This is a genomic window from Methylomonas montana, assembly GCF_030490285.1.
GTDB lineage: Bacteria > Pseudomonadota > Gammaproteobacteria > Methylococcales > Methylomonadaceae > Methylomonas > Methylomonas montana.
In genome coordinates this window covers 516,183-573,853 of sequence record NZ_CP129884.1, presented here as the reverse complement: position 1 = coordinate 573,853, position 57,671 = coordinate 516,183, and the positions used below count along the sequence as shown (strand labels likewise).

Annotated in this window: 51 protein-coding genes and 2 pseudogenes (1 of these 53 only partly in view); 29 read left to right on the top strand and 24 right to left on the bottom strand. The window is 53.0% G+C overall.

Features of this window, described 5'->3' with window-relative positions; translation table 11 throughout:
• From fliO to hxlA, 10 genes are all read right to left on the bottom strand, one after another.
• On the bottom strand, positions 1-135 hold the beginning of the coding sequence (fliO, locus tag QZJ86_RS02735; protein WP_301936224.1) for a flagellar biosynthetic protein FliO. 309 nt of this gene lie to the left of the window's left edge; 135 of the gene's 444 nt are visible here — the first part of the coding sequence; its start codon is at positions 133-135; the stop codon falls past the left edge of the window.
• Positions 135-587 carry a flagellar motor switch protein FliN gene (fliN, locus tag QZJ86_RS02730; RefSeq protein WP_301936222.1) on the bottom strand — a complete coding sequence of 151 codons (453 nt, stop codon included), beginning with the start codon at positions 585-587 and terminating at the stop codon, positions 135-137. Before fliN ends, fliO begins: the two co-directional genes overlap by 1 nt.
• Before the next feature lie 18 nt (positions 588-605).
• Entirely contained in the window at positions 606-1,586 is a 981-nt protein-coding gene (fliM, locus tag QZJ86_RS02725) for a flagellar motor switch protein FliM (RefSeq protein WP_301936220.1), read from the bottom strand.
• The gene (locus tag QZJ86_RS02720) at positions 1,587-2,135 is read right to left on the bottom strand and encodes a flagellar basal body-associated FliL family protein (RefSeq protein ID WP_301936218.1); all 549 of its coding nucleotides are present in this window, start codon (positions 2,133-2,135) and stop codon (positions 1,587-1,589) included. It abuts the gene before it with no gap.
• Between the two features lie 293 nt (positions 2,136-2,428).
• Complete coding sequence (gene fbaA / locus QZJ86_RS02715; protein ID WP_301936217.1) at positions 2,429-3,508, bottom strand: class II fructose-bisphosphate aldolase; 1,080 nt, start codon at positions 3,506-3,508, stop codon at positions 2,429-2,431.
• A gap of 103 nt (positions 3,509-3,611) precedes the next feature.
• Entirely contained in the window at positions 3,612-4,598 is a 987-nt protein-coding gene (locus QZJ86_RS02710; RefSeq protein ID WP_301936214.1) for a transaldolase, read from the bottom strand.
• Between the two features lie 294 nt (positions 4,599-4,892).
• Complete coding sequence (locus tag QZJ86_RS02705; protein WP_301936212.1) at positions 4,893-5,582, bottom strand: hypothetical protein; 690 nt, start codon at positions 5,580-5,582, stop codon at positions 4,893-4,895.
• A gap of 84 nt (positions 5,583-5,666) precedes the next feature.
• Positions 5,667-7,679, bottom strand: a complete 2,013-nt coding sequence (tkt, locus tag QZJ86_RS02700; protein ID WP_301936211.1) for a transketolase — start codon at positions 7,677-7,679, stop codon at positions 5,667-5,669.
• Between the two features lie 198 nt (positions 7,680-7,877).
• Complete coding sequence (gene hxlB / locus QZJ86_RS02695; RefSeq protein WP_301936210.1) at positions 7,878-8,411, bottom strand: 6-phospho-3-hexuloisomerase; 534 nt, start codon at positions 8,409-8,411, stop codon at positions 7,878-7,880.
• 3 nt (positions 8,412-8,414) lie between these two features.
• Positions 8,415-9,062 carry a 3-hexulose-6-phosphate synthase gene (gene hxlA, locus QZJ86_RS02690; RefSeq protein ID WP_301936208.1) on the bottom strand — a complete coding sequence of 216 codons (648 nt, stop codon included), beginning with the start codon at positions 9,060-9,062 and terminating at the stop codon, positions 8,415-8,417.
• 433 nt (positions 9,063-9,495) lie between these two features.
• On the opposite strand from hxlA, the gene thpR reads away from it, so the two are divergent.
• Together thpR and QZJ86_RS02680 are read left to right on the top strand one after the other, a co-directional pair.
• The gene (gene thpR, locus QZJ86_RS02685; RefSeq protein WP_301936207.1) at positions 9,496-10,056 is read left to right on the top strand and encodes an RNA 2',3'-cyclic phosphodiesterase; all 561 of its coding nucleotides are present in this window, start codon (positions 9,496-9,498) and stop codon (positions 10,054-10,056) included.
• Entirely contained in the window at positions 10,031-10,378 is a 348-nt protein-coding gene (locus QZJ86_RS02680; RefSeq protein ID WP_301936206.1) for a phenylpyruvate tautomerase MIF-related protein, read from the top strand. The genes thpR and QZJ86_RS02680 overlap by 26 nt, the downstream gene beginning before the upstream one ends.
• 113 nt (positions 10,379-10,491) lie before the next feature.
• On the opposite strand, the gene QZJ86_RS02675 is transcribed toward QZJ86_RS02680, so the two are convergent.
• From QZJ86_RS02675 to QZJ86_RS02660, 4 genes are all read right to left on the bottom strand, one after another.
• Positions 10,492-10,818 carry a ComEA family DNA-binding protein gene (locus QZJ86_RS02675; protein ID WP_301936203.1) on the bottom strand — a complete coding sequence of 109 codons (327 nt, stop codon included), beginning with the start codon at positions 10,816-10,818 and terminating at the stop codon, positions 10,492-10,494.
• Positions 10,819-10,947: 129 nt separating this feature from the next.
• Positions 10,948-11,919, bottom strand: a complete 972-nt coding sequence (cmoB, locus tag QZJ86_RS02670; protein ID WP_301936201.1) for a tRNA 5-methoxyuridine(34)/uridine 5-oxyacetic acid(34) synthase CmoB — start codon at positions 11,917-11,919, stop codon at positions 10,948-10,950.
• Positions 11,916-12,647, bottom strand: coding sequence for a carboxy-S-adenosyl-L-methionine synthase CmoA (cmoA, locus tag QZJ86_RS02665; protein WP_301936200.1), 732 nt, complete (start codon positions 12,645-12,647; stop codon positions 11,916-11,918). The genes cmoB and cmoA overlap by 4 nt, the downstream gene beginning before the upstream one ends.
• A gap of 64 nt (positions 12,648-12,711) precedes the next feature.
• Positions 12,712-13,359, bottom strand: coding sequence for an MlaC/ttg2D family ABC transporter substrate-binding protein (locus QZJ86_RS02660; protein ID WP_301936199.1), 648 nt, complete (start codon positions 13,357-13,359; stop codon positions 12,712-12,714).
• Between the two features lie 141 nt (positions 13,360-13,500).
• Here QZJ86_RS02660 and hemB point away from each other — a divergent pair, with 141 nt between their 5' ends.
• From hemB to QZJ86_RS02595, 13 genes are all read left to right on the top strand, one after another.
• Positions 13,501-14,517 carry a porphobilinogen synthase gene (gene hemB / locus QZJ86_RS02655; RefSeq protein ID WP_301936198.1) on the top strand — a complete coding sequence of 339 codons (1,017 nt, stop codon included), beginning with the start codon at positions 13,501-13,503 and terminating at the stop codon, positions 14,515-14,517.
• Between the two features lie 21 nt (positions 14,518-14,538).
• On the top strand, positions 14,539-15,126 hold the full coding sequence (locus QZJ86_RS02650; protein ID WP_301936196.1) for a hypothetical protein: 588 nt from the start codon (positions 14,539-14,541) through the stop codon (positions 15,124-15,126).
• A complete protein-coding gene (gene aroE / locus QZJ86_RS02645; RefSeq protein WP_301936193.1) occupies positions 15,113-15,961 on the top strand; it encodes a shikimate dehydrogenase in 849 nt (282 codons plus the stop codon). The genes QZJ86_RS02650 and aroE overlap by 14 nt, the downstream gene beginning before the upstream one ends.
• Before the next feature lie 73 nt (positions 15,962-16,034).
• Positions 16,035-17,315 carry an HDOD domain-containing protein gene (locus QZJ86_RS02640; RefSeq protein WP_301936192.1) on the top strand — a complete coding sequence of 427 codons (1,281 nt, stop codon included), beginning with the start codon at positions 16,035-16,037 and terminating at the stop codon, positions 17,313-17,315.
• 5 nt (positions 17,316-17,320) lie between these two features.
• A complete protein-coding gene (locus QZJ86_RS02635; RefSeq protein WP_301936190.1) occupies positions 17,321-18,610 on the top strand; it encodes an HDOD domain-containing protein in 1,290 nt (429 codons plus the stop codon).
• A 1-nt stretch (position 18,611) separates the two neighbouring features.
• Positions 18,612-19,979: an HDOD domain-containing protein gene (locus QZJ86_RS02630; protein WP_301936188.1), complete on the top strand. Its 1,368-nt coding sequence runs from the start codon at positions 18,612-18,614 to the stop codon at positions 19,977-19,979.
• 35 nt (positions 19,980-20,014) lie between these two features.
• Positions 20,015-22,153, top strand: a complete 2,139-nt coding sequence (locus QZJ86_RS02625) for a M3 family metallopeptidase (RefSeq protein ID WP_301936187.1) — start codon at positions 20,015-20,017, stop codon at positions 22,151-22,153.
• 71 nt (positions 22,154-22,224) lie between these two features.
• Positions 22,225-22,512 (top strand): hypothetical protein, encoded by a 288-nt coding sequence (locus QZJ86_RS02620; protein WP_301936186.1) that lies wholly within the window; start codon positions 22,225-22,227, stop codon positions 22,510-22,512.
• A gap of 287 nt (positions 22,513-22,799) precedes the next feature.
• Positions 22,800-23,471 (top strand): class I SAM-dependent methyltransferase, encoded by a 672-nt coding sequence (locus QZJ86_RS02615; protein WP_301936185.1) that lies wholly within the window; start codon positions 22,800-22,802, stop codon positions 23,469-23,471.
• Positions 23,468-24,139, top strand: coding sequence for a thiopurine S-methyltransferase (locus tag QZJ86_RS02610; RefSeq protein ID WP_301936184.1), 672 nt, complete (start codon positions 23,468-23,470; stop codon positions 24,137-24,139). Before QZJ86_RS02615 ends, QZJ86_RS02610 begins: the two co-directional genes overlap by 4 nt.
• 428 nt (positions 24,140-24,567) lie before the next feature.
• Positions 24,568-27,993 (top strand): beta strand repeat-containing protein, encoded by a 3,426-nt coding sequence (locus tag QZJ86_RS02605; RefSeq protein WP_301936182.1) that lies wholly within the window; start codon positions 24,568-24,570, stop codon positions 27,991-27,993.
• A gap of 169 nt (positions 27,994-28,162) precedes the next feature.
• Positions 28,163-28,366: a hypothetical protein gene (locus QZJ86_RS02600; protein ID WP_301936180.1), complete on the top strand. Its 204-nt coding sequence runs from the start codon at positions 28,163-28,165 to the stop codon at positions 28,364-28,366.
• Positions 28,367-28,458: 92 nt separating this feature from the next.
• Positions 28,459-30,324 carry a M48 family metallopeptidase gene (locus tag QZJ86_RS02595; protein WP_301936178.1) on the top strand — a complete coding sequence of 622 codons (1,866 nt, stop codon included), beginning with the start codon at positions 28,459-28,461 and terminating at the stop codon, positions 30,322-30,324.
• Between the two features lie 10 nt (positions 30,325-30,334).
• On the opposite strand, the gene QZJ86_RS02590 is transcribed toward QZJ86_RS02595, so the two are convergent.
• Complete coding sequence (locus QZJ86_RS02590) at positions 30,335-31,408, bottom strand: transglycosylase SLT domain-containing protein (protein WP_301936177.1); 1,074 nt, start codon at positions 31,406-31,408, stop codon at positions 30,335-30,337.
• A gap of 159 nt (positions 31,409-31,567) precedes the next feature.
• Here QZJ86_RS02590 and QZJ86_RS02585 point away from each other — a divergent pair, with 159 nt between their 5' ends.
• On the top strand, positions 31,568-32,551 hold the full coding sequence (locus QZJ86_RS02585) for a hydrolase (RefSeq protein ID WP_301936176.1): 984 nt from the start codon (positions 31,568-31,570) through the stop codon (positions 32,549-32,551).
• 38 nt (positions 32,552-32,589) lie between these two features.
• On the opposite strand, the gene QZJ86_RS02580 is transcribed toward QZJ86_RS02585, so the two are convergent.
• From QZJ86_RS02580 to QZJ86_RS02570, 3 genes are all read right to left on the bottom strand, one after another.
• A complete protein-coding gene (locus QZJ86_RS02580; RefSeq protein ID WP_301936175.1) occupies positions 32,590-33,078 on the bottom strand; it encodes a hypothetical protein in 489 nt (162 codons plus the stop codon).
• 78 nt (positions 33,079-33,156) lie between these two features.
• Positions 33,157-33,393 (bottom strand): toxin-antitoxin system HicB family antitoxin, encoded by a 237-nt coding sequence (locus QZJ86_RS02575; RefSeq protein WP_301936173.1) that lies wholly within the window; start codon positions 33,391-33,393, stop codon positions 33,157-33,159.
• The gene (locus QZJ86_RS02570; protein WP_301936172.1) at positions 33,390-33,881 is read right to left on the bottom strand and encodes a putative toxin-antitoxin system toxin component, PIN family; all 492 of its coding nucleotides are present in this window, start codon (positions 33,879-33,881) and stop codon (positions 33,390-33,392) included. The genes QZJ86_RS02575 and QZJ86_RS02570 overlap by 4 nt, the downstream gene beginning before the upstream one ends.
• A 32-nt stretch (positions 33,882-33,913) precedes the next feature.
• On the opposite strand from QZJ86_RS02570, the gene QZJ86_RS02565 reads away from it, so the two are divergent.
• The 11 genes from QZJ86_RS02565 to QZJ86_RS02515 all read left to right on the top strand — a co-directional run bounded on the left by QZJ86_RS02565 (position 33,914) and on the right by QZJ86_RS02515 (position 43,748).
• Entirely contained in the window at positions 33,914-34,369 is a 456-nt protein-coding gene (locus QZJ86_RS02565; protein ID WP_301936171.1) for a low molecular weight phosphatase family protein, read from the top strand.
• Between the two features lie 159 nt (positions 34,370-34,528).
• Positions 34,529-35,533 (top strand): GTP 3',8-cyclase MoaA, encoded by a 1,005-nt coding sequence (moaA, locus tag QZJ86_RS02560; RefSeq protein ID WP_301936169.1) that lies wholly within the window; start codon positions 34,529-34,531, stop codon positions 35,531-35,533.
• 15 nt (positions 35,534-35,548) lie between these two features.
• Positions 35,549-35,908 (top strand): YajD family HNH nuclease, encoded by a 360-nt coding sequence (locus tag QZJ86_RS02555; RefSeq protein ID WP_301936168.1) that lies wholly within the window; start codon positions 35,549-35,551, stop codon positions 35,906-35,908.
• Positions 35,908-36,486 (top strand): DNA-3-methyladenine glycosylase I, encoded by a 579-nt coding sequence (locus tag QZJ86_RS02550; protein ID WP_301936167.1) that lies wholly within the window; start codon positions 35,908-35,910, stop codon positions 36,484-36,486. Before QZJ86_RS02555 ends, QZJ86_RS02550 begins: the two co-directional genes overlap by 1 nt.
• Positions 36,483-36,962 carry a HugZ family pyridoxamine 5'-phosphate oxidase gene (locus QZJ86_RS02545; protein ID WP_301936166.1) on the top strand — a complete coding sequence of 160 codons (480 nt, stop codon included), beginning with the start codon at positions 36,483-36,485 and terminating at the stop codon, positions 36,960-36,962. Before QZJ86_RS02550 ends, QZJ86_RS02545 begins: the two co-directional genes overlap by 4 nt.
• Before the next feature lie 42 nt (positions 36,963-37,004).
• Positions 37,005-40,274 (top strand): EAL domain-containing protein, encoded by a 3,270-nt coding sequence (locus QZJ86_RS02540; protein ID WP_301936165.1) that lies wholly within the window; start codon positions 37,005-37,007, stop codon positions 40,272-40,274.
• 127 nt (positions 40,275-40,401) lie between these two features.
• Positions 40,402-41,367, top strand: coding sequence for an ABC transporter substrate-binding protein (locus QZJ86_RS02535; protein WP_301936164.1), 966 nt, complete (start codon positions 40,402-40,404; stop codon positions 41,365-41,367).
• The gene (locus QZJ86_RS02530; protein ID WP_301936162.1) at positions 41,367-42,128 is read left to right on the top strand and encodes an ABC transporter permease; all 762 of its coding nucleotides are present in this window, start codon (positions 41,367-41,369) and stop codon (positions 42,126-42,128) included. The genes QZJ86_RS02535 and QZJ86_RS02530 overlap by 1 nt, the downstream gene beginning before the upstream one ends.
• Positions 42,125-42,868 carry an ABC transporter ATP-binding protein gene (locus QZJ86_RS02525; RefSeq protein WP_301936161.1) on the top strand — a complete coding sequence of 248 codons (744 nt, stop codon included), beginning with the start codon at positions 42,125-42,127 and terminating at the stop codon, positions 42,866-42,868. The genes QZJ86_RS02530 and QZJ86_RS02525 overlap by 4 nt, the downstream gene beginning before the upstream one ends.
• A gap of 1 nt (position 42,869) precedes the next feature.
• Positions 42,870-43,430, top strand: a complete 561-nt coding sequence (locus QZJ86_RS02520) for a YigZ family protein (protein ID WP_301936160.1) — start codon at positions 42,870-42,872, stop codon at positions 43,428-43,430.
• Positions 43,431-43,586: 156 nt separating this feature from the next.
• A complete protein-coding gene (locus QZJ86_RS02515) occupies positions 43,587-43,748 on the top strand; it encodes a hypothetical protein (RefSeq protein WP_301936159.1) in 162 nt (53 codons plus the stop codon).
• Between the two features lie 90 nt (positions 43,749-43,838).
• Here QZJ86_RS02515 and djlA read toward each other — a convergent pair whose 3' ends face one another.
• A complete protein-coding gene (djlA, locus tag QZJ86_RS02510) occupies positions 43,839-44,630 on the bottom strand; it encodes a co-chaperone DjlA (protein ID WP_301936157.1) in 792 nt (263 codons plus the stop codon).
• A 69-nt stretch (positions 44,631-44,699) separates the two neighbouring features.
• Here djlA and QZJ86_RS02505 point away from each other — a divergent pair, with 69 nt between their 5' ends.
• Positions 44,700-45,596, top strand: a complete 897-nt coding sequence (locus tag QZJ86_RS02505) for a phosphoribosylaminoimidazolesuccinocarboxamide synthase (RefSeq protein ID WP_301936156.1) — start codon at positions 44,700-44,702, stop codon at positions 45,594-45,596.
• 66 nt (positions 45,597-45,662) lie between these two features.
• Here QZJ86_RS02505 and QZJ86_RS02500 read toward each other — a convergent pair whose 3' ends face one another.
• Together QZJ86_RS02500 and QZJ86_RS02495 are read right to left on the bottom strand one after the other, a co-directional pair.
• Positions 45,663-46,883 carry a sialidase family protein gene (locus QZJ86_RS02500; RefSeq protein WP_301936154.1) on the bottom strand — a complete coding sequence of 407 codons (1,221 nt, stop codon included), beginning with the start codon at positions 46,881-46,883 and terminating at the stop codon, positions 45,663-45,665.
• 257 nt (positions 46,884-47,140) lie between these two features.
• Positions 47,141-47,364, bottom strand: a pseudogene (locus QZJ86_RS02495) (transposase); the annotation flags it as partial.
• 163 nt (positions 47,365-47,527) lie between these two features.
• On the opposite strand from QZJ86_RS02495, the gene QZJ86_RS02490 reads away from it, so the two are divergent.
• Positions 47,528-51,814, top strand: a complete 4,287-nt coding sequence (locus QZJ86_RS02490) for a PAS domain S-box protein (protein ID WP_301936151.1) — start codon at positions 47,528-47,530, stop codon at positions 51,812-51,814.
• Positions 51,815-51,821: 7 nt separating this feature from the next.
• Here the strand turns inward: QZJ86_RS02490 and QZJ86_RS21545 are convergent.
• The 3 genes and pseudogenes from QZJ86_RS21545 to QZJ86_RS02480 form a co-directional block, all read right to left on the bottom strand.
• A pseudogene (locus QZJ86_RS21545) lies at positions 51,822-51,927 on the bottom strand (DNA gyrase subunit B); the annotation flags it as partial.
• Between the two features lie 198 nt (positions 51,928-52,125).
• Positions 52,126-54,453, bottom strand: coding sequence for a TonB-dependent receptor (locus QZJ86_RS02485; protein ID WP_301936149.1), 2,328 nt, complete (start codon positions 54,451-54,453; stop codon positions 52,126-52,128).
• A 472-nt stretch (positions 54,454-54,925) separates the two neighbouring features.
• On the bottom strand, positions 54,926-57,532 hold the full coding sequence (locus tag QZJ86_RS02480) for a glycosyltransferase (protein ID WP_301936146.1): 2,607 nt from the start codon (positions 57,530-57,532) through the stop codon (positions 54,926-54,928).
• Between the last annotated feature and the right edge of the window lie 139 nt (positions 57,533-57,671).

Genomic DNA, 57,671 nt, shown 5'->3' with positions numbered 1-57,671 from the left:
TAATAACCACTGCACAACGTCACCCGACGAAACCACTTTTGCGGTCTGTCTTGGCAACACCGCGGCGTCCTCCGCCCAGGTATAGGGAACGGCGAATAATGAAATCATCAGCGCAGCCAAACGTAGCACAGACATCAACCTAGCTTTCTAACCCGTTCCGACGGACTGATGATGTCGGTCAAGCGAATGCCGAATTTATCGTTAACCACCACCACTTCGCCATGTGCGACCAAAGTCCCGTTGACCAGCACATCCATGGGTTCGCCGGCAAAACGGTCCAACTCCACTACCGAACCTTGATTAAGTTGCAATAAATTCCTGATATTGATTTTGGTCCGGCCGATCTCCAATGAAACCGTGACCGGCACATCGAGAATCACATCCAGCTTGACTTCATCGCCGCTGGGGCCGCTATTTTTGGACTTATGTTCATCGAACTCAGGAAATTCGGCGGTGGCAAAACCTTGGGAATTATTCTTGGCGGCGCTAGCTTGCTCCTTCAATGCCTCGCCCCAATCCGCCTCGGCACTCGCCTGCTCGTTCATCGCGGCGGCCCAATCGTCGCCAATTTCGTCGTTTTCACTCATAGCACTCTTTCCCTGCCGTTATATATTATCCAGCGTCATTTTCTCTACAATTTCGATGGCATAGTTCCCATCCGAAAGTCCCAGTTTACCCCGAAAAACCGGCACGTTTTCAACTTCAAGCAACACCGTTTCCGGCATTTCTATGGGAATCACATCGCCTTTCTTGAGTTCAATTACTTCACTAATAGACATTTCTTTTTCTATCAGTTTACTGTTGACGATGACTTCGCTACGCATGATTTCATTCCGCAACGAATCTTGCCAGCGGCCATCGACTTCGCCACGATCACTGGTGACGGCGTCAAGTAGCTCTCTGATGGGTTCTATCATGGAGTAAGGCATGGCGATATTGATATCGCCGCCGCCACCTTCCAACTCCACATGAATTGTGGAAATCACCACAATTTCCGAAGGACTGACGATGTTGGCAAACTGCGGATTGACTTCCGAATTGATGTACTCAAATTCGATATCCATGACCGGCTTCCAGGCTTCGACCAAGTCCTTGAAAATCATTTCGATAATCAGGCGGATAATACGCATTTCGGTGGGCGTGAACTCTCGCCCCTCGACTTTGTTATAAAACTGACCACCACCGCCGAAAAAATTATCGACCGCAGTAAAAACCAAGCGCGGCTCCATCACAATTAGCGCCCTTCCGCGTAAGGGCGACATCCGAATCACATTCAAGTTGGTTGGCACAAACAAGCCTTGAATAAACTCAGAAAATTTTTGAACCTGAATACCGGAGACCGATATTTCCGCGGCCCGCCTTAGAAAATTAAATAAAGCAATGCGGAAATGGCGAGCGAATCGCTCATTGACCATTTCCAAGGTAGGCATCCGCCCGCGAACGATACGCTCCTGACTATTAAAATCATAGATTCGAGCAGCGCCACGGCTATATTCATCTTCGTCAGCGGTATCGACGTCGCCGTCATCGACGCCGTGTAACAGCGCATCAATTTCGTCTTGCGATAAGAGATCGGCGGTAGACATTTATTGCATTACAAATTCGGTGAAATACACTTCCTTGACGGGATTTTTACCGGTCATCTTTTCCAAGACTTTACCGATTTCAGCTTGCATCGTCGCACGCAATGCTTGTTTCCCTTCCAAGGTTTTGGCTTTATCTGCGCCGACCGCACTGATGGCCATTAATAGATTATTTCGTATCATCGGTTCATGTTTTCTCATCGCTTCCACGCTCGCCCCGCCGTTTGTCAGTATCGTCAACGAAATTTTGATGACTTTTGCCCCTGAACCCGCCGGAAAATTGACTAATAATGGCGTTGGTAAATCGTAATAAATGTCCGGTTCAGCAATCTTTTCATGGTCGGCGTCAGCGTCATGGGCAGCATTCCCCTTATGCGCTTCTTTGCCGCGCTTGGCTTCACTTTCCTGTTTATGCCCGGTATCGGCTTGCTTGCTCAAAAGGAAGTAACTGCCAGCGGCGCCTCCCGCTATAGCCAACACAACCACGGCAATTATCATGATCACTTTTTTGGGAGACTTTTTAGCTTCGCCTTTCCCATGTGTTTCGGCCATTTTTCACCTATGTATTTTCACAGCACGAAACGCGCCATAACAGTTCTATCTCAAACATTTCAATCCGACGGCTCGTCCAGAAAACTGGCCAGATTCGATCATACAAGAAAAAACATTGTTTTAGAATAATAGTATAGCCGTCACTTAAAAGCAGCTTGGCAATAAATTGGCAATTGGGTATTTAGTACCGAGAGAGGGGATATAGCGCTCAAGCCAATTTTTTGACTCAATCGCAGGGAGTTTAACGAAAGGTACTGCAAAGACCGTGCGGTCTTTGCAGTTTTATCACAGTTTTACAACGAATTAACGGCGTTCAACTCTTGGAAGGCTTGCTCCAAACGAGTCACCATGCCAACTTGGCCGGCACGTTGCCAAACACGTGGGTCATAATATTTTTTGTTTGGTTTATCGGCACCATCGGGGTTGCCGATTTGGCCTTGCAAATAACCTTCGTTTTTCTTGTAGAATTCCATCACACCGGCCCAGCTTGCCCATTGGGTGTCGGTGTCGATGTTCATTTTCACGACGCCGTAGCTGATGGATTCCTTGATTTCTTCGGGAGAAGAACCGGAACCGCCATGGAATACGAAGTTCAAAGTGTTATGTGGCAAACCGAATTTCTCGGAAACATATTTTTGCGAGTTAGCCAAAATTGTCGGAGTCAGTTTGACGTTACCTGGTGAATAAACACCATGAACGTTACCGAATGACGCGGCAATGGTGAAACGATGGCTAATTTTGCTCAAATGCTCATACGCATACGCCACGTCTTCAGGTTGAGTATACAAAGCAGAATGATCCATACCGCTGTTATCGACGCCATCTTCTTCGCCGCCGGTGCAACCCAGCTCGATTTCCAGCGTCATGCCCATTTTGGACATACGTTCAAGATACTTGCCGCAGATTTCGATATTTTCTTCCAGACTTTCTTCAGACAAATCCAACATGTGCGAACTGAATAAAGGTTTACCGGTCGCTGCAAAATGCTTCTCGCCGGCATCCAGCAAGCCGTCAATCCATGGCAACAATTTTTTCGCGGCATGGTCGGTATGTAAAATAACAGGCACGCCATAGTGCTCAGCCATCGCGTGCACATGGTGAGCGCCGGAGATTGCACCGACAATTGAGCAACCTTGACCTTCTAATTTCAAGCCTTTACCAGCCACAAACGCCGCACCGCCATTTGAAAACTGAATCACTACTGGCGATTTTACTTTTGCTGCCGCTTCCAAAACCGAGTTAATGGTATCGGTGCTGATCACGTTGACAGCAGGCAAAGCAAACTTATTTTCTTTGCAAATAGCAAAGATTTTTTGAACATCTTCACCGGTTACAACACCGGGCTTAACAACATCTAATATTTTTTGTGACATGCCATAAATCCTGCGTAGAAATCGGGTTACTCAAAGAATAAGCAGCCCAACTAAATCGTGACTGAACGCGAGCAGAGAGTTTGAATCTCTGCTCGCAATCTTTTTAAGCTTCCAGACTGGCCAAACGAGCTGACAACAACTTTTCCAAGGCTTCTAATGCTTTGGCGAAACCGTCAATACCTTCCGCCAATTTTTCTTTGGCCATACGGTTTTCTTCGTGCATGCGATCGAAAGTCGCTTTGTCGACATTGATTTTTTCAATAGCAGAAGAACCCGATTTAGCTGGATCCAATTTACGCGGCAGATCGCCTTCAACAGATTGCAGTTCAGCCAACAAGGAAGGCGCGATGGTCAGCAAATCGCAACCCGCCAATTCGGTGATCTCGCCAATGTTTCTGAAGCTGGCACCCATTACTTCGGTTTTGTAGCCGAATTTTTTGTAGTAGTTGTAGATTTCAGTTACTGACAATACGCCTGGATCTTCAGTAGGTGCATAAGAATCGCGACCGGTGTCTTTTTTGTACCAGTCCAAAATACGGCCAACGAATGGAGAAATCAGGGTAATACCGTTTTCTGCGCAAGCAATCGCTTGGTGCAAACCAAACAATAAAGTCAGGTTGGTGTGAATACCTTCTTTTTCCAATACAGCCGCAGCCTGGATACCTTCCCAAGTTGCTGCGATTTTGATCAGTACGCGTTCTTTGGAAATACCCGCTGCTTCATATTGAGCAATCAGGTCACGACCTTTAGCGATAGTTGCTTCGGTGTCGTAAGACAATCTGGCATCGACTTCGGTAGATACGCGGCCTTCAACGATTTCCAGAATTTTCAGGCCGAAAGAAACAGCCAGACGATCGAATGCCAGTGTGACGACTTGCGCAGCTGAGGCAGCCGCGCCCAAAGTTTCACGAGCGCCTTTCAATGTATCATCAACGATACCTTGGTATTGCGGCATTTGCGCGGCAGCAGTAATCAAAGAAGGATTGGTAGTCGCGTCGCGTGGTTTAAAGGTTTCAATCGCTTGGATGTCGCCAGTGTCGGCAACAACAACGGTCATTTCGCGGAGTTGTTCAAGTAAATTTTTTGCCATAGGAATATCCTCAGTTTGCTATTAATTTTGCTCCCCTTCTAATTTGCACTGACCACTTATAAATTGTTCAGTAATTCTTGCAGGAGATTGATCGTATAAGAGTCCCTGGTGAAGAAACCCTGTTTTAAAATTAGGTTTTATAAGACTGAATCGCCACTTCGCATATTTCGAAGCGTAACTGCAAGCCTCAAAATATGCGAAGTGGCGATTCGATTGAACTTGCCGGCAACGAATCAATGCATCGGTTCTGCTCGATCCCGCCGGCTATCAGCATTAAAACTTACTGATAATTTATTATCCTCTATCCCGTAAATATTTTTCTACGCCAGTCGCTTTTGAAGCGGCAGCTTCTCTATCTTTTACGATTTGTTTGGCCATGTATTTTGCAACACCAGTCGCTGGATTAGAGCTTTGTTTTTCCAAATACTTAGCAACACCGGTTTTATTCGCACCAATTTTATCCAGATATTTCTCAACACCTGTAGCACCACCCGCTTCTACATAACTAGCCGAGGAACCGCTTGCAGCACCGGATTTAGACCCGGATTTTTTGCTGTACAAGAAAAAACCTACAGCCGCGAGCGCAATCAAAGCAATCAGGGTATTAGAGGAACCTTCAGCTTTTTCCGCAACACCGGCACTTGATTCTTCACTACCAGCAGCGGCACTAGATGAAGTCGATTTGCTTGAGGCAGAAGCTTGAGGCGCAGATTTATCGTGTTTGTAAGCGGAATCGGCAAACAACACCTTAGGCTGATAATTAGCTGCCGGGTAATTGGCATCTTGCTCGACAACTTCAACTTCTTTAGCTTTCGCAGCAGGCTTAGCTGCGGCTGGAGCGCTAGCGTCTTCTGCTTTATAGTCTGGGTTGGTATAAAGCACCTTTGGTTGATAATCGGCCGCCGGGTACTCCTCTGCCATCGCCAAAGAACTGGTCAGCAGCAAAGCTGCCATCACGCCTTTCGTTAATTCATTTCTTTTCACGTCTCTCACCTATGCTGTTAGAAAAGCAAGGCTTTGATTATTGACGAATCAAAAAATCAAAGCTCCACCTACTGTTTACCAAAATTAAAGAACGGCTTCCACATTCGCGACGACATTGTCCACGGTAAAGCCAAACTCTTTGAAGAGCTGGCCGGCCGGGGCCGATTCGCCGAAACGGTCCAATCCGACGACTCTTCCCTCGCTACCGGCATATTTCCACCAGCTGTCGGTGACACCGGCTTCCACCACCACGCGTTTGGCCACGCTAGGCGGCAACACGCTGTCTTTGTAGGCTTGGTCTTGCGCTTCGAAGACGTTGGTCGATGGCAGGGATACCACGCGGATTTTTTTGCCTTTAGCTTCTAAGGCTTCTGCCGCTTTCACGGCCAACTCGACTTCGGAGCCGGTGGCGATGATGATGGCATCCGGGGTACCGGCGCTGTCTTTCAGGATGTAGCCACCTTTGCTGATCGCGTCGAGCTGCGCCTGGCTGCGAGCCATGTGCGGCAGGTTTTGACGGGAGAAGATCAGGGTGCTGGGACCGTCTTGGCGTTCGATGGCGGCTTTCCAGCTCACGGCCGATTCCACTGCGTCGCAGGGACGCCAGACTTGCATGTTGGGGATCATGCGTAGGGTGGCGGTTTGTTCGATCGGTTGGTGAGTCGGGCCGTCTTCGCCCAGACCGATAGAGTCGTGGGTGTATACGAAGATGGTCGGGGCTTTCATCAGCGCGGCCATGCGCAGGGCGTTACGGGCATATTCGCTGAACATCAGGAAGGTGGCGCCGTAAGGTTTGAAGCCGCCGTGCAGCACCAGGCCGTTCATGATCGCGGACATGCCGAATTCGCGCACGCCGTAGTAGATGTAGTTGCCGTCATGACCGGGGGCGCAGACATCTTTGCAACCGGACCACAGGGTCAGGTTGGAACCGGCCAAATCGGCAGAACCGCCCAGCAGTTCCGGCAACAACGGACCGAAGCCGTTCAGGGTGTTTTGCGAGGCTTTACGGCTGGCGATGGTTTCGCCTTTGGCGTTGACTTCGGCGATAAAGGCGTTGGATTTTGCGGCCCAGTCGGCAGGCAGTTCGCCGGCCATGCGGCGGACGAATTCGGCAGCCAGTTCAGGATGCGCGGCTTGGTAAGCGGCAAATTTGTCGTTCCAGGCTGCTTCCAGGCGCGCGCCTTTGGCATTGGCATCCCAACCGGCTTTGATGTCGGCCGGAATTTCAAACGGCGCATGCGGCCAGCCCAGGTTTTCGCGCGTCAAGGCAATTTCAGCTTCGCCCAGCGCGGCACCGTGACATTCTTCTTTGCCTTGTTTGTTAGGCGAGCCGAAACCGATGGTGGTTTGGCAGCAGATGAGGCTGGGTTTGTCGGTGACTTTTTTGGCTTCTTCGATGGCTTTTTTCACCGCGTCGGGGTTGTGACCGTCGACTTTGGGGATGACGTGCCAGCCGTAGGCTTCGAAGCGTTTCGGGGTGTTATCCAGGAACCAGCCGTGGACGTTGCCGTGGCCACGCACTTCGCCGTCGATGGAAATGTTGTTGTCGTCGTAGAAGGCGATCAGTTTGCCCAAGCCCATGGAACCCGCCAGTGAGCAGGCTTCGTGGGAGATACCTTCCATCAGGCAGCCGTCACCCAGGAATACGTAGGTGTGGTGATCGACGATGTCGTGTCCGGGACGGTTGAATTGGCCGGCCAGGGTGCGTTCCGCCAAAGCGAAACCTACCGCATTGGTGATGCCTTGTCCCAAGGGACCGGTGGTGGTTTCAACGCCGTCGGTATAGCCGTATTCAGGATGGCCTGGGGTTTTGGAGTGCAGTTGGCGGAACTGTTTCAGTTCGTCGATCGGCAGATTGTAGCCGGCCAAATGCAGCAAGGAATAAATCAGCATCGAGCCATGACCGTTGGACAGGATGAAGCGGTCGCGGTTGGCCCATTTTGGGTTGCTAGGGTTGTGATTCAGAAAATCGTTCCACAATACTTCTGCAATGTCGGCCATCCCCATCGGCGCACCGGGGTGGCCTGAGTTGGCTTTCTGTACGGCGTCCATGCTGAGTGCGCGGATGGCGTTCGCTAAGTCTCGGCGCGAAGGCATGTTGGTCTCCTTTAATTTTGTTATTTTAAGTGCAACGCTTGGCTATGCAAACATCGCTCTGGCTGGTTGGTAAACACAAGGACGACCAAAACCACACTCTCGTTCTTTCAGACTGCTGGAATCGGTATCACCTTGACACCCAAATGTTATTGTAATTAAACCTGTGATCGAATCACTCCGATCACAGGCTGCACGCAATTATTCCAAATTGGCGTGTCTTGATCTCATTTCTTCTTCTGGAATGCCTTTATCATGGATTACATGAGAAATAGTGGCTTCCAAGAAAAACAAGGTAGATAACTCGAACACAGTACCCATCGGCATACCTTTGACTTTGCCATACTGTTCCGCTCTACCAATTTGCAAAGTAAGATCTGCCAAATCGCCAATAGTGGAGTCATCTTTTGCCGAAATCAGGCAGATTTTGGCACCGACTTCACGGGCTTTTTTGGTAAACGCAACCAACTGCTCTGTCTCGCCGGAACCGGAGATGACGATCAACAAATCGCCAGCTTTAATGCTTGGCGTAACGATTTCACCAACCACGCTGACGTCATAACCGCCGTGCATCAAACGCATCGCGAAGAAGTTGCCGACCAGCTTTGAACGACCAGCACCTGAGATAAAAATACGCTTGGCTTGATCCAGCATATCGACCAAGGTTTTGTCGTGCGAGTCGGGTGTCGCTTCCAGAATCCCTGAAATTTTGTCAATAATTAACTGCTGATGCATGACTTATACCGCCGCTGCGTCAACCAATTCGCGAATTTCGCGGGCTGCTTCGGCAGGTGACGGTGCACCGTAGATAGCGGCACCAACCACGATGATGTTGGCACCGGCTTCAACCACTTGTTGCACAGTGGCTTGTTTGATACCGCCAGCAACTGAGATGCGGACGTTCAGGCCCAGACGCGCGATATCGTTCAGATCGGTGAACGGTGTGTGACCAGCTGCTTGCGCATCCAGACCTGTGTGAATACCGACGATTTGCGCGCCCAATTTCACTGATTCTTTCGCGATATAGGCTTTGTCTTCGACGTTGATCAAGTCGATTTGAGTTTCTGCACCGTGTTTTTTCGCGGCTTTAACAACGCCGGCGATGGTCGCCAAACCAGAAACACCCAGTACGGTGACGATATCCGCGCCTTCAGCATAGAAAGCACCTGCTTCGTATTCACCAGCGTCCATGGTTTTCAGGTCAACCAACAACAATTTGTCTGGGAAACGTTGTCTCAGTTCTTTAACCAGATTGATACCGTTGTATTTGATGCAAGGTGTACCGATTTCAAAAATATCGACATAAGGTGCTACTTGATCTGCCAATGCAACGGTTTGGTTGAAATCCAGTGAATCCAACGCCATTTGAATTAATGGTCTTGCCATGTGATGTGCTCCGATAGTTTTTAATTTTTAGTAATAGCCGATTCTTGCAAATTGCCACAACCCGCTAGGCTTGTCACGTACGTGTGATGCATTTGTAACTGTAAGATAGAAATGGGATATATGTCAATGCTTAGCAATACCGCGCCACGCACAGACTGAAGGACAAATCGTTACTAGACAATTTTGCTCCGAAACCTTAGTCTGAACCAACTCGCCGGCAACAGTGCGAAAATCGGGACTGGAATTTAGGATCCAAACGTTACAAGCTGATTAATTTAGATATTTTTTGGCCCCAGCCCGGAAAAAACCTATTTTAGCAAAGGGTTTTGACGCAAATATCGGCTCACTTACCGACGAAATAAACTTTTTACCGAACCGATAAAAAAAGGAAAAAAATTGCATTTCCAGCTCAACGCAACCTGAGGATGGCAGCTTGAAACGTCTCTTTTTTGCCTTATGGCCCGAGCAAACCGCCCGGCAGCAATGCGAGGCCATAATCGCTAAACTTAACAGCACCGGCAAACCAGTAACCGCGGCAAATTTACATGTGACGCTGCTATTTTTGGGCCATCTTCCTTCCGAACAACAAGCCGCAATTACACGGGACGCAGCTCGCATTCCAGCTTCGTTAACGTCGTTGACTTTCGACCACCTAAGCTTCTGGAAAAAGCCGGCGGTGCAATGCCTAACCACCGATTCAGTCGATCAAAACATTGCATTATTGAACGAGAATTTAGCTGCCATCGCCAAGCGACACGGAATAGTGATAGACGATCGGCCATTTACACCGCATGTCACCTTGATGAAAAAAGCCCGCTCGGCAATTGATATCGCCTTCAATCCCATCATCTGGCACTCAGACGGCTTTTGTTTGGTGGAATCCTGCCCTGGCACCGATGGCGTTGACTATCGAATTTTAAAACACTGGCCATCGATTAAACCGCTCACCCCCAAACAGGAGAATAAGCATGCCCTTTTTAAAACTGAATACTAACATGACGATTAATGCCGAACAGCAATCGCAACTGCTAGGCGAGCTATCGCAACTACTCGCCAAAGAAACTGGTAAACCGGAGCGTTACGTCATGGTGAAGCTATCCGGAGACAACGCTATGGTGTTTGCCGGCAACACCGAACACGCGGCCTACCTGGAGTGCAAAAGCATCGGCCTGACCAGTAGCCAAACTAAGAATTTGTCAGCGTCAATTTGCCAACTGCTAAACAAACGACTCTCACTCCCTCAGGATCGGGTTTATATCGAATTCAGTAACTGTCCAGCCGAATTCTGGGGCTGGAACGGCTCGACATTCGGCTGAATTAAAATCAAAACAATCAACCGCCGACTGCAGCACCTCAAAGCGACTTCCATTTATAATGGAACTCAAAGAGTCGGCGCGCCGGCAATATCAAGCGCGCCAACTCAGTCGCCTTATTTGGTTTTTTTAGGCTCTTCCGATTTTTCGGGTTTTTCAGGCTTATCGGATTTCACGACAGCGGCTGGTGCCGCCTCGCCAAACACGATATTTTTTTCATTTTGCTGTACGGTTTTTTCACCGATCCCGGATACATTTTCCAAGTCTTTCAAGGTTTTAAAATCGCCATGCTCCTTGCGATATTGGACAACAGCCTCGGCTTTCTTCGGACCTATGCCTGTCAGCGCCTTGGAAATGGCTTCAGCATCGGCTTGGTTGATATTGATTGGATCGGCAAACACGGCAAAAGAACACAACATTAGACATGCTAATAACTTTTTCATGAATTTTCTCCGAAAAATGTAAATAAGTGCCTGAACCACTCAGCGCAAGACCACATCGACTGAGCATGCAAGCTAGTCGATTTTAGACCGTTATCTTAACTTTACAATCCGTTATGAAAAATCAACTGATTAATCGACGTTAGCCACAACCACCGCACGAACCGGCGCCGGCAAACCTTCACAGGTCAACTCAGGAGAACGCGGATCGAGAAAATCCGCTAAGGAATGAAATCGCATCCATTCAGTACTACGCTGCTCATCGACACTAGTTTTGGAAACATCCAACAAGCGGATATTCTTAAAACCGCAACGCCGCATCCACAGCATCAACGCCTCGCAGCTCGGCAAAAACCAGACATTGCGCATTTGCGCATAACGCCGTTCCGGCACTAACACCCTATCGACGCAGCCTTCAACTACCAAAGTCTCCAGAATCAGCTCACCTCCCGGACGCAGGCAGCCTTTTAATTCCAATAGATGATCGATAGGCGAGCGGCGGTGATACAACACCCCCATCGAAAACACCGTATCGAACAAACCCATATTCAGCGGGATATCTTCAATACCCAAGGGCAACAGATAAATCGGCGCTTCGCCATACAGCTTACGGACTGCCTGGAACTGCATCACACTGAGCAAGGTCGGATCGATACCGACCACCAATCTGGCACCAGCGCCGAGCATACGCCAACAATGATAGCCATTACCGCAACCGACATCCAAAACCAGTCGATTCCGTAGCGGCGCGATCTGGTCTTTCAGCCGGTCCCATTTCCAATCCGAACGCCACTCAGTATCGATATCGATGCCAAATATTTGATAAGGCCCTTTCCGCCAAGGATGCAGCTGCATCAGTTGCTCGCGCAATTGCGTACGCGCCACCTCGGTAATATCCCCCGCTCGGCCTATCCTCACCTCATCCAATAAATCGATACTGGACGGCATAGACACGGGTAAGTCGTCAACAACCTGCCGCCAACGTTGCAAATCGCCGTGCGACGATTCGGCAAAAGCCTCGGCCAATTGCCCCGGCAGTCGACTCACCCACGCCTCGCCACCGGCGGCGGCCAAAGCCTGACAAAGCCCCTCGTAACCTGTCATTTCAACGCGATCATCGAAGCAAAATTAAAATACTGAAACCAGACTTCCGCGCTGCTGAATCCCGCCGCTTTCAAGCGCTGCTGATGCCCTGCAAAGGTCTCCGGAATCAATACGTTTTCCAATGCGCTCCGCTTTTGGCTGATCTCCAGCTCGCTATAGCCTTGGGCTTTTTTAAACAGATGATGCATATCAGTTTGCAAAACCTGCTGACGGGCATCATCGAACGCCAGTTTCTCCGACAAAATCAAAATCCCGCCCGGCAACAACCCGCGACAGATAGTGGTCAAAAAAGCCGCGCGATCGGCCAGCGGAATAAATTGCAAGGTAAAATTCAGCACGACCACCGAGGCATTGCTAATCGCAATATCGCGAATATCGGCACACAACACCTCGACCTCGACCTCGTCAGACGAAATCAGCAAATTTTGCCGGCATTGCTCAACCATCGCCATTGAGCAATCGACCGCGACGATCCGGCAATTCTTAGCCTTGATTTGCTGGCGCATCGCCAATGTCGCCGCTCCCAAAGAGCAGCCCAAGTCGTAGCAAACGCTATTCTGTTTGGCAAAGCGCTCCGCCAATAAGCCGATGGCGGAGATGATAGTGCTATAGCCGGGAACCGAGCGCTGGATCATGTCCGGAAAGACCTTCACCACCGTTTCATCGAACTTAAATGCACTGATTTCGCCAAGGGGACTGGCGTAAAGAGAGTCTTTGCCGGATTGCATACTAAAAGATCATTCCCGGCTCGCCGGAGCGGCGAAACCGGGAATATTTAAGATGGGATAAAACTTAGGAATTGTTTTTGTTGCTCAGCGCTTCGGTATTGCGTTTAGCCAATTGGTTGATGACCTCTTGCAAAGAACCGGTGCGCTCCACTTCATTTTTGAAGCTGGTACGATAATTGGTGACCAAGCTGACGCCTTCGATCATGATGTCATAAGCTTTCCATTGGCCTTTGACATTCAGCATCCTATAGTTGACTGCAATCGGCTGCAGACCTGGTTGCAGCACTTCAGTTTTGATCAGTACTTTTCTTTCGTCTTCTTCAGGCGTAATCGGTAAAAACCGTACCGACCAATCTTTAAACTCAAAGAAAGCTCGGGAATAGGTTCTGATCAACAGAACTTGAAACTCTTTTTTGAAGCTATCTTTTTCTGCCGGCGAAGCATCTTTCCACATCTTGCCTAGCACCAATGAGGAAATCAGATCGAAATCCACATTCGGATAAATCACTTCCTGTACAAACGCGTTGATTTTTTGGAAGTCGTGAGGGAAAGCCGGATCCTGCAAACGTTGCTTCAATTTGTTGGAAGCATCCTCAATAGCCCGCTGCGGCTCGCTCAAATCGGCCGCCGCCGCAGGCAAGGACAGAAAAGTCGCTGCAAACAAGCTAAAAACCACTACAAATATAAAATGCATATGACGTTTGATATTCATAAAAACTATCTCAAAAAAGTATCGTAGGCTAATTTAAACCGCCTTCATTCGATACACTGCTAAAATAAAGGCCGAAGTGCCAATCAGGCTCCAGATTCTCACTAACCCTTTGGGATCAGCAATTACCCCTACTATATTACTATGGAAGAGATGTCATACCCTAACGACTTTTTCCCGGCCACCCGTATGCGCCGGATGCGCTATCAAGCATTTTCCCGACGGCTGATGCGGGAAAATCGTTTGAGTAGTGACGATTTAATTTCCCCTTTATTCGTTATCGAAGGCAACAATCAGCAACAAGCGGTCGCGTCCATGCCCGGCGTTAACCGGCTATCCATCGATCTAGTGCTGAAAGAAGCCGAAGCCTTGTTGAATCTGGGCATTCCGGCGATTGCATTATTCCCGGTCACCGATCCCGACAAAAAATCCTTAAGCGCCGAAGAAGCCTACAACCCCGACGGATTGGCGCAACGTTGCGTGCGGGCGCTGAAAGCCGAACTGCCGGAATTGGGTGTGATCACCGACGTAGCCTTGGACCCGTTTACCTCGCACGGCCAGGATGGCTTGCTGAATGAACACGGCTACGTGGTCAACGACAAAACCGTCGAAGTGCTCTGCAAGCAGGCCTTGTCACACGCCGAAGCCGGCGCTGACATCGTCGCGCCGTCAGACATGATGGATGGCCGGATCGGCGCCATCAGAAATGCCCTAGAAAACCACCACCACACCAACACCCGAATTCTGGCCTATTCTGCCAAATATGCTTCCAGTTTCTACGGCCCCTTTCGCGATGCGGTTGGCTCGGCTGGGAATCTCGGCGGGGGCAACAAATACAGCTATCAGATGGATCCGGCCAATTCCGACGAAGCGCTGCGGGAAATCGCGCTGGATTTACGCGAAGGCGCCGACATGATCATGGTCAAACCCGGCATGCCTTACCTGGACATCATCCGCCGCGCCAAGGATCAATTCGGCGTGCCGACGTTTGCCTATCAGGTCAGCGGCGAATATGCAATGTTGAAAGCCGCCTCGCAAAACGGTTGGCTGGACGAACAACAAGTGGTAATGGAATCTTTATTGGCATTCAAGCGCGCCGGCTGCGATGCCATTCTCACTTATTTCGCAAAATCGGCTGCACAGTGGTTAAAACAACCATAACAATGACCCATGGAGTCCGGCATGAACGACAACATCGACCTTGATGACAACAAATTAGACGATAGCGTGCCGGAAAATCAGAAATACCTGTCTCTTCGATACTTCGGCCTTGAACAAGCGATTTTTATCCTACTGGTCTTTTTGTCGCTAATCGGCATCGCCATTACCGACTTCAACCCGCACGACGGTTACGGCTATTGGTTATTTATGGTGCTGGTGTTCAGCATGCTGTCAATTTTCGTCTCTTGGCTACAAACCAAAACCAGCGAAAACAACTTTGGCGAAATCGTCAAAGCGCAAGGATTACATTGGCTGCACACTTTACTCGTTGTCGGCGCCGCATCCTTATTGAATAAATCGGGACAGCTAACCGACATGAGCGCCAGCCTGGTGATATTATTGATACTGGCCTTGGCGACCATGCTCGACGGCATCCGTATCGGCTGGCAATTCAGTCTGCTAGGCTTTTTCCTCGCCACTTGCGCGATTATCGTCGCCTATTTCGAGCACTTTATAAGGATTAGTATCAGCTTAGCCGTGCTGGTGATATTCTGCACTTTTTTATGGGAATACTGGCGTCGTAAATACAGTACCGATGATGAAAATTGACACCTATGCGGTTTTCGGCCACCCGATCACCCACAGCAAATCGCCGCGTATTCAGCAATTATTTGCCAAGCAAACCGCTCAAGTCATGCAGTATGGCGCTCAAGACGTGCCTGCCGAGATCTTCACTACGGCGGTCGGCAACTTTTTCGCCGCGGGCGGCAAAGGCCTGAATTGCACTGTCCCGCTCAAGGAACTGGCCTGGCAATATGCCGACCACCTCAGCGATCGCGCGCTGTTGGCAAAAGCCGTCAACACCCTGGCTCGTCAAGCGGACGGCAGCATCTTCGGCGACAATACCGACGGCATCGGCTTGCTCACCGATTTGACCGCCAACCATGGCATCTCGCTGACTGGCGCCAACATTCTGATTCTGGGCGCTGGCGGCGCCACGCGCGGCATCGTGCCTGTCCTGCTGGAACAACAACCGGCAACCGTGGTCATTGCGAACCGCACCGTCGAAAAGGCGCTTGCCATTGCCGATGACTTTGCGATACTTGGCCCGCTGCAAGGCTGCGATTACACCAGCTTGCAAGGAAGGCAATTCGATTTGATACTGAACGCCACTTCCGCCAGCCTCAGCGGCCAACTACCACCATTACCCGCCGCCTTGCTGGCAAGCAAGGGCAGCTGTTACGATTTAGCCTACGCCAACCAGCCAACCGCGTTTGTACAATGGGGGATTGCCCATCATGCCTGCCGAAGTCTGGATGGCCTAGGTATGCTGGTCGAACAAGCCGCCGAAGCCTTTTATGTTTGGCGCGGCATCCGCCCTGAAACGTCAGCCGTCATCCGGTTGTTGAACGACGAACGGCAATTAACTGACAACAGCCGATGAAACTATTGACCGGAGCGATGTCCATGGTAACAATCCATCCAAACCACGATCCATCAACGTTTAGTGAAATACTATGAACGGAATCCGAGCTTTTTTTGAAAAATCCCAAGCCAAGCGCAAAGCGCAGAACGGTGGAAAAGCCATTACCCCGGAAATGCTGAAACAGTTATTTCCGATCAGGAATTTAAATGAAGAGATATTGCAATCCTTCGCCACCGAAAATCATGTGGAAACCTTAGCAGCGGACAGCGTACTGTTCAACGTCAACCAGGAAGCGGATTGCGCGATATACCTGCTAAGTGGCACGGTGATCTTGGCGGATCATACCGGCAAAAGTTACGAAATCACCGCCGGTAGCGCACAATCCAAATTTCCGATTTGTAGCGGCGTCAAACACACAGCCACGGCAACCGCAAAAACCGAGATAGACATTTTGCGGGTTTCCCTAAAAATCATGTTGACACCCAGCAGACTCGATCACGGGCATCTGGAAATATCCAATGAGCTGAGCAACAATCGACTGTTAGCATTGTTTGTCGAGCACTTTCAAAATAGCGACCATGAGCTGGAAATTCCGTCGCTGCCGGAAGTAGCCATCAACTTGCGCAAAGCCATCCAAAAAGATGTCAGCATCGACGATGCGGTCAAGATTATCCAGCTCGATCCGGCTATCTCCGCCAAACTGATAGAAGTGGCCAACTGTCCGCTATACGTCACCATGATACGAGCCAAAACCTGTAAGGAAGCGGTAGTCCGTATCGGTCTTAATGCCACACGCAATCTGGTGATCGCGCTGAGCTTAAAGCAAATATTCAAAAACAAGTCGCCGCTCATCAAAAATCATTTGGAAAATCTGTGGAAACAGAGCTTGTATTTGTCCGGCCTTTGCCATGTATTAGCCAGCCAGACTCAGCAACAGAATCCGGAGAGCGCCTTGCTGGCGGGACTTGTTTGCGATATCGGCGTGATTCCGTTCCTGAATTTCACCGCCAACCTCCCGGTCGAATATCATAACGACGCCGAAATAGAACAAGCCATACCGATCATCAAAGGCCCGGTCGGCGCCGTGGTATTAAAGGAATGGGATTTTGCCGAAGAATTCATCGAAGTCGCCAAACACTCCAGCAATTGGTATCAAAATAGCGATGCAGAATTAACCCTGACCGACATTGTCGTGCTATCCCGATTGCATGCGTTGATCGGCAAGCAATCGACCGCTGACCTGCCGGCCATTTCCGCCATTCCGGCGGCCAGCAAGCTGAAGAACTTTTCCCTGTCCCCGGAAAACACCTTGGCGATTCTTCACGACGCCAAAGCCAAAATTCACGAAGCACTCAGCATCTTTTCCACTTAATCGGCATGCTCTGGAAACTATTCAAAAAACCGTCGGAAGAGACCGCGACGACCCTCACTGACCCTGATGCCCACATCAATCAACTTCCGTTAAGTTTCCTACAACAACTGATCCCGGTCGGTGATTTGCCAGTTGCCGAATTGACGGCATTACCCATCAGCGTACGCCACTTTAATCCCGGCGATATCATTTTCAACCGTGGCGTCGAAGCGGAACAATTGATTTATCTTTACAGCGGCACGGTGTTTCTGGAAGCCAGCAACGGTGGCGGTTACGCGGTAGAAGAGTCCACGTTCAAAGCCTGTTACCCCTTAGCTACCTACGGCGAACACGCCTTCAACGCCATCGCCAAATCGCCAGTGAAACTGCTTTATTTGCCGCTGTCTAGCCTGCAACGCAGCAGCAAACCGATCAACAACCCCCTCATCAATCCCAGCAACGTTCCATCTGCCTTGCGCGGCAGCGTATTCTTCGACCGTTTTTGCGAGGCATTCAGCGCCGACAACCTACACGTACCCAGCTTACCCGATGTCGCCTTGCGTTTGCGTAGCGCCTTGCAAAAAGAGATCAGCGTCGTCGATGCGGTGAAGATCGTTAATCTGGATCCGGTGATTTCTTCCAAACTGATTCAGGTAGCCAATAGCCCGGTTTACCGAAGCGCCAACCCGATCACGAACAGCCACGATGCCGTCAATCGCCTGGGTTTCAAGACCACGCAAAATCTGGTCACCAGCATTAGCATGCATCAACTATTCAGAAGTAAAAACAGACAGCTCAACCAGAAAATTCAAACGCTCTGGAAACAAAGTATCCAGGTCGCCAGCCTGAGTTATACCTTGGCCAGCCTGTCCGGCGAGATCAATGCTGACGAAGCCCTGCTGGCCGGCCTAATCCACAATATCGGCGCCTTACCGATCGTTACCTTCGCCGAAAGCCTGGACAGTTCGCAGTATACCGAAGCAGAATTGCAAGCCAGCATAGCCTGCCTGCAAAGCCTGGTAGGCGCATTCATCCTGAAAAAATGGCATTTCCCGGATAGCTTGCAGCAAATCCCTGTCAACACCACCCATTGGTATTTTGACGATGGTCAGCCATTGCAACTGCATGACATCGTTCTGTTGGCAAAATTTCACAGCCAGCTGGGCGACGCAAATCGGCAAAAACTGCCGCCGCTGAATACCTTACCGGCCTTTCAAAAACTGGGCGACAACGCCTTAACGCCAGACATGTCCTTGAAAGCTTTACAAGACGCCAAAATACAAATTGCCGACGCGCTTAATTTTTTCCGGACTTGAGATGAATTGGTTTACCAGGTTGTTTGAAAAAAATGCCGCTGCGGAACATGGTATTTTGATCGCAAAAACCACCGAAACTCAGAACACGCAAGCCATCCGGCCATTGAATATCGAAGTTTCCCGGCCATTTACCAAACATCGGCAAAATCTGACCGTGGCGCAACTGAAAAAATTTGCACCGCTACGCGATCTCGACGCCACCACCTTGAGTTCCCTCCCTCAATTCAGCTTGCGGTATCGGAAAAATGACGTGATCTTCGCCATCGGCCAACAAAGTAAAAGCGTGTTTTACTTATTAGCCGGCGAGTTGGAGATGCAACCCGATAGCGAAAATAGCTACCAAATCCGCGCCGACTCCGCGCTGGCCCACTTGCCGTTAAACAGCGGCAGCCATTGCGGCGCCACCGCTACGGCGACCAGCGATGTGCTCATTTTGGAAGTCCCGGTCGAAATCAACCGGCTATGGACCGACAAAAACCGGGAAAGCGCCAATTGTGTGGAACTGGTCGATATTCAGCTACCGGCCCCTATCAACGGCAGCCGGTTCTTCAACAGCTTCGCCAAAGCCTATCGGGAAAACAAACTGCGCCTTCCCTCTTTACCTGATGTCGCACTCAAGCTGAAAGAGGCCATGAAAAAAGACATCGGCATCCACGAAGCCGCGGAAATCATTCAACTCGACCCACCCATCGTCGCCAAGCTAATTCAAGTGGCCAACAGCGCGCTCTACACCTCCGGCGTGCCCATCGGTAATTGCCACGATGCGGTAGCCCGCATCGGCTTGAATGCCACTCGCAAACTCGTGCTGGGCATCAGTTTGAAACAACTATTCAGTTGCACCGATCCCGAGTTGATGAAAGGCATGCAGACTCTGTGGAAAAACAGCCTGTACGTTTCCAGTTTAAGCTTCGTCTTGGCCCAGGATTGCAGCGACATCAACCCGGAAGACGCGCTGCTGGGTGGATTGATTGCCGACATTGGCGCCATCCCCTTATTGCATTTTGCCGAACAATTTCCCGACGACGGCCCGAGCTTCGCGGAATTACAAAGCGCTTTGCCCTATTTGCGCGGTCCGGTTGGCGCATTGATGTTGCATACCTTGGGCTTCCCCGAACAACTCGGCAATATCCCGCATCAAGCTGAAAACTGGCTCTACGACAGCGGCCCCGTTTTGACGATGACCGATATTGTCATCCTGGCCAAACTGCATAGTTATTTCGGTTCCGGCAATGCCCACGACTTGCCCTATATCAATTCCATACCCGCTTACAGCAAGCTCAACCAAGGCAAACTTAACCCTGACTTCTCGCTGATGGTGTTGCATAAAGCCCAAGCCCGCGTGCATGCGGCGATGCATCTGCTGTCCTGATTCTTCCCGATACTCATACCACACTCGCTACCGATATGACCAATCCCTTACTCGAAAACACCGAACTACCGCAATTTTCTAAAATCCTGCCCGAACATGTGGAACCGGCCATCAGCCAGTTGCTGGCCGAAGCCCGGCAAATCATAGATCGGCAGCTACAAGCCGGCGGCCCCTATACCTGGCAAAATCTGATCGAACCCATCGAAGCCGCCGAAGACCGCCTCAACAAAGCCTGGTCGCCGGTCAGCCATATGAATTCGGTGGTCAACAGCGAAGCAATGCGCGATGCCTACAACGCCTGCCTGGGCAAGCTCAGCGAATACGCCACCGAAACCGGCCAGAACCGGGCCTTGTACCAGGCTTATCACGCCATCCACGACAGTGCCGAATTCGCCAAGCTCGACCGCGCCCAGCAAAAAATCGTCAACAACGCGCTACGCGATTTTCATTTGTCCGGCGTGGACTTGCCGCCCGAACAGCAAGCCCGCTATAAGGACATCAACCAACAATTATCGAAACTAGCCAGCCAGTACGAAGAAAATTTGCTGGATGCCACCAACGCTTGGCACAAGCAGATCACCCATATCGACGATTTGGCCGGCCTGCCGGAATCGGCTCTGGCACAAGCCAAACAAGCCGCCGAAGCGGAAGGCAAGGACGGCTGGCTGATCAATCTGCAATTTCCGTCTTATTTGGCGGTGATGACCTACGCAGACAACCGCGAACTGCGCCGCGAACATTACGAAGCCTTCTGCACCCGCGCCTCCGATCAAGGCCCGCATGCCGGGCAATGGGATAATTCCGAGTTGATGGAACAAATTCTGGCCCTGCGCTATGAAAAAGCCCAATTGCTGGGTTTTAACAACTACGCCGAATATTCGCTGGCCACCAAAATGGCCAAATCCACCGACGACGTGGTCAAATTCCTGGAAGACTTGGCCGACAAATCCTGGCGCCAAGCTCGCCGCGACCTGACCGAATTGAAGGAGTTCGCCGCGACCGAACATGGCCTGCACGACTTGCAATCCTGGGACATCGGTTATTACTCGGAAAAAATGCGTCAACATTTCTACCAACTGTCGCAGGAAGAAGTAAAAGCCTATTTTCCGGACAGCAAAGTCGTACCCGGCCTGTTTGCCATCGTCGAAAAACTCTACGGCCTGCAAATCAGCGAAATCGAAGACTTCGACACCTGGCACCCCGACGCTCGCTTTTACCGGATTATGGACAAAGAAGGCCAATTGCGCGGCCGCTTCTTCCTGGACCTCTACGCCCGCGCCAAAAAACGCGGCGGCGCCTGGATGGACGACTGCGTCTGCCGAAAAAAAGTCGGCCGCGAATTGCAAACGCCCGTCGCATATTTGACTTGCAACTTTACACCACCGATCGCCAGGGATGGTGTGACGACTGCCGGGATGCAGGAGGTAGGGCAACGCAAGGAGCAGTTGCCGAGTGCGGCGACGGGTCAGGAACCCGTGCCGCCTACCGGCAACGATCCGGCTTTGCTGACTCACGACGAAGTGGAAACGCTGTTTCACGAGTTCGGCCACGGCCTGCATCACATGCTGACCCAGATCGACCATCTCGGCGTGTCCGGCATCAACGGTGTCGAATGGGATGCGGTGGAACTGCCCAGCCAGTTTATGGAAAACTGGTGCTGGGAAAAAGAAGCGCTGGGCCTGATCTCCGGCCATTATCAAACCGGCGAACCGCTGCCGGATGCGCTGTACGACAAAATGCTGGCCGCCAAAAATTTCCAGGCCGGCATGATGATGGTGCGGCAGTTGGAATTTAGCTTGTTCGATTTCAAGATGCACCAACATTACAACCCGGCCAAAGGCGGTCAGATTTACAGCATCCTCAAACAAGTCCGCGATCAAGTGGCGGTGGTCAAGGTGCCGGACTTCAACCGCTTCGCCCACAGTTTTTCGCATATCTTCGCCGGCGGTTACGCGGCCGGTTATTACAGCTACAAATGGGCGGAAGTGTTGTCGGCAGACGCTTTTTCCTTGTTCGAGGAAAAAGGCATCTTCGACCAAACTACCGGCGCGGCATTTTTGCACAACATCCTGGAACAAGGCGGCAGCAGCGATGCGATGACGCTGTTCAAAAACTTCCGTGGCCGCGAACCCAATATCGATGCCTTGCTCAGACATAACGGCATTGCCGCGTAAGGCATGGACGCAAATTTGACCGGTTGCCTCGATGACATAGCATCAAGGCAACCGGTTTTTAAGGAGTTATCATGAAAAACTGCCCCCAATGCGGCCAGCCCAGGTTAGGCGAGGAATTTAAATGTCCGAGCTGCGACGTGTTTTATTCCCAGCTCGACGAACTGCTGTTTGAAGAGCAGCAAAAACAGGAAAGCCGCACGCTAAAAGGCGCTCTGAAACGGGTCCGCGCCGCTGAAGACCGATCACAAGCGCTGCGCGACGAATTGAAAACCCTCTGGCGAAACACACCCTTAAAAACCAAGATCGTGATCTGGACGATCATTGCGTTTATATTCGTATTGGTCGTGCCGGTTTTTTAAGATTTATCGTTTAACTGATTGCTGGATCATCTGTTTCAACCGGATTGAATGCAATGCCCCCAGCCCGTTAGTTCGACAGCGAGGACGTCTGTCCGGTAGGCGTCCCCCCAAAGCATTGAAAATAGCTTCTCGGTCACTCGAGTAGCCAATGTGTTACCTTAATCTCCGTTGCCCTGTTTCCAGGGCGACACCGCGAGTGCCTTTTCGGCCTGCATGCCTCTTTTCAGTAAGCGTTGTGCCTTCGATCAGAACATTTTCCTGATGCACAACCCTTGCCGTATAACCCCATGCCAGATTATCGTGTCAAATTCGAAACCGTCACCGTGGCCGGCCTCGATTATCTCATCCGCTCATTAGCCGACTTACAACAATATGCCGACCCGCAAGGCGAGGCCGATCAGGCGGGCATCTCCCCGGCGAGCTGGTCTTTGTTCGGGCATATTTGGCCTTCTGCCCGGGTGTTGGCCTTGGCCATGCATAGCTTCGATTTGGCCGGAAAGCGTATCCTGGAAATTGGAGCCGGCTTGGGCTTGGCTAGTCTGGTGATCCATCGCCGGGCCGGCGATATTACCGTTAGCGATTGGCATCCCTTGAGCCAGGCATTCTTAAGCGAGAATGTGCGGCTGAATAAGATGGGGCCATTAAAATATCAAACCGGCAACTGGGCAATCAGCAACCCCGAGTTAGGCCAATTCGACCTGATTATCGGCAGCGATGTGCTTTACGAACGCCAGCAACCCGATCAACTGGCCGCTTTCATCGCGAGTCATGCCGCGCCGGACGCGCAAATCGTGATTGTCGATCCCGATCGCGGCAACCGGGTAGGATTTTGCCGGGAAATGACCCGCTTGGGATATGACTGCTCCAGTCGGATTGCCGAACGCGTTATCGAAAACGGCGAACGTTATAAAGGCCGGTTTCTAAGCTTTAGCCAAACATCCGCACGAGCATTGGCATGACGGGGCGCGATAATGCCTTGTGGCTGCAATTTTGGCGCGACCGGCGCACCGATTTTCATCAGCCCGCCGTCAATCGTTTGCTCGCGCAATTCTGGCCCGGCCTGAATCCGGTACATGGCAGCCGAGTGTTTGTCCCCCTTTGCGGTAAAAGCCTGGATATGCTCTGGCTCGCCGAACAGGGGCACCAGGTTATCGGCGTCGAATTGAGCGACATCGCGGTGCGGGCATTTTTTAAGGAAAACCAGCTGCGGCCGGCTCGCCGACGCGTGGGTAAGTTCACGTTGTGGCGGAGCGGCATATTAACTATCTTGTGCGGCGATTATTTTTCGCTGACCGCCGCAGATTTGGGAGCAGTCGATATCGTTTACGACCGCGCCGCGTTAACGGCATTACCCGAAGATATCCGCGAGCAGTATGTCTCGCAATTACAGCGACTCGTACCAGCAACGGCCACTATCTTGCTGCTGACTACCGAAGACATCGAAGCAGAGTCATCCGAGGATAATGCCACCAACATCGCGGCCGAAGTTCAAGACCTGTATGGCGAGGGCTTTGCGATTGAACTAAGTCACGTCCAAAGCATCGGCGAATTCGATCTGGAAGTGGGCGATGCTGGTGAGGCCGGCCAATACAAGGTTTATCGCTTATCCAGTAAAACGCAGCTGTAAGGCCTTGGTGTCGTCGGTAGGGCGACAATAGACGAAACCGTACGCCCATGGGATCGTTTAGCATTCGGCGCAATGCCCATGCCCGTTGGTTATTTGCGTTACGGCCTTGGCTAGCTCACTCGACAGAGGCGTCTGACGGCGGCAATCTATAAGCCAGCGCACCTTATCACGTTTCCTCGACGATTTACCTTGATTAGGCCAATCCACCAAAGCAATCAAAATTTGTGAACCACATCTAATATTTGACTTCCTACGGCTTCTCTCAGTATCGTATCTCCGGAGCTTAAACGCTAGCGACCGACGTCATGGATAAAAATAACGAAAGATCGCATGCTCCAGTCTTCTGGATACAGCACTGGTCATCTGAGCTCTGTCGCCTAATCATTAACTTCGTCTCAAATTGTGACGTATTACCAGGAGATTGATCGATGCATATTAATAGCCCTTTCCGGCTCACTCAGCTCAGCGCCATGATCATTTCATTGTTAACCCCCGGACTAAGTACTGCGGCCCAGGTCAACTGGGCAAACACCTCGGGTTTTTGGGACGTGACCAGCAACTGGAGTTCCTTCCCAGCCTTACCCGGTGCCGGCGATGATACCGTGCTAGACGTCGCCGGCGCCCAAACCATCACCGTCCGTAGTACCGGCAGCCCGTTTACGGTCAATAGTGTTAATACTAACGGCGGTAACGAAATACTGGCCATCTCCAGTGGCATTTTGAATCTGGTCGGCGCTACAACCGCAAACAACGCTACCGGCAACTCGACTATTGGGAATTTCACGCAAAGCGGCGGCGCCTTGAACGGGGCCGGCAACCTGACGGTGACCGGCAACGCCAACTTCACCGCCGGCACGCACAGCGGCACGGGCACCACCACCTTACAAGGCACTACGACGATCAGCAGCAACGGTCTCGACCTGGATGCTGGCCGCGTACTGCGCAACGAAGGCACGGTGACCTGGAGCAGCGGCAATCTGAATTTGAACGCGACCGGCAGCGGCGGTTCGGGCCGGGTCGATAACGCGTCTGGCGCGGTCTGGGACAGCCAGAGCAATCAGCAGGTTTTCGCCACCGCTTTCGGCGACCTCAACAATCTGGCTGGTTTTCCGGCCTTCAACAACGCCGGCATCTTCCGAAAAAGCGGCGGCACCGGCACGACGACGGTCAGCACGACCTTCAACAACACCGGCACGGTCGATGCCCAACTGGGCAGCATCAGTTTGTCCGGCGGCGGCACGCATAGCGGTACGCTCAGAGCCGCCGGCGGTGCGGAATTGGATTTGGCGGGCGGCACGCACAATCTGAATACCGGCACCAGCTTCGATATCGCCGGCACGCTGGGCGTCACCAGTGGCATCGTCAACGCCAACGTCGGCGCCGCGATCGCCGGCACCACGCGAGTGGCCAATGGCACGCTAAACCTGGCGCAGAACTGGCAGACCGCCAATTTCACGCAAAGCGGCGGCACCTTAAACGGGGCCGGCAACCTGACGGTGACCGGCAACGCCAACTTCACCGCCGGCACGCACAGCGGCACGGGCACCACCACCTTACAAGGCACTACGACGATCAGCAGCAACGGTCTCGACCTGGATGCTGGCCGCGTACTGCGCAACGAAGGCACGGTGACCTGGAGCAGCGGCAATCTGAATTTGAACGCGACCGGCAGCGGCGGCTCGGGCCGGATCGATAACGCGTCTGGCGCGGTCTGGGACAGCCAGGGCAATCAGCAGGTTTTCGCCACCGCTTTCGGCGACCTCAACAATCTGGCTGGTTTTCCGGCCTTCAACAACGCCGGCATCTTCCGAAAAAGCGGCGGCACCGGCACGACGACGGTCAGCACGACCTTCAACAACACCGGCACGGTCGATGCCCAACTGGGCAGCATCAGTTTGTCCGGCGGCGGCACGCATAGCGGTACGCTCAGAGCCGCCGGCGGTGCGGAATTGGATTTGGCGGGCGGCACGCACAATCTGAATACCGGCACCAGCTTCGATATCGCCGGCACGCTGGGCGTCACCAGTGGCATCGTCAACGCCAACGTCGGCGCCGCGATCGCCGGCACCACGCGAGTGGCCAATGGCACGCTAAACCTGGCGCAGAACTGGCAGACCGCCAATTTCACGCAAAGCGGCGGCACCTTAAACGGGGCCGGCAACCTGACGGTGACCGGCAACGCCAACTTCACCGCCGGCACGCACAGCGGCACGGGCACCACCACCTTACAAGGCACTACGACGATCAGCAGCAACGGTCTCGACCTGGATGCTGGCCGCGTACTGCGCAACGAAGGCACGGTGACCTGGAGCAGCGGCAATCTGAATTTGAACGCGACCGGCAGCGGCGGCTCGGGCCGGATCGATAACGCGTCTGGCGCGGTCTGGGACAGCCAGGGCAATCAGCAGGTTTTCGCCACCGCTTTCGGCGACCTCAACAATCTGGCTGGTTTTCCGGCCTTCAACAACGCCGGCATCTTCCGAAAAAGCGGCGGCACCGGCACGACGACGGTCAGCACGACCTTCAACAACACCGGCACGGTCGATGCCCAACTGGGCAGCATCAGTTTGTCCGGCGGCGGCACGCATAGCGGTACGCTCAGAGCCGCCGGCGGTGCGGAATTGGATTTGGCGGGCGGCACGCACAATCTGAATACCGGCACCAGCTTCGATATCGCCGGCACGCTGGGCGTCACCAGTGGCATCGTCAACGCCAACGTCGGCGCCGCGATCGCCGGCACCACGCGAGTGGCCAATGGCACGCTAAACCTGGCGCAGAACTGGCAGACCGCCAATTTCACGCAAAGCGGCGGCACCTTAAACGGGGCCGGCAACCTGACGGTGACCGGCAACGCCAACTTCACCGCCGGCACGCACAGCGGCACGGGCACCACCACCTTACAAGGCACTACGACGATCAGCAGCAACGGTCTCGACCTGGATGCTGGCCGCGTACTGCGCAACGAAGGCACGGTGACCTGGAGCAGCGGCAATCTGAATTTGAACGCGACCGGCAGCGGCGGCTCGGGCCGGATCGATAACGCGTCTGGCGCGGTCTGGGACAGCCAGGGCAATCAGCAGGTTTTCGCCACCGCTTTCGGCGACCTCAACAATCTGGCTGGTTTTCCGGCCTTCAACAACGCCGGCATCTTCCGAAAAAGCGGCGGCACCAGCACGACGACGGTCAACACGACCTTCAACAACACCGGCACGGTGGACGTGCAACTGGGTACCGTGAGCTTGTCCGGAGCGGCTACCGCCAACGGCTTTACCAACCAAGGCGACATCCAGGTTGCGGCCAATGCGGTGTTTGAAACCAATTCCAGCTCCAGGGATTTTACCAACCAGGGCACGCTGTCAGGTAACGGCACTTTTAGTGTGGCGGGTTCGGGTAATCGCCTTGTCAATAGTGGCCAAATTCAGGCCGGTGGCGACAATGCGGTTGGTGCGCTGGCTATCGACTTTGGCAACAATAGTACTTTCCGACAATTGGCGGGCGGGGTGCTGGATTTCGATCTGGCGTCGTTGGCCAGTTTCGATACCATCTCGATTCAGGGCATCGGCAGCAGTGTGGCATTGTCCGGTACCCTGCAAATCAACAGCCTTGGTGGCTACGACCCGGGCCAAAGCGATAGCTTTACGTTGATGACTTTCAATCCCGGCAGCCTGACCGGTATCTTTGACAACGTTGTGGTGGCGGGATTTGATCCTTCGATTCACTTCGATGTGCAATACCTCAGCAATTCGATCGTGATCGCTACCTCTGCGGTACCGCTACCGGGATCGGTATGGTTCATGCTTTCAGGGATGGGTTTGTTGGCCGCACGCCGCAAATCTGCGACCAAGGACGCCTGATAAAGCTCCGCTCTGCCGGCTGGGTCGTGAACCCCAGCCGGTGGAATTTCAGCTCATTGCCAACCATAAAAACGGCGCTAAGCTCGTAATGTTTCTATATGGCGCATCCAATAATCGGATTGCCGGTTTGCAAGATTGACCATAAAAAATAGCTTGCCCCCGTTGGCTTTTGATCTTCGATAGGGCCGTAGCGCAGATAAGCGAAGCACCTTCCGCCTGGCAACACAAAGCCAAGCTCGAATTGCCCAAATTCCTCGAACAACGCCAATTCAAGGAAATTGTCCCGCCCATCGAAAATCCGTTTGCCGGCAGCACGAATGAGCTAAAGGTATTAAGAAATCCCGCCGAAACCCCGGAATACCAAAACCACTAAAAACAACGTATCATTTTCGTTAGACCAAGTTCAACGCGCAGCCCGGCTTGCGCGCCAACAACACGCCCCTCCCAATTTCAAATGGAGCCTGTATGAAAACCACCACCGAACAACGCGAACAGTTGGAAGCCTTGATCCGCCGCGCGGAACAGGAAGCTCTGCGGCGGCCGGACCTTTACCGAGCCAAAGTCGGGCTGCTGGCGCTACTGGGTTATCTGGTGATCTTCGGCGTGCTGTTTACGTTGTTGGCGCTTAGCGTCGGCATCGGCTGGGCGGCGCTGGCCAGTACCACCTTCGCGATTCTGCTGCTAAAGAAGAAATTGATCTTCGTAATTCTGGGGATGATTTACGTGTTGCTGCGGGCGCTGTGGATCAGGTTCGAAGCACCGAACGGCTATCGTTTGACCGCGAAACAATACCCGGAGCTGTTCGGGCGTTTAAAATCGCTGAGCCACCAACTACGGGCGCCGCGCATTCACCAAGTGATTTTGACGGCGGAATCCAACGCCGCGATCGTGCAAACCCCGCGCTTGGGTGTGTTCGGCTTTCCGAAAAATACCTTGATACTTGGCCTGGAACTGCTGCTAAGCCTGTCGCCGGCCCAAGCCGAAGCCGTGATCGCCCACGAACTAGGCCATTTGTCGGCGGCGCACGGCCGTTTCGGCGGCTGGATTTACCGGGTCCGGCTGGGTTGGCAGCGCATCGTAGACGGCCTGGCTCGGCAACAAAACATCGGCGCCGTGCTGATGCGGCGCTTCTTCGATTGGTACGCGCCGACCTTTGCCGCCTATTCGTTCGCGCTGGCCCGCAGCAACGAATTCACCGCCGACGCGGTTGCCGCGCAACTTACTAGCCGCTCGGATGCCGCGCAGGCACTGGTCAATAGTCACGTGGTGAGCGGCCTGATCAACGAGCGGTTTTGGACGCCATTTTTTCAGCGGGCCGATCTTTGCGAACAGCCAGCCGCGCCTTTCGGGCCGCTGCTCGACTTCCTCGGACAAGCGCCGTTCGAAACCGACGAGTTGCGCACCAAGGTTGCCGATGCGTTAGCCGTCGAAACCGGCCATTACGATACTCATCCGGCGCTGAACGACCGCTTGCAAGCACTGCAAACCGAGGCGCCGTTGCCAAAAATGCCGGCTCATTCGGCCGCACAGGCCTGGTTGGGCGAACAATTGGCTGGCGTACTAGCCGATTTCGACCGGCTCTGGCTAGACAACCACGGCGAAAAATGGCGCGAGCGATTTCAATATTGCCAAGACGGCCGCCGGCAACTCGCCGAATTGGCGCAATTGCCAACGGAACAACTCAGCGCCGAGCAGCAATGGCATTTGGCGGTGCTGACCGAGGAATTCGCACCGGACACCGATCCGCTGCCGCTGTTCCAGCGCTACCGCGCCGCCCATGCCGACGCCAATGCCGATTTCGTGATCGGCCGTCTGCTGTTGAAACGCGGCGACCCGGCCGGAGTCGGCGCGATACAGGCAGCCATGGACGCCAAGCCGGAGTTGACGATAGACGGCTGTCGCTGGCTGGAATATTTCCACCGCCGCCAGGGCGACCTCGCCGCCGCCGAGCAGTGGCTGCGCCGGGCGGAACAGCAAATCGACATCAATCAAGCTGCCGACATCGAACGGCAAAACCTAAGCCGTAAGGACACTCTGAGCAAACCTCAAGCCGATAATGAAACCTTGGCCGCGTTGCACGGGGCAGCGGCGGCAGTCGCCGGCGTCAAACGTTTGTGGCTGGCCGAAAAGCCGATGCAACACTATCCCGACGCGAAAACCTATGTGCTGGTGTTCGCCAAAAAGGCCTTCGCCAACGAACAAAAACTGACGCAACAACTGCTCGCCCAACTATCTCTGCCGCACAGCCTGTTCGTGCTGAGTAAATCCGGCCCGCATGCAGCGATCGCCAAGCGGGCGATCAAGGCCGGCAGCGAAATCTACCGGCGTTGACTCGCCGCCGTCAAAATCCGGGAATGCCGACCAGTTGGATTTTGACGGCATTGTCGCCTTCTTCGTAAGCCGGCAGTTTGCCCTCGCGCTGGTAAAGTTTGAACGCCAAAGCGTAAGACAATACCCGGATCGGGTAATCTCTCGGCAAGGTTTGCAGATACGGCTGCATCGTCACGAAGTCTTTGGCGCCGTATTGCTGCATGATGAAACGCAAGCCGCCGTTGCGCGGCCCGATGTTGTAAGCCAACAAACCTAAAAACAGATCGCCGTTCATTTGTTGCAAATAGTGCTTGAAGGTGGCGGCGGCCACAAAAGCATTGTGCCTGGGGTCGTTGACTTGCAGTTCCGCCACGTCCAACTCGTCGGCGGCCTCGCGGGTAATGGCTTTGGGCACGGCAGTGATCTGGAACAGGCCTTTGCCGCCATCAAAGCTGTCGCGCGGCATAAAAGACGATTCGGTAGCAGCGATGCCTTGCAGCAAATTGACATCGACATCAAACGCCTTTGCAGCATCCTCGATTGCCGGATTGAAGGCATCGGCACGCTCCATCATTTTCTGTAATCCGCCGATGCCGTGGCGCCGATACGCCGCGTAGACTTGATGCGCCAGCGTCACCCGTTCGGCTTCCTGCTTGCCACCGACCAAGGTGCGAAAATGCGTGAACACCTCGATATAGCCGTCGTGCATCACGAACCAGCCGGTCGAAGCGGCCAGACTCACCGCCAGCGCGGAGGGCAAATAATCCAACCGGCCATGCAACCAAACTCGCAAGCGCGACCAGGCAATCAACAATGCCGCCGCCGCCAACATCAAGATCACCACGCCGACCGCGAACGGCAACAGACTGGTAAAAAAACCGGGACCGGACAGCCAGCTAGCCGAGTAACCGAGTACGAACATCGTCGCCAGCACAGCCGCAATCGCCAGCGCCAAGCCTTCCAAAACAACCAGCCACCAATTTTGTTTGCGTAACTGCTTGGTTTTGCGGCGCGGTTTGCTTGGCTTCCGACCCGAACCTGCTTTTGCACGGCCAGGCTGGGCAGGTTTAATCGGTGTTTTGGCGATAGGAATTGGCCGACTCATCAAGAATAGTGAAACATGGTTGGAAATAATCCGGAAAACCTCAGACAGGCAACGGCGAAACATCCGCCGCAAAGACTCGCGCTAGCGTTTGGCGATACAAAAGGTATATTCCTCTATCGAACTATCACCTAACGACTACTATAAAGCAGGTCCACAACCATGCACAACGCCTTCCGCCCGGCCTGGTGGCTGAACAGCCCGCATTTGCAGACTATCTATCCGGCCTTGCTGCGGCGCATCTCACCACCATCCGGCATCCGCCGCGAACGGCTAAACACGCCGGACGGCGACTTCCTGGACATCGACTGGTGCGACAACGGCAACCAGCCGCTGGTACTCCTGTTGCATGGCTTGGCCGGCAGCAGCCGCTCCGGCTATATTGTCGGCTTGCAGCATAGCTTATCGGCCGCTGGCTTTGCCAGTGTGGCGCTGAATTTCCGCGGTTGCAGCGGCGAGATGAATCGGATGGCGCGCTGTTATCACTCCGGCGAAACCGAAGACATCGATTTTTTGTATCGGACTTTACGCCAGCGTTTTCCGGATCGAGCCATGGCGGCGATAGGCTTCTCGCTGGGTGGCAACGTGCTATTGAAATGGCTGGGCGAACAAGGCGACAAGCTGGATTTATGCGCTGCGGTGGCTATATCGGTGCCATTGGTACTGAGCGAATGCGCCGACAAACTGGACAACGGCTTCTCGAAACTCTATCGCGACTATTTGCTGCGCGAGCTGAAGCACTACATGCGCGTCAAACTCCGACATTTGCAAAACATCGGTCAACACGAACAAGCCGACCGGATTCTAAAGCTCGGCGAGCTATCGGGCATCAAATCCTTCTGGCAATACGACGACAAGGTTGTCGCCGGTTTGCACGGTTTTAAAGATGCTCACGACTACTACCGACGTAGCAGTTCCCGACAATTTCTAAACAGCATCCGCGTCCCCACTTTAATATTGCAAGCCAGGGATGATCCTTTCATGACCGAGCGTGTGTTGCCAACCAGCGCCGAACTATCAGATCAGGTTCAACTGGAAGTTTGCGCCGGCGGCGGGCATGTGGGGTTTGTGGGTGGCTCGCTGTTTAGGCCACAGTATTGGTTAGAAATGCGGATCAGCCGTTTCTTAAGCGAGCATTCCCGATAAAAAGCCATTCGACAACTCAGGCGTTTCTAAACCATATCTTAGGTGAGAATCTGCAAAATACGTAGCAACTCATAGGCATAGATTAACATCCAAGCAATCGCAAATGCCCAAACCATACGCTTCGAGGCCCTAGCACCGTCTTCAGTTGAATCGCGAAAAACTTCAACGCAAAAACCGATAGCAATCCTTCCAGAACATTGATGTTTTGCAAGCTGTAATCTAATTTCAGTCTGTGCCCGGAAAGCCGCATAGATTCCACGACCAAGATATGCAAGGACAAATGCAGAGAGAATAGGGGTCATCAGTTCTGCCAAGGAAAACGGGGTGAAGACTTCAACTAGCCAATAGTCCTTTAGATTTTGCTGATGCCAATCTAACCTCAATTTGGTTAGTATCCCAAATACACCAAGCAGAAGTGCTTGCGATGTTAAAAGCCAAGTTACCCTATGATTTACCAAATCATCCTCGTGCAGCCACTTTTCTCTGAGGTCCTCATAAACTGCTTGCCCCAAGTATGACTCAGTCATTACCGTAATCTCATCGAAATTGAAAGACTATTCCGGATTGACAGACAGTCGTTTTATCGCAATGACAGATGCTCCGCCCTATAGCTCATCCCCTAAAACCGATTCACGCTTAGGCACCTTAGCCAAAATAGCCTGAAAAGCGGCTTTATCGGCACGTTCGGCACGGGCCTGCAAGTAGTCTTCGGTGGCGATGGCCGAGACTTTTTCTGCAACGGCACTGGCGATTAATTGGTTAATCGATACCCCTTCCTTGCTCGCCAGCTCTTTGATATGGCGGTGTACGGAATTCGGCAATCTCAGACTTAATACGCTCATACTAAACGCTCCAACAAAGTTTTTGGCGTGATGGCTTCGATGCCAAATTTTTCGATACGGGCAAAATCTTTTAAATTATGGGTAACTATGGTGTTGACGTTAGCGGCAACAGCGAGCTCCAAGACCAAATCGTCTTTCGGGTCTGGCAGATATGGTCGCCATAAAAAATATACTTTTTGATGACGGCTAAATCCGCACAGGTTATCCAACACGATGTCTATTTCAGTGTCGGTCAGTTTCAGCATGGATCGGTTGCGTATCAAAACATCTTCATACTCAAACAATAATGGCGTCGATATCACTAGCCGCAACTGGCCGGCGGCTAAAAGCGCCAATAATTTAAACGATGCGCCATTGGCTGAATATAAGCCAGCGAACAGAACATTGGTATCCATTATGATTTCTCGCATACCACATACGGTATCACTATTATAATGACTGAAACAAATTCTTTCTTGCCTTGGCAGATGATTTAATAGGTATCTCACGCACCACCCAACACTCCTAATAACGGCATATTATGACCACCACCCACCCGCAAATCCTGTTCCTCTGCACCGGCAACTACTACCGCAGCCGGTTTGCCGAGTATTTGTTCAATCATCACGCGCCGAGCTACGCGTTGCCCTGGCAAGCGTTTTCGCGCGGCCTGGCTATCGAGTTGCTCGAGGAAGATGCCGGACCGATTTCGCCGTATACCTTGCATGGTTTGGCGCTCCGCTACATTCCTATCGACCCTGTTCGCTTGCCGATCGCGCTAACCGAGCAAGATTTAAAAACCGCCCGGCACATCGTCGCATTGAAACAAACCGAGCATAAGCCCTTGTTGCACCAGCGTTTTCCGGACTGGGTGGAGCGAATCGAATATTGGCAGGTGGACGATATAGAAGACGCTCACCCGAATGAAGCGTTACCGCAAATCGAATCGGCGGTATTAGCGTTGCTACAGCGTTTGGCTAACAATTCGACAAGCTGAAAAACCAGTCGGCTTCCTTGTGCTAGCCTAGCAAGCCAAAAACTATTCCAGGAACTTGCAGCCCTCGGCTAAATCTTTTAACTACCGGCAATAACACCGCTCAGCAGCGACGCAGGGCTGTGTTACTATTTTCTACTTTTATTTTTCTTGTTGACCGTAATGGCTCCGAGCAAACCCTTGCAACTGATAGACCGCTTCGGCAGAGTGGTCAACTACCTGCGGGTATCGATTACCGATCGCTGCGATTTTCGCTGCGTCTACTGCATGGCAGAAGATATGGTGTTTCTGCCGCGCAGCCAGATTCTCAGCCTGGAAGAAATCCGCTTCATCTGCGAAACCTTCATCGAGTTGGGCGTGGGCAAAATCCGAATTACCGGCGGCGAACCGCTGGTGCGCAAGGGCGCATTGGGCTTGTTGCAAGACCTGGGCCGGGTGGCTGGCTTGAACGAACTGGTATTGACCAGCAATGGCTCGCATCTGGCCGAGATGGCCGACGACTTGCAAGCCGCCGGCGTCAAGCGCGTCAACATCAGCCTGGACACTCTGGATCCGGCCAAATTCAAGGAATTGACCCGTACCGGCGACTTGCAACAGGTGCTAAAAGGCATCGAAAAAGCCAGAACGGCCGGTTTTCAACGCATCAAACTCAACGCGGTAATTCTGAAAAACCGCAATCATTCAGAAGTTTGCGACCTGGTGGAATTTGCCGTCGAGCGCGGTATAGACATCAGCTTTATCGAGGAAATGCCGCTGGGCGCGGTGGACAATCATCATCGCGGCGACGCTTTTTACCCCAGCGATTTGATCCGGCAGGATTTGCAGCAACGCTTTACATTAGAAGCCGTCACCGACTCGACCGGCGGCCCATCGGCTTATTACCGGGTGGCGGGTAGCGACAGCAAAGTCGGCTTTATCTCGCCGCACAGCGCCAATTTCTGCGGCAGTTGCAACCGGGTACGTTTGACCGCCGAAGGCCGTTTGCTGCTGTGTCTGGGCAACGAACATTCGGTCGATCTGAAACAAGTGGTCAGGGAACAGCCCGGCGATAAAGCCGCGCTGAAAAAGGCCATCGTCGAAGCCATGCAAATCAAACCTGAGAAACACGAATTCAATATTCACGAACAGCCGGTCATTTTGCGGCACATGAGCGCGACCGGCGGCTGACTAACGGAGGACACCATGTCGGATAACAAAGCCTATCACATCATCGCCGAAGCCCGGCGCTACAAGGAAGAGCGGGAAAAAGGCTACCGCGAACAAGCATTGAAACTCTATCCCTGGATTTGCGGGCGCTGTTCGAGGGAGTTTGATCATAAAAATCTGCGCGAACTGACCGTACACCACGTCAACCACGATCATGACCACAATCCCCCCGACGGTAGCAACTGGGAGTTGCTGTGCCTGTATTGCCACGATAACGAGCATCAGCGCTTTGAAGAACATGTGCGTTACGGCGGCAAAGCCACGTCGGCAGGCAAGGCGCCGGTAGCCACCTTCAACCCCTTCGCCGATCTGAAAAACCTGATGAAAAAAGATTGATGCCGAACAAATGCGCCTGGGCGCTAGGCAGCACCAACGAGGAGCATTATCACGACACCGAATGGGGCGTGCCGCTGCACGACGAACAAATGCTGTTCGAATTTCTGGTATTGGAAGGCGCACAGGCCGGCCTCAGTTGGCGAACCATCCTCGACAAGCGCGAAGCGTATCGCACCGCTTTCGATCATTTCGACCCAAACAAAGTCGCCGCTTACGATCAAGCCAAACTGACCGAGCTATTACAAAATCCCGGCATCGTCAGAAACCGTTTAAAAATCCAGTCCGCCGTGCTCAATGCCCAGGCATTTTTGCGGGTACAGCAAGCGTTTGGCGGCTTCGACACATATATCTGGCGCTTCGTCGACGGTGAGCCGCGTCAAAACCATTGGCTACAGCACAGCCAATTGCCGGCTTACACGCCGGAATCGGAATCCATGAGCAAGGATCTGCAAAAGCGCGGCTTTAAATTCATCGGTAAAACCATCTGCTATGCTTATATGCAGGCGGTGGGGATGGTCAACGATCACACTGTCGATTGTTTCCGCCATTCGCAACTGAGCCGCGCCACATTGCCATGAGTTCCCAAGCACTAGCAGCCGATTACCGGGGCTTGATCGCCCGTAGCCAAAGCGTGGCTATCGCCACTTGCTCCGAACACGGCGAAGCCGAAGCCAGTTATGCGCCGTTTTTGGAATACGAAAACACTTATTACGTTTATGTCAGCCAACTGGCCAAACATACCGGCAATATGCTGCGCCAAGGCCAGGCCTCCATCATGTTCATCGAACCGGAAGCCGATGCAGCCAATCCATTCGCCAGGCAAAGAGTGGTATTCAACTGCAAGGTCAGCGAACTTGATAAGCAACATCCCTTGTACGACCAACTCCTGGACGCGTTACAAAACCGATTCGGCGAAACCGTCGCCGTTTTGCGCGCGCTACCCGATTTCCATCTGCTGGCGCTGACACCATTACGCGGCCAATATGTAGCAGGGTTTGGAAAAGCCTTGGTCATTAATGCCGATAACGGTGAGCTATTGCCGCCAAGTCAATAAAGCCCCACATTTTTATTCACGCCCTCGGCAATACTGTCAACCATGTCAGCTCCCTTTAGACTGCTTCTAAGCAATGCCGCATTGGCGCTGGCCTATTTCGTTGGCGGCTATTTGGGCAAAATGCTAACCATGCCGCCGAGCTATGTCAGCCCGATCTGGCCCTCAGCCGGGATTGCCTTGGCCGGCTGGCTGCATTATGGGCCGAAAATATTGCCAGGCTTGTTGCTCGGCGCTCTGGCGGCGCAAGCCTACGCCTTCCTGAATCTGGCCAGTGCCGACAACCCATTATTGCCGCTTTGGATGGGCGCGGCCGCCGGTATCGGCGCCTGCGCCCAAGCCTGGCTAGGCGCCACGCTGATCGATCGCTGGATAGGCCGGCACAATCCGCTCATGGAAGACCGCCACATCGTCTATTTTTTCCTGCTAAGCATAGGCAGCTGTCTGATCTCGGCCACCATCGGCACCAGCTTCCTGCATTTTTTCGAGATTATCGACTTTGCAGAGCTCGGTTTGAACTGGAGCACATGGTGGGTGGGCGATGCGATCGGCGCGGTGATATTCGCACCTTTAGTGCTGCTATTTATCGGCACGCCCCATCATATTTGGCGGCAACGTCAAAAATTCGTGGCCTATCCACTAGCCGTGTCGCTGCTGCTGGTGGTCATCGCCTTTGTTTACAGCCGCCGCCTGGAAAACCAACGCATTCAAGATTTGTTCGAGAATCAGGTCAACCTGATCCATCTGAGTTTTCAAGAGCATTTGGACGACGACATCTTGAATAACCGGATGTTGAAAGCCTTGTTCGATAGCTCTGAAACGGTTAATCGCAATGAATTCAGGTTATTCGCTCATACCATTTTCAACAAACACCCCGAACTGGAAGCACTGGAATGGTTGCCAAAAGTCAATGCGGCGCAGCGCGAACCATTCGAAAACCAATTCAAAACCCCAATCCGGGAATGTTCCCCGCAAGGACAGCCGCTTCCGGCGGGTAGCCGGGATAGTTATCTCCCCATTGCCTATTGGTTCGGCAACGAAAGGAATATGGGTGTCGATGTCGCCAGCTGTCCCGAACTAATAGCCACTGTCAATAAGGCGGTGGCATCCGGCGAAACCGTCACCACCCCCGGCATCGCATTCGCCGACGATCAATTCGAATTTGCGATTTATTCACCGGTTTACGAAAAAGGCAAATCGCTCAATAGCAGCGACCAACGCCAACAATATTTCCTGGGTTTAGTGGCCAATGTCTTTAAACTCAGTAGCGAAGTGCGGGAAATATTTGGACGTTTACCCGATATCCAGTTGTCGCTAAGCATCTACGACCAGCAGCGACTGCTGTACAGCAACTTACCCACCAAACGCGATGAGTTTGCCCCCCATAAACAAGCCTCTTTAACCGTGGCCGATAGAACCTGGACCATTTATTACCAACCATCGCCGGCTTTTTATAGCCAGCAACATTCCTGGACCATCTGGTGGCTGTTATCAGGCGGTTTTCTGTTGTGCGGCATGACCAGCTTCGGGCTGATGTTGATGACCGGCCGTACCGCGCGGATAGAGGATTTGGTAGCCTTAAAAACCCGGGATTTACTGCGCAGCAATCAGGCCTTGAATACCGAAATAGAGCGTCGCAAACAGCAGGAAAACGAACTTAGAATCGCCGCAACCACCTTTCAATCGCATGAGGCGATTGTCGTCACCGACACCAACGGCATCCTCCTGAGGGTTAATAATGCCTTTAACCAAATCACCGGCTATAACACGGAGGAAGTCGTCGGCCGTCATCCCTATTTCTTGGCGGCCACCGACCAGGAGTCGGGGTTTATCGCCCCCTTGATCCAAACGCTGATCACAGATAACCAATGGCAAGGCGAAATCCGGAGCCGACGCAAGAACGGCGACGTGTTTCCAGCCTGGCTAACCGTCACCGGCGTCCGGGATGAACAAGACCGTTTACTGAATTATGTGGCCATTTTTTCCGACATCAGCGAGCAAAAGGCCGCCGAACGGGAAATCCACGAATTGGCGTTTTACGATCCGCTGACCGGCTTGCCGAATCGACGCTTGCTGCTGGACCGCCTGAAACAGGAAATCGCCGCCGCCAAGCGCCAACAATGTTTTGGCGCCTTGTTTTTCCTGGATCTGGATCACTTCAAAACCCTCAACGACTCGCGCGGCCATCAAGTTGGTGACGAATTGTTGGTTCAGGTGGCTCAACGCCTTAAATCGATCATTCGCGACGAAGACACGGCCTGCCGCTTGGGCGGCGATGAGTTCATCGTGATGGTGCCGGGCCGGCATGCTGAACTGCCACAAGCCACCAACCACGCGGCGATGCTGGCGGAAAAAATTTTGCATACCATCAATCAGCCATTCACGGTACGGGGCAGCGAACACCATTTTTCCACCAGCATTGGCGTCACCCTGTTTCCCGAGGTAGCCGATCAGCCGGAAGCCGTGATCCAGCAAGCCGACACCGCGATGTACCGCGCCAAGGAGAGTGGCCGTAACAGCATCAGCTTTTATAGGCCGTCGATGCAGGAAGCCGCGAACCGGCGGTTGACCCTGGAAAAAGAAATCCGCCAGGCCCTGACAGATCAACAGTTTGTATTGCACTATCAAGCCCAGGTCGATGATAACGGTAAGGTGGTGAGTGCCGAAGCCCTGATCCGCTGGCAACACCCCGTTAAAGGTATGATTCCGCCGGCCGAATTCATTCCGATCGCCGAGGATACCCAGCTGATTCTGCCGATAGGCGAATGGGTAATGCGCGAGGCCTGCCGGCAAATAAAAACCTGGGACCAACAAGCGCAGTCCATCCACCATGTGGCGGTTAACGTCAGCTCCCGGCAATTCCGCCAGGCCGATTTTGTCGAACAGGTGAAGCAGATATTGCTCGACGCCGAGCTATCCGCCGACCGTTTGGTGATCGAACTAACCGAAGGCTGCGTGATTAGCGATATCGACGACACCGTGAAAAAAATGCGCGATCTACAAACGCTAGGCGTGAAAACCTCGATCGACGATTTCGGTATCGGTTATTCGTCCTTGTCTTACCTGAAAAAGCTGCCGATCAGCCAATTGAAAATCGATCAAAGCTTTGTCCGAGACATTCCCAACGATCAAAACGACGCGGTGATTGTGGAAACCATCATTAGCATGGCTAAAAATTTGGGCTTGCACGTGATCGCCGAAGGTGTTGAAACCCAGGAACAAATCCTGTTTTTGCGGGACAAAGGCTGTCTGTCGTATCAAGGTTATTACACCGGCCGGCCGGTGCCGGCGGCCATGTTCGAGCTGAACACCTAAATATCCTGGCCGGTCCAAGCCTGGCCTTGGTAGGCATATCGAAAATTACGATACCGACAAACATTCTCGGAATGGCCCCGGCTACGTTAAAATCGCCACTTCGACCATCCGACCAGGGACTTTCAAGATGAAGATTAAAACTTGTCTGCTGACCGTTGCCGCACTGCTAACGAATATCGGCTACGCCGGTGAGAAACCTACCATTCGGTTGGGCGCCATGGCCGCCGGCACCTTAAATTGGGAAGTGGCGGCGATACGCAATCAAGGCCTGCTAGACAAGGCCGAATTTACATTGGAAAACGTTGCCGTCGCCAATCAGCAAGCCGGCAAGGTCGCCTTGCAGTCCGGTGCCGTAGACATCATTGTCTCGGATTGGATCTGGACATCCAGCATGCGTAGCGCAGGCACGAATTTAAGTTTTTATCCCTTTTCCGACACCTCCGGCGCTCTGATGGTCCCCGCCGACAGCCCAATCAAATCGCTGGCCGATCTGAAAGGCAAGAAACTGGGCGTGGCCGGTGGCGAACTGGATAAAAACTGGCTGCTGTTACAAGCCTTGGGCCAACAGCAACAGCTGGATCTGAATGCCAGCGTCGAAAAAATCTACGGCGCGCCACCGCTGCTCAGTCAACAATTGCTCGACAAACGCGTGGATGCCTTACTGACTTTCTGGCAGTTCGCCGCGCATCTGGAGGCCCAAGGTTATCGGGTGTTATTGACTGGCGAGGACATCATCCGCCAGCTCGGTATCAGCGAAACGGTGCCCAGCATCGGCTATGTGTTCAAACAAGACTGGGCCGATCAACATAAGACCGCCGTCAAGCAGTTCCTCAGCCTGAGTAGGCAAGCCCGCGACGCCCTGTGCAGTTCCGATGCCGAATGGCAAAAAATCGTGCCGCTCACCGACGCCGCCACACCAAACGAACAGCAAAAACTCAGAGAGCGCTATTGCCAGGGCCGAGTCGAGCAATGGGGCGCCAGCCAGCAAGATGCCGCGGCAAAAATCTATAGCGTGCTGCATCAACTCAGCAACAACAAACTGACCGGCCATTCGGCGCAACTGCAAGCGGGGACGTTCTGGTCGGCCGATTGATGTTGACGGGCACTTTCAAATTTAATCACACCGCCATCACGCTGCTGTCGCTGTTATTGCTGCTGAGTATATGGCAGCTGGCGGCCAGCGTGGCAAACAGCCACACACTACCCTATCCGGCCCAAGTCGCACTGGTGTTCTGGCAGGCCACCCAATCCGGCGAACTGCCGTATCACTTGGGTGTGACGCTACTGCGCTTGGTGGTCAGTTTCTCGATCGCGATGTTGCTGGGCTGCGCGATCGGCGTGATGCTGGGTAAAAACCAGACACTGGACGCGTTTTTCGATAACTGGCTGGTGATTTTTCTGAACATCCCGGCGCTGGTCACCATCATCCTGTGCTATGTCTGGTTCGGGCTGGCGGAATCGGCGGCGATTCTGGCGGTGGTGATCAATAAACTACCGAATGTGATCGTCACCATTCGCGAGGGTACGCGGGCGTTGGACAAGGATTTACTGGAAATGGCCGAAAGCTATCGTTTCGACCGCAAGAGAACTTTCGTGCATGTGATCTGGCCGCAACTGCATCCGTTCGTGATGGCTGCCACCCGTTCCGGCCTGGCGCTGATCTGGAAAATCATCCTGGTCGTGGAACTGCTCGGCCGCAGCAACGGCATGGGCTATCAGCTGCATCTGTTCTTTCAATTGTTCGATGTCGCCAGCCTGCTGGCCTACACCTTTGCCTTCGTCGCGGTGATTCAACTGATCGAATGGCTGTTGCTGCGGCCATTGGACCGCAAAGCCTTACGGTGGCGGCGATGAACGATATTACCATCAGCATTCAGGATAAGACTTATCGCTCCAGGCATGCTGAAGACCGCCAGCACCAGGCGATCGCCGATTTGCAGCTCGGCGTGGGCCGTAACGAATTCGTCTGCCTGCTCGGCCCGTCCGGCTGCGGCAAGACCACCTTGTTGAATATGATCGCCGGTCTGGATAGCCATTACCAGGGCCAAATCCGCATCGGTAGCCAAGCCAAGACCGCCAAGATTGGCTATGTGTTTCAGAATCCAAGGCTACTGCCCTGGTACACGGTCCGCCAGAATATCGAAGTGGTGTTTGAGCAATCGCCACCCGGCGCCTTGATCGACTCGCTACTGGCCGCGATGCAACTCGACGATGTGCAGCAGGTTTATCCGGAACGCTTGTCGTTGGGCATGCAGCGGCGGGTAGCCATTATCCGCGCCTTCGCGATCAATCCGGACATCCTGCTGATGGACGAACCCTTCGTCTCGCTGGATGCGCCGAGTGCCAGGCAAGTGCGCAATCTTTTATATTCGCTGTGGCAGCAACGGCCGCATACCGTGCTGTTCGTCAGCCACGATCTGCGCGAAGCCATTGCCTTGGCCGATAGACTGATATTTCTGTCGCCGCCGCCGATGCGGATTATCAGCGACATTGCGGTGAACATCCCGCGCGAATTCCGTAATGACGAAGCGCAAATCGAGGCGTTCCGGGAACATTTGCTGAGCCAGCATCCGGCCATCAACGGGCTGTTATAAGGTGAGAATCGTCGTCAAAACCTGTGAAGTCGAGGAAACTATCAAGAAATCCCGCTTCATCGGCATCATTAGCCCTTGCCAATCCGAACCGGAAGCCTTGCTGTTATTGAAGGATTTGCATCTACGCTATCCGGACGCCAGCCACATCGTTTACGCCTACCGCATCCAGGCGCCGGATGGCCTGATTTGCCGCTTCCACGATGCTGGCGAACCCAGCGGCACCGCCGGCAAACCGATCTTTCAACATTTGGAAGGCAAGCAACTGATCAATCTGATCGTGGTGGTGATCCGTTATTTCGGCGGCGTGAAACTGGGCGCGGGCGGTTTGACGCGTGCCTACGGCAATGTCGCCAAGCAAGTCATCGAAGCCGCCGACATTGTCGATTACATCGAATTCACCGAGCTGACATTGAATTTGGATTACAGCCAACTGCAAGCGTTGGAATACCAACTGAAAAAACTGGACGGTAACATTATCGGCCAGGATTTTTCCGATTCAATACGCTTGACCATCAAACTGCCCAAGCATAATCTCCCGGCTCTTAGCACATTCCTGGATTAAAAAGGCTTATACCAGCCCTAGATGACAGCTTTATTTCACATTTGTTTCATAATAAGAAACAAACAATGCACAATAGACCGTATTGTAAATAAAAAAATAAAGCTTATAGTAGAACCGTCTTCATTGGTATCGACTGTATTCAGTCTAGGAGCAAAAATGAACAAATCGAACAATCTTTATAGAGACATACTCACCGGCCTATTTTTTACAACTGGCGTGTTTGGCTTCATGTCTGGCGAGTTCATCATCTCTACCATGCTGTTCGGCGCCGCTACTATTTCCAGCAATATCGATTTTAACGGCTCGTTCCGCGCTTAAGTATTTTGTTGTACCTCCCTCGTGTGATTAAACAGTAGCTCTGTTTATCTTTAGCCCGCCACCTCTCTCCACGGGTGGCGGGCATTTTTTTTAAAAGCCTCTGGCTTCGCGTATCGTTTCGTAGGCTTTTCTGATTTGCTGGGTCTTTTGCTTGGCGATCTCCATCATTTCCTCCGGTAAACCTTTAGCCACCAACTTGTCCGGGTGGTGCTGACTCATCAAACGCCGATAGGCTTTTTTTACGTCCGCTTCGTCCGCCGTACTCGAAACCCCCAATACCGCATAAGCATCATCCAATCTGGATGAACCGGATTTAACCGCACTTTGCTGATAAAAACGCTGTTGTGCCTGAACCTGCCCCTTGATGACTCGATATTCAAAATGCGACACGCCCAGTTGCGCGCAAATCTCCAATAACAACTGTTCTTCCTTGGTATCGTAAACGCCGTCGGCAAAAGCCGCCTGAATCTGAATCTCCACGAACATCCGCACCAAATGAGTACGGCGGTGGCATTCGGCGCGGAATTGTCGCAATACAGCGGCTAGCGGAAAATCGATATGCTTGCCCTGCTGAAACAGTTGGATAGCGGCTTCGCGCAGCTCCGGGCTGAGTTCCATATTGTCCATTACCCGCTTCGCCAGACCGATTTCTTCGCTAGAAACCCGGCCATCGGCCTTGGCGACATGGCCCATCACCGCGAACGTTGCCGTGAAAAACGCCATTTGCACCCGCTGCTGATCGCCCGGATTAAATCGCTCGCCGGCCATACCCTCCATGCCGGCATCGAACTGATGCCCGACCGACGCACCGAAGACCGCCCCCAACGGCCCGCCCAACAAAAAACCGAAAGCACCGCCCACCAATTTGCCCAGCCAACTCATGCGTTACCTACCCTCAACAGGTTTAATGATAAAATTGCAGCCAATTTCCACTGACTCCACACACGTATTATGAATGCCCCCGCCGCACTTTACGAATCTTCCCTGCCGCATTTGAAATTGCTTGGCCGCGGCAAAGTCCGCGACATGTACGAAATCGACGATAAACATTTGCTGATTGTCACCACCGACCGGATGTCGGCCTTCGATGTGATCATGCCCGATCCGATTCCTGGTAAAGGCCGTGTATTGACCAGGGTGAGTAATTTCTGGTTCGAAAAAATGCGGGATATTATTCCGAATCATTTAAGCAACGACTTGACGCTGGTAGATGTGATTCCCGCCCCTGATTCAAGGGCGCAAGTGGAAGGCAGGGCGATCATCGTCAAACGTTTGAAACCTCTGCCGGTGGAAGCCATTGTGCGCGGTTATCTGATTGGTTCCGGCTGGAAGGATTATCAAAACACCGGTTCGGTTTGCGGCATCGAACTGCCGACCGGCTTGCAACAAGCTCAGCAATTGCCAGAACCGATTTACACCCCCTCCAGCAAGGCCGAAATGGGCACCCATGACGAAAACATCAGCTTCGCCGATACGGTGGCACTGGTAGGGGAAGATCTGGCAGGCCAAGTCCGCGACGCCAGCTTGCGACTTTACACGACCGCCGCCGAATACGCCCGTCAGCGCGGCATCATCATTGCCGACACCAAATTCGAGTTTGGCTTGGACGAAAACGGCAAACTGTATTTAATCGACGAAGCGCTGACTCCTGATTCGTCTCGCTTCTGGCCTGTCGAGCAATATCAGGTCGGTATCAGCCCACCCAGCTTCGACAAACAATATCTGCGCGATTATCTGGAAACACTGGATTGGAACAAGACCGCTCCCGGCCCGAAACTGCCGGCGGAAGTCAGCGAGAAATGCGCGGAAAAATATCGGGAAGCCGAACTGAAACTGATTGGCAATTAAACCGATTATCTAGCTACCGTCGCGCCGTCAGGCTCGGCGCGATGGCTTATTGGGAATAAGCCTAACTTAAATCGCCCTGAATTGATAACCCTGCGCAGTTTGCCAGGACAAATAGACGTTTTCGCCGTCGCTCAACAAAAACGCATCGTCGGCGCTTTCCGCCGTTTTACCGACTACTTCGGGCTGCGACCAGCTCTGGCCGCCATCCTCGGACTTGATCAGTTGCAGCAGATTATGGCTGCCGTCAAATTCCGACCAAACTATCGCCACCTTGCTACCTAGCGCGACCACGTTAGGATGCTTGGCACCCTGATGGCCGAAATGGTAGGCAAGCGAATAACTTAGCCCGCCATTCTTGGAATAGCCGTAAAACAAGCCCTGTTTATCCGCGGCACCACTAAACCACACCGCATGGTAAACGCCGTTATCGGCAATCGATAAAGCCGGACCGTGATGCGGGCAGGCATCGATTTTCCAGCCTTCCTCGCTGACTCGCCGGACCGGACCGGGCGTATGCCAATCTTTGAATTTCACCAACGCATGGTCGCGGATATTGCCGTCATAGACATGCCGCCACAATACTACCGGTAAATTGTCGGCATCGATCTCGGTACCCAATCGGCAGCATTCGCAGCTATGCGGCGCAACCATCTTGTTGGGGTAAAAACTTTTGCCGCCATCATCCGACCAAGCGTAATACACGGCCGTACCGGCAAACTCCTGTTTGGCAACTTTGGCTTTTTCCTTGTCGCGAGAATCCAGCCAAGCCACGAAAATCTCACCGTTATTGCCGACCGCCAATGCATCGAAGCGATGGCCGATCACATCCAGATTATCGTTAACCGTAACCGGCTTGGAAAAACTTTTGCCGCCATCCGTCGAACGACTGAAACGGATATGGCCGGTATGGCGTTTTTCCAGATTTTGGGTCCAGGTCAGATAGATATTGCCTTGCCCATCCAACTTGATTTTCGGCCGATATTCGCCGCGCGCAGCAATCGATTCCGGTTCGGCATTGACCGCGACCGGATCGGAAAAATGCGCGCCCTTATCGACCGATGCCTGCAGATAAATACGATCGCGAGCGACCCAGGCTATCCACAGCGTACCGTCATTTCCGAAAGCCGCCGTCACCGTCTCGGAACAGGCGATGGCCGGAACCGCTTGCGGATCGGCGCAATAGGCTTTTTGATCGGCATGTTGTTCTGGCTTGGCGGCCTGCGCGTCCTGATGTGTAGTTGCCGGCTCAGTCGCGCAAGCATTCAAAACCAGGGAAACAATAAGCATTAAAAGGGTATGAAATTTCATCATCGTCTGTCGAAGGTTGTGAACGTTACGGCGCGCTTAAACACGCCAAATTAAACTGAGTTATATGACACACCGAAAACCCAGGCTCCGAAGAGTCCGGGCTTTATCCAATCATCCTGAAGATTGGCGTAAATATCCCCCGCCAACACCGGGGGCCGTATAAAGTGAACCGCTCAAAGCGGTAAATGGGGACGCCAACGCGGCCCTTTATCATTTGCCGCCAATAGGGCGACAGATTGCCAAAGGTTCATTTGCTCAATTCGCTGATCTTCCCGCTCTTGATGCCGGGTATATTCCCGTATCATCGTTTCATCCCTGCCAACTGTCGAAACAAAATACCCCACGGCCAGAAATGCTGCCCCAAAAAATTACGTTTCTTCTCGCCATAGACCCTCGCCAAATGAATTGTGCTGTTACCCTTGATGTCGCCTATCACTTGGGACAACGCATATTTCGACGGCATCGTATTATACCGGCCCAAATGGCTAACACCGACTCCAGTATTGCGCCAGCAGGGTAGATGCTAGTATCGTTCCAGCTTGAGTGTACACTCGCGCGTAGATTTGCCAGCACCGGCAAACCCTCCGCGGCTTCGCCATTTTTACGACAGGAGGGGGGTCCGCATGCCAAAGCTGCAACGCAGTTTATTATGGAAAACAGGGGGCGCATGGTTCGCGCTCGGCGTTGGATTGCTGGCGACCGTCTTCGGCAGTCTTCATGTTAAACAAGACATCGAGCAAGATGCGGTAAGTCAGTTTGCCTTTACCTGCGATCAGGTCACTCTCAAAATCCAGGAGCGTCTTGGCGCCTACGCGTTGATTCTTCGAGGCGGCAGTGGCCTTTTTGCTGCGTCAGTCGAGGTTGACCGCCAGGAATGGCGAGACTACGTCGAGACATTGCATGCCGAGCGAAATGTTCCCGGCGTGGAGGGAATCGGGTTTGCACAAGTCATCCCAGCGGCCGGGCTTGCCAACCACATCGCCCGGATTCGCGGCGAAGGATTTCCCGATTACACCGTACACCCAGCTGGCGAGCGCGCCATCTACACGTCCATCGTCTACCTTGAACCTTTCCGAGACCGCAACCTGAGTGCCTTCGGTTTCGATATGTATTCCGAACCGATCAGGCGAGCCGCCATGGAACAGGCGCGCGACAGCGGCGAGGCGGCGCTGTCCGGCAGGGTCGAACTGGTGCAGGATGCGGGTGCCCAGGCGGGGGCGCTGATGTATGTTCCCGTCTATCGCAACGGCGCACCGATGGATACGCTCGAACAGAAACGGACGGCGCTGATCGGCTGGGTCTATAGTGCATATCGCATGAATGATCTGATGACCGGCATTCTTCGCGACTGGGTGAGCCAGGAAGGCAAAACCATAGACCTGCACATCTACGATGGGCTTCGGCCGATTCCCGCCAGTCTGCTCATCGACAGCAAACCCGCCAGCTCACCTGATTTGAATTCGTTGTTCTACCAGCAGCGAATGCTCGACTTCAACGGCCATCAGTGGCTGCTGGTGTTTGATAACATCGAAAGTTTGTCCGGCATCAGCTACGCTCCAGCCTGGGCAGCCCTGGCCGGAGGCCTTACCCTTAACGGTCTACTATTTTGGTTGATGCTTGCGCTGATCAACACTCGAGTCAACGCCATCCGTATCGCCGACAAGCTGACTGGAGAGATCAGGCATAGCCAGGAATTGTTGAAGGAGAGCGAATTCCGTTGGAAATTTGCCATCGAAGGTCCCGGCGACGGCTTATTGGATTGGAACTTGGCCGACAACAGCGTATTTTTCTCCAAAAGCTGGAAAGAAATGCTCGGCTTTACCGAAGATGAGATTGGCAATGGGCTGGAGGAATTAACGCAACGCATCCACCCCGAGGACACGGCAAACGCCCAAGCCACCATACAGGACTATCTCGATGGAAAAACCCCGGTTTATGTCAGCGACTACCGTGTCCGCTGCAAAGACGGCAGCTATAAGTGGGTACACGATCGCGGCATGATAGTCAGCCGTAGTAAGGACGGCAAACCCTTGCGCATGATCGGAACCCACAGGGACATCACCGAGCGCAAACTTGCCGAAGAAGAACTGCGGAGCAGCGAGGAACGGTTAAGTATCATTACTTCGTCCGCCCAGGATGCCATTATCATGCTCGACGACGCCGGGAACATCGAGTTCTGGAATGAAGCGGCTGGCAGGATATTCGGCAACGCCCGCGCAGAAGTCCTCGGGCACAATCTGCACACGATGCTGGTTCCCCTGTCCTTCAGGGAAGCGCACCGCCGGGCCTTTCCGCATTTTCAGCAAACCGGGCAGGGAGCGGCCGTCGGCAAGACCCTCGAGCTTAGCGGGCTGCGCAAGGACGGAAGTGAATTCCCTCTGGAGCTTTCACTCTCCGCGGTTCACATGAAAGGCGCTTGGCATTCGATTGGTATATTGCGCGACATCACCGAGCGCAAGTTACTGGAAGATGAGCGGGAAGAGGCGCTGAGTCGCCTCCATAAAATCGCCAGCCGGGTGCCGGGGGTTGTCTACCAATATCGTTTGCGCCCCGACGGCAGTTCCTGCATGCCTTTCGCGAGTGAAGCCATCCGTGAGATATTCCACCTCATCCCGGAGGAAGTCAGCGCGGATGCGTCCAAAATATTTGCCGCAATACACCCGGACGACTATGGCGAATTCGTCGCGTCCGTCCAGAAATCGGCGCAAGATTTAATTCCGTGGCGCCATGAGTGTCGGGTGAAGTTTGGTGACGGCACGGTGCGCTGGCTATTCGGCGACGCGTTGCCAGAGCGGGAAGTGGACGGTTCCACGCTGTGGCATGGCTTCATCACCGATATCACCGAGCGCAAACAAGCCGAAGAAAAACTCCAACTCGCCGCCAGCGTCTTCACCCATGCCCGCGAAGGCATCATGATCACGGCTGATGACGGTGCCATCATCGACGTCAATGATGCGTTCTGCGACATCACCGGCTACAGCCGCGACGAAGTCCTGGGACAGAACCCGCGCCTCCTCAGCTCCGACCTTCAGGAAATAGAATTCCACGCCGCCATGGCGCGCGATTTGATCGAGAAAGACCACTGGTACGGCGAACTCTGGAACCGGCGCAAGAACGGCGAGGTGTACGCCGTGATGCAAACCATCAGCGCCGTGCGAGATACCCAGGGCAACATCAGGCAGTATGTGGCGTTGTTCTCCGACATCACCCCGCTCAAGGAGCACGAAAGACAGCTCGAACATATCGCCCACTACGACACTTTGACCAGTCTGCCCAACCGCGTGCTGCTGGCCGACAGGCTTCATCAAGGCATGGCTCAGACTCGCCGGCGCGGGCAATTGCTGGCGGTGGCCTTCCTCGACCTCGATGGTTTCAAATCCATCAACGACAATCACGGGCATAAAGCCGGCGACCAGTTGTTGATCGCCTTAGCCTCCCGCATGGCAAAGACCCTGCGCGAAGGCGACACCCTTGCCCGCCTGGGCGGCGACGAGTTCGTTGCCGTGCTGCTTGACCTGACCGACGTCGAAACCAGCGTGCCGATGCTCACCCGCCTCCTCACCGCTGCTGCCCAGCCTGTGCAATCGGGTGACCTTGTGCTCCAGGTCTCGTCCAGTATCGGTGTCACCTTCTACCCTCAGGCGGAGGACATCGATGCGGATCAACTCCTGCGCCAGGCTGACCAGTCCATGTATCAGGCCAAACTGGCCGGCAAGAACCGTTACCATGTCTTCGACGCCGAGCAGGACTGCAGCATCCGTGGCCATCACGAAAGCCTGGAGAATATCCGTCGCGCCCTGACCGAGCGCGAATTTGTGCTGTATTACCAGCCCAAGGTGAACATGCGCACGGGGGAGGTTATCGGCGCCGAGGCCCTGATCCGCTGGCAACACCCGGAAAGAGGTTTACTACCGCCGGACTTGTTCCTGCCTGTGATCAATAATCATCCTTTGGCCGTCGAAGTCGGCGAGTGGGTGATCGACGCGGCGCTGACCCAGATGGTGCTCTGGCATGCCGTTGGACTGGAGATCCAGGTTAGCGTCAATATAGGTGCCCACCAGTTGCAGCAAGCGGATTTCGTCGAGCGCCTGCGCGCCCATCTGGCGGCACATCCGGAAATCATGCCCTGCTGTTTCGAACTTGAGGTGCTGGAAACTAGCGCTCTGGAGGATCTGCCCCGAGTGTCCCATGTCATCGAGGCTTGCCGGGAGATGGGGGTGATGTTTGCCCTGGACGACTTTGGCACCGGTTATTCCTCACTGACCTATCTGAAACGCCTGTCGGTCGCTCAGCTCAAGATCGACCAGAGCTTCGTGCGCGACATGTTCGACGACCCGGACAACCTGGCCATTCTTGAGGGTATGGTCAGCCTGGCCACGGCCTTGCACCGCCAAGTCATTGCCGAAGGGGTGGAGACCGCAGAACACGGCGAAATGCTGCTGCAACTCGGCTGCGACTTGGCCCAGGGCTACTACATCGCGCGCCCCATGCAGGCACACGAGTTAGCCGCCTGGTCGGCGGCCTGGCACCCCAATCCAGCCTGGGGCAACCTGCCCTGCATCAAACACGATGATTTACCGCTGCTGTTTGCCGGCACCGAACAACGCGTCTGGGTTGCAGCCATCTCAAGCTACCTCATGGGCATGCGTGAAGCTCCGCCGCCACTGGATACTCAATGTCGTTTCGGTATGTGGCTGAGTGCCGAGGGTCTGGCCCGCCATGCGACACAACCGACTTTTGCTACCCTCAAACCGCTGTTCCAAAAGTTACGATCGTTGGCAGCAGAGCTGTGTGAACTCCATGCACGGGGCTGCACCCCGGAGGCGCTAGCGAGACTTGGAGAACTTCGTGGTTTGCTGGATGCCTTGCTTGAACAATTGCAGGCGATGATCCAGGCAATCCGGCAGTAGACGGAACGCGGCCAACGTCGACCCGATACAGCGGCGGCATCGCCACGAATAGGTGCCCTGCCCTGACCAGCACGTTGAAATGCTGGTAAAACAGCGCAGATCAGGGTGGCGATATCGCGCTCTTACCCTTGATGTAAGCTTTCACTTGGGATACCGCATATTTGGAGTGACTTAAGCTTTCGTTCGCGTCCATCAGGTCTCCTCTTGCGTGTGCTTGGCGGCTCACGCTCTGGAGCGTCCTAGTGTGGGCTCCTCTAAATGTCAAACTTAGGCTGTCTCCCCGACTGAGCCGGGGGATTTCTCATTATTGGTTAATAGTTGAATTTCAACTCGGCAATATACGTACGTTGCGGAAACACGTGGAAAATCCAGTATTTTTCATTGGTGATATTGTCAATGCCGGCGGAAAGCGTCAACTGCTTGGTCAACTGATATTTGGCCCGGGTATCCACGACGAAAAACGCACTACCCGTGCCGGTATAGGTATCCGGATTGACATCGCTGTTATCGATCTGCCCGTATTGCTGACTGCTATAACGCCCGCTGACAGAGGACGTAAAATCCTTAGTAACATGGTATGTGGCCGTAGCACTGGCCCGCCACTCAGGCACTCTAGGCTGCAGTTTACCCACCGACGAAGGTAAGGCCGCATTTTTATCGATCCGCGAATGTGCCCAAGTCACGTTGCCGGATAAATCCAAACCCTGGATACCAACATTGCTGTGTTCACCGGAAAACTCCCAACCATAGGTGCTGATCTGGTCGATGTTTTGGGCATAGGATAAGGTGGAGTTAGTCGCTGGACTAAAAGTCGTTTGACTGTAGATGGCGTCGTAAACCTTCTCGTGAAACAAGCTTAAGCGCAATGAACCTTCGTTTAGGAAATACTGGCCGGAAAGCTCGGAAGACAAGGCCTCTTCAGGCTTCAGCGTGGGATTTGGATTAACGATATTAGCGGTGCCGCCGGAACCCACGTTAGACCCCTGAAACAATTCCGTCACCGTCGGGAAACGGTAAGCCTGAGCTAACGAGCCGGTAAATTTCCAACTATCCGTTGGCTTCCAGGCCAGCGATGCCTTGGGGGAGAACCGTAAATCGCTGCGGTTGGACTGATTGATCGTTCTGCCATTGGAGCCGGTATTGGTGCCGTCGAAAGCATTCCAGCTTTCCAGACGCCCACCCAAGGTCAGCGTCCACGCCGGATCGAATGTCCAGGCATCCTGTAACCAAACGGCATTGGTTTCGGTCTTGCCTTGAGAGTTGGTAAACAAGCTACCCTTGCCGCCATATAACCAATTGGATGTGTTGTATTGCTGATTGTTTAATTCGTAAAGATCATGATGATAGCCAAAGCTAACATGGTGCGGCCCCCATGCGGAATCAGGACGCCAGATGCCCTTAGCATCGACCGTGTGCCAACCGGTATCTTTTAAACTGGTAATTCTACCGGCGCCGCCGGCATCAGCTTGATTCGGCGCAACCGTCGGCGCTCTTTGCTCATCCTGACCGTAATTGATCACACTGCCGGTCAATTCCCAGTCGAAAATCCCTCCGGTGTTGGATTTTAAAGCCATACCATGAGACCAGTGCATTTGCTGATAGTCATTGGAGGCGAATGACGGACCTGAATTGAGGTTATAGTTCCTGCCGCCGAAATTTATCAACCCGCTATTGACCGGCGCACCGGTTGTTGCGTTACGCAAGTAACTGTTAAAACCGCCGCTTTCATCGTTTTGCCATAAGCCCAGGGTATAGGATGCTTTAAGGGTTGGCGTAATATCGTAAGCCAGCTTCCATTTGAAGTTGTCTTGGACCGTATGCCGTATATTACCTTCACCGATTGCAAATATTCTTTGGGTGCCGCTTCTATCGACATCCCCAACAGCACCGGTCACAGCCACACCTCCAGCACCTGAGCTAGTGGGAAGATATGAGTAACTTATCGGCTGACTATGTGCATCCAAATGGCTGACATCAAAGCGCCAGGAAAAATCGCCATGCCGACTACCCAGGTTGGCGGTGTATTGCTGCGAATCGTAGGTATCGGTGTGCCCGTAAACATCGTATTCCTGCCAAGCAGACTGCACGCCGCCGCCCGCCTCGAATTTTTCCGGCATCCGGGTGGTAATGTCAATCACGCCACCGATAGAGTTACCGCCATAGGCCGCGGAAAACGGACCGTACATCACGTCGACCCGTTCGATTTCCGACGGCGAAACCATGTTCCAGCGCGGCGAACCGGTCATGCCGTTGTTATTGCCCAGCAACGAGGAGAGCAAAATGCCATCGGCATAAATCAAACTGCGCGCGCTGGAGCCAGTACCTGATGTGCGCATCGATACCGGCATTTCCTTATCGCCGATATAGCGCTTACGCACCAGAATATTAGGCAGATACTTGATCGCATCCTCGGTGTTCATCACATTGACGGTATCTTCCAGCTTTTCCTTGGTAACGCTCTCCGTGACAGCAGGCAGTTTATATTTTTCCGTCGCCGTTTGGGCGGCGGCTTTCTCGCTGTCCGCAGTAACCGTCATCTCCGGCAGAACCGTAGCGGATTTGCTGTTCCCTTTTTCGTCGGCCGCAGCGTTTTCTGCTGCTTCGGCCACCGTTAGACCGGGCAAGATTGTCAGCAGCATTGCGCCAATCAGCGGGGGCTTGACGCGAAGTTTGATTTTTGAATGTTTCATAGGATTTAGGAATTAAAAAGATACGCAGTCAATGCCGAATATGTCGTTTTGCCAATTATTCAGAGAGGCTTTGATTAGCAGTCCACGAATTTTTATTTGTTTTCACACGTTTTTATTTAACAGTTCGCTTCTGTCAGCAAATTTCAGTCCTTATCAACGTTTTACAAATATATCAATATGATAAAAATCAGGATTCATATAAACGACCTATGAAATCAAAAAACTATGGCAAATAGCTCATATTTTATGCGTCAAATAACATAATTTAATTGCGCCCCCTGTTTCCTTATTATCCAAACACGGCTGCGCCACCGAGTGAAGGCCTTGCCTAATCAGAAACTAGGATCTATCGCGCAAACAAAAAGCCCTTGCCGGCTTTTCAGCTGACAAGGGCTTTTCGGTATCGATCAGCCGGCTTTAATTATTCCGCGTCTAATTCATCCGCAGACAGTTTTTTGCCTGGAAAATAGTTAGGCGCGACACTAATCAGGATGGTCAGGAAAGTCGCAATATACGGCACTGACTGCACCGCCAGCACCGCCACCCACAATCTGCCGCTCATATTGTCGAAATGCGGCTCCATGCGCATCGCCACGATGCCGGCAGCCAACAAAATCAGTAACAACAACTCTTGCCAAATGATCAACAAGCCAGCCACCAACGGCCCTTGCTGTTCGTATTTGGGCGTACGCATAAACGGTTTGCCTGAGGTAAACAAGCCTTGCAAGGTACCGCGCGCCACGGTGTGGGTTAACGACAGCCCAGCCAACGCAGCACCTAATGCATGCAACATCGAACAAGCCACCCTTGCCTTGTACAGCCATAGACCGCGCAAGATTTTGAAGGCAAACAAGCCTATGGTCGGCAATAGAAAGGCGTTGACCGGCAACTCGCTGTGGCGCGGATCATAGAGCAGCAAAGCGGTCAGCACCAGACTGGTGCCGGTAAACAACAAGGCCAACGCATCGGAAAACCACGGCAACCAACCCGCCACAAAGTAATAACGCTGCGCCGAGGTAAGCGACGATTTTTTATTGGGCAAGAAATGCCGCCAATGCTTTTTGATGATCTGCATCGCGCCGTATACCCAACGGAAACGCTGGGTCATGTAGCCGGAGAAAGTATCCGGCATCAAGCCTCGGCCGAAAGATTCTTTGCAATACACCGAATCGTAACCGGCCTCATACAAGCGCAAGCCCAACTCGCTATCCTCACAGATACACCACTCGCCCCACGGACCGACCTTGTCGAAGGCCGATTTGCGGACCATGGTCATCGTGCCGTGCTGAATGATGGCATTGAACTCGTTGCGTTGCACCATACCGATATTGAAGAAACCGGCATACTCCCAGTAGCAAATATCCTTGAATGCGCCTTGATTGGCATCCCGATAATCCTGCGGCGATTGTACGAAGCCGACATTTTCCTGATCGAAATACGGCACCATCGCTTTCAACCAATCCGGGTTCAAGATGTAATCGCTATCGATGACCGCGATGATTTCGGCGTCCTCGGCGGTATTGGTCAATGCATAATTGATCGCACCAGCCTTGAAGCCGGGCCAGTTGTCCAAGTGGAAGAAGCGGAATTTAGCACCCAGTCGATCACAATCATCCCGCACTGGTTGCCAAACAGCCGGATCCTTGGTGTTGTTATCCATCACCAATACTTCGAAATTTGGATAATCGACCTTGGCCAAGGCATTCAAGGTCTTGCGCACCATTTCCGGCGGCTCATTATGGATCGGCAGATGTATCGATACTTTCGGATAACGAAAATCGGCCGACGGCGTCAAGGGCGTGAAAGTACGGCGGCCCTTACGGTGCCAGATCACTTCCGATATTTCCAAACTTTCGGTCAGCAATACCAGAACCGCCATGGCCTGCATCATCAGCAAGATTGCCCAGAACACCACCGAAAAACCGGTCTGGTATTGGGCGGCGGCTATTGAAGCCGACCAAAACAATACCGATGCCGCCAAGTTGGCGATGATGCCGAAGAAAAACTTGCCAGGCAATTTCAAACTCTTACGGGTAAATAGAAACGCTGCCATCAGGATGATACTGAGGACCGCCGCGCCGCTGGCCCAGTTACGCCAAGTTGGATTGGCCAGCACATCGCCTTCCATCGGGAACTTAGGCTGGCGATCGACGTTGAACAACCCCCAATAGGCACCGGCAGTACCTTCTATATCGATTTTCCAAGGCTGGTCGAATGCTTCAACCACGTAATAGATCAGGTTTTCCTCGGTGGCGCGATTGAGAAATTCACGCAGGAACTTGGCTTGATTGGCCAGCGAAGCCGTTGCGTGCTTAAACGGTTGACCGTCCGACGGCCAACCCACCTCGGCAATCACGATCTGTTTGCCAGGAAACATAGTTTGCAGTTCGTGATAACGTTCAAAAATATAATCGACCGCCGCCTCGATAGGAATGCCCTCCCAATAAGGCAGGATATGCACGGCGATAAAATCGACTTCCGCCACCAACTCCGGATGCGCCTCCCACTGATCCCAAGTCTCGGCAGTACTGACCGGCTTCCAGGTCCGTTTCTTGACCTCGCGGATATACTCGATCAATTCCTCAACCTGAACGTCTTTCCTTAACAGCGTTTCGTTACCGACGATGGTGCGAACAATGGCTTTCGGATACTGGTTGCTCAGCGAGATTAACGCTTCGATTTCCCGGCGGTTTTTCTCTTTGTCGGTGTCTATCCAAGCCCCCATCGCCAGATTGACCCCGCTTTTTGCAGCCAACTCTGGTACGACTTCCATGCCTTCCAGCGCCGTATAAGTCCGGATCGAATGAGCCTTATCGGACAGCAGTGCTATATCCTCGGAAATCTGTTCCTTGCTGGGATATTTAGCCTCGCGCGGATTGGAATCGCGCCGCATCGGGCTGAAAGTCAGACCCATCATGGTTTTACTCCACGACGGAATCTTCAACGGGTTATTAATGTAAGACCAGATGCCAAGGTTGACGGCAACCAGAAATACCAACGTTAGAAAGGTAGCAATTTTGGCTTTCATTTCGAGTGAGAAACTCCGCATTATGGGGATTATTAGAATTGATATTTTTGTAGTTCTGCGACATTGCCAAGACCGGCTTGGGATGACAAGCGGGCAATATCCTTTAATTCTTACAGCATCTGATTTCGACAAAGCGCAT

Bases quoted from the DNA above. Each gene is read 5' to 3' on its own strand.
- fliN (WP_301936222.1), bottom strand. From the start codon at position 587: ATGAGTGAAAACGACGAAATTGGCGACGATTGGGCCGCCGCGATGAAC.
- fliM (WP_301936220.1), bottom strand. From the start codon at position 1,586: ATGTCTACCGCCGATCTCTTATCGCAAGACGAAATTGATGCGCTGTTA.
- QZJ86_RS02720 (WP_301936218.1), bottom strand. From the start codon at position 2,135: ATGGCCGAAACACATGGGAAAGGCGAAGCTAAAAAGTCTCCCAAAAAA.
- fbaA (WP_301936217.1), bottom strand. From the start codon at position 3,508: ATGTCACAAAAAATATTAGATGTTGTTAAGCCCGGTGTTGTAACCGGT.
- QZJ86_RS02710 (WP_301936214.1), bottom strand. From the start codon at position 4,598: ATGGCAAAAAATTTACTTGAACAACTCCGCGAAATGACCGTTGTTGTT.
- tkt (WP_301936211.1), bottom strand. From the start codon at position 7,679: ATGCCTTCGCGCCGAGACTTAGCGAACGCCATCCGCGCACTCAGCATG.
- hxlB (WP_301936210.1), bottom strand. From the start codon at position 8,411: ATGCATCAGCAGTTAATTATTGACAAAATTTCAGGGATTCTGGAAGCG.
- hxlA (WP_301936208.1), bottom strand. From the start codon at position 9,062: ATGGCAAGACCATTAATTCAAATGGCGTTGGATTCACTGGATTTCAAC.
- QZJ86_RS02680 (WP_301936206.1), top strand. From the start codon at position 10,031: ATGCCCTTTTTAAAACTGAATACTAACATGACGATTAATGCCGAACAG.
- QZJ86_RS02675 (WP_301936203.1), bottom strand. From the start codon at position 10,818: ATGAAAAAGTTATTAGCATGTCTAATGTTGTGTTCTTTTGCCGTGTTT.
- cmoB (WP_301936201.1), bottom strand. From the start codon at position 11,919: ATGACAGGTTACGAGGGGCTTTGTCAGGCTTTGGCCGCCGCCGGTGGC.
- cmoA (WP_301936200.1), bottom strand. From the start codon at position 12,647: ATGCAATCCGGCAAAGACTCTCTTTACGCCAGTCCCCTTGGCGAAATC.
- QZJ86_RS02660 (WP_301936199.1), bottom strand. From the start codon at position 13,359: ATGAATATCAAACGTCATATGCATTTTATATTTGTAGTGGTTTTTAGC.
- hemB (WP_301936198.1), top strand. From the start codon at position 13,501: ATGGAAGAGATGTCATACCCTAACGACTTTTTCCCGGCCACCCGTATG.
- QZJ86_RS02650 (WP_301936196.1), top strand. From the start codon at position 14,539: ATGAACGACAACATCGACCTTGATGACAACAAATTAGACGATAGCGTG.
- aroE (WP_301936193.1), top strand. From the start codon at position 15,113: ATGATGAAAATTGACACCTATGCGGTTTTCGGCCACCCGATCACCCAC.
- QZJ86_RS02640 (WP_301936192.1), top strand. From the start codon at position 16,035: ATGAACGGAATCCGAGCTTTTTTTGAAAAATCCCAAGCCAAGCGCAAA.
- QZJ86_RS02635 (WP_301936190.1), top strand. From the start codon at position 17,321: ATGCTCTGGAAACTATTCAAAAAACCGTCGGAAGAGACCGCGACGACC.
- QZJ86_RS02630 (WP_301936188.1), top strand. From the start codon at position 18,612: ATGAATTGGTTTACCAGGTTGTTTGAAAAAAATGCCGCTGCGGAACAT.
- QZJ86_RS02625 (WP_301936187.1), top strand. From the start codon at position 20,015: ATGACCAATCCCTTACTCGAAAACACCGAACTACCGCAATTTTCTAAA.
- QZJ86_RS02620 (WP_301936186.1), top strand. From the start codon at position 22,225: ATGAAAAACTGCCCCCAATGCGGCCAGCCCAGGTTAGGCGAGGAATTT.
- QZJ86_RS02615 (WP_301936185.1), top strand. From the start codon at position 22,800: ATGCCAGATTATCGTGTCAAATTCGAAACCGTCACCGTGGCCGGCCTC.
- QZJ86_RS02610 (WP_301936184.1), top strand. From the start codon at position 23,468: ATGACGGGGCGCGATAATGCCTTGTGGCTGCAATTTTGGCGCGACCGG.
- QZJ86_RS02605 (WP_301936182.1), top strand. From the start codon at position 24,568: ATGCATATTAATAGCCCTTTCCGGCTCACTCAGCTCAGCGCCATGATC.
- QZJ86_RS02595 (WP_301936178.1), top strand. From the start codon at position 28,459: ATGAAAACCACCACCGAACAACGCGAACAGTTGGAAGCCTTGATCCGC.
- QZJ86_RS02590 (WP_301936177.1), bottom strand. From the start codon at position 31,408: ATGAGTCGGCCAATTCCTATCGCCAAAACACCGATTAAACCTGCCCAG.
- QZJ86_RS02585 (WP_301936176.1), top strand. From the start codon at position 31,568: ATGCACAACGCCTTCCGCCCGGCCTGGTGGCTGAACAGCCCGCATTTG.
- QZJ86_RS02580 (WP_301936175.1), bottom strand. From the start codon at position 33,078: ATGACTGAGTCATACTTGGGGCAAGCAGTTTATGAGGACCTCAGAGAA.
- QZJ86_RS02575 (WP_301936173.1), bottom strand. From the start codon at position 33,393: ATGAGCGTATTAAGTCTGAGATTGCCGAATTCCGTACACCGCCATATC.
- QZJ86_RS02565 (WP_301936171.1), top strand. From the start codon at position 33,914: ATGACCACCACCCACCCGCAAATCCTGTTCCTCTGCACCGGCAACTAC.
- moaA (WP_301936169.1), top strand. From the start codon at position 34,529: ATGGCTCCGAGCAAACCCTTGCAACTGATAGACCGCTTCGGCAGAGTG.
- QZJ86_RS02555 (WP_301936168.1), top strand. From the start codon at position 35,549: ATGTCGGATAACAAAGCCTATCACATCATCGCCGAAGCCCGGCGCTAC.
- QZJ86_RS02550 (WP_301936167.1), top strand. From the start codon at position 35,908: ATGCCGAACAAATGCGCCTGGGCGCTAGGCAGCACCAACGAGGAGCAT.
- QZJ86_RS02545 (WP_301936166.1), top strand. From the start codon at position 36,483: ATGAGTTCCCAAGCACTAGCAGCCGATTACCGGGGCTTGATCGCCCGT.
- QZJ86_RS02540 (WP_301936165.1), top strand. From the start codon at position 37,005: ATGTCAGCTCCCTTTAGACTGCTTCTAAGCAATGCCGCATTGGCGCTG.
- QZJ86_RS02535 (WP_301936164.1), top strand. From the start codon at position 40,402: ATGAAGATTAAAACTTGTCTGCTGACCGTTGCCGCACTGCTAACGAAT.
- QZJ86_RS02530 (WP_301936162.1), top strand. From the start codon at position 41,367: ATGTTGACGGGCACTTTCAAATTTAATCACACCGCCATCACGCTGCTG.
- QZJ86_RS02525 (WP_301936161.1), top strand. From the start codon at position 42,125: ATGAACGATATTACCATCAGCATTCAGGATAAGACTTATCGCTCCAGG.
- QZJ86_RS02515 (WP_301936159.1), top strand. From the start codon at position 43,587: ATGAACAAATCGAACAATCTTTATAGAGACATACTCACCGGCCTATTT.
- djlA (WP_301936157.1), bottom strand. From the start codon at position 44,630: ATGAGTTGGCTGGGCAAATTGGTGGGCGGTGCTTTCGGTTTTTTGTTG.
- QZJ86_RS02505 (WP_301936156.1), top strand. From the start codon at position 44,700: ATGAATGCCCCCGCCGCACTTTACGAATCTTCCCTGCCGCATTTGAAA.
- QZJ86_RS02500 (WP_301936154.1), bottom strand. From the start codon at position 46,883: ATGCTTATTGTTTCCCTGGTTTTGAATGCTTGCGCGACTGAGCCGGCA.
- QZJ86_RS02490 (WP_301936151.1), top strand. From the start codon at position 47,528: ATGCCAAAGCTGCAACGCAGTTTATTATGGAAAACAGGGGGCGCATGG.
- QZJ86_RS02485 (WP_301936149.1), bottom strand. From the start codon at position 54,453: ATGCTGCTGACAATCTTGCCCGGTCTAACGGTGGCCGAAGCAGCAGAA.
- QZJ86_RS02480 (WP_301936146.1), bottom strand. From the start codon at position 57,532: ATGAAAGCCAAAATTGCTACCTTTCTAACGTTGGTATTTCTGGTTGCC.